We start from the raw sequence: 51,460 nt of genomic DNA, 5'->3' as shown, positions 1-51,460 counted from the left end.
GACTTGCATGTGTTAAGCACGCCGCCAGCGTTCATTCTGAGCCAGGATCAAACTCTCCGTTGAATCTCTGGTACTACCCCCACCTTAAAAAGGCGGGATACTAAAGGGGCATGTTCTTTATCTTTCACTATCTGATTTTCAAAGATCGATTTCTTTCGATCCGCCGCTCCGTGAGCAACGAGGCGCAAACTATCGATTCAGGACCTGTCTGTCAACGACTTTTTTCATACCTTTTTATTTTTTTTGTAACAGCCTTTAAAAACAGAACTTATTCAGCAAAAAAAGAATCGGGGTTTATAAACTTAATGCAGGAAGTAGATTAAAGAATCTTTCCGGGACTGAATATACGCCGAAAGCAGGCAATGTTTCCCCCCTCCCGGTGAGCGAGAGGAAGGAAACCTTTTTTCACTTCAGCAACTCGCCCAGCTTATCAGCCCTGAAACCTTCCACCATATATCCATTAACAAAAAAGATGGGGGTAGACTGAATACCCAGCGCCTGGGCATCCATCCTTTCCTTTCTCACTTTGTCGGCATATTTTGATTCCAGATAGTTCAGTGCGGAATCGGCATCTTCACCCCAGTTCTTTTTAAGCTCAGGAAATGCCTTCATAAACTGATTAACAATGGCCTTAGGATCCTGAATATAATGAAGCTCTCCATATACAAAATCTGTCATCTCAAGCACTTTAAAATCTCTGGCCTCGGCATCCGCCAGAGCCATGCAGACAAGTTCTGAAATCCGGTTCAAAGGGAAATGAACCAGACGGAGGCTTTTCATCTTTTCCCTCTGGCCTTTCAAAAAAGCCCATCCCTGACGACAATAGGGACAGAAAGGATCAGAAACCACAACAAGCTCATTCATTCCGCTACCCTGAAAAAGCTGTTTTCCAAAATCTGCAGGGAGCTTTTCTATGCGCCTCAGAACAGACATGGGCTCTTCAAACAGGCTGCGGCCCGAAGCCAGATCCTGAATATCGGTAAACTGCATCTGGCCTCCAGCATCCACCACCAGAAGAAGAACTTCCTCTTTATTCTCAGGTGGAGGCAGGATCAGGGCGACTTTCACTGCAAAGAGAACACTGTCTTTGAACTTTATGGGAATCTGCTGATCCACCCGAACCTGATCTGGACCAAAACTCTGAAAGCGCTCATCCTTCTGCCCCCATGAAAGAACAGTACGCTGGGCAATACTTTTTTTCAGATTTTCCACATTTAAAGAGACAATCTCTTCTGAAGGCACCCCGCCAAAGGCAAGAAAAGGAAAAAGAGAAACGCAAAAAATCAAAACAAAAAAAAGACCCCTGGAAAACACCTTCATAGAACCCCTCTCAAATAAAAAAATTAAAAAGACGAATAGTAATTGATCAGCACAATTTTATTCCGAAATTCCAAAGCTATGATTTCAGCAGTTTCATACCATTGCAAAGCACCCTGAATCTTTGCCAGTGACTTGCAATCGTTTCGGATTCCGGCACTCAAACCATAAACCTAAAATCTATGATGCAAACAATATAGCCTTTTCAAGCTTGAATGACGGAGTTCTAATAAAAACAGCAAGCTGTATGAACCGACAAAATAACAGCGTGTTCAAGCCTGCTATGGCAAGCAAAAAAGCTCATTCTATCTGTGGAGGCAAGCCTGCCGCTTCAACACAGGACAAAAAGCTATAAGACTAAGATCACGTCACAGACAAATTGCCTGGGTGGCTATGCGCCTGCGGCGGAACATCTTATAATAAAGACAGGGCTTTTTCCGCAATACGGTCAAGAGCAAGCACGTGCTCTGCTGCGCCTATACGTATGGCTTCCTTGGGCATACCAAATACAACCGATGTCCTTTCATCCTGGGCAATGGTCCTTGCTCCGGCATCCAGCATTTTTTTCAGTCCCTGAGCTCCGTCTGCCCCCATCCCCGTCAGGATAATCCCAAGGGCATTGGCACCGGCATAGCCTGCCACAGAATCAAACAGGACATCCGCCGCAGGCCGCTGATGATGCACAAGGGGACCCGTTTTCACCTGTACATAATACCGGGCACCGCTGCGGCGCAAAAGCATATGAAAATTACCGGGGGCAATCAGTACCTGACCTGGAGTGACGGGATCACCATCCTCGGCTTCCTTAACGGACATGGCGCAGAGATCATTGAGCCGGGCAGCAAAAGCCGTTGTAAAACGGGCTGGCATATGCTGGACAACAAGAATCCCAGGAGCATTCACCGGCATCCTTGTCAAAACCTCACGCAGGGCTTCGGTCCCACCCGTGGAAGCGCCCATGGCTATGATCTTATGGGTTGTCACACGCAAGGACCTTACAGGCTCAGTTCCACCCCGCTTCACAGGAACTTCCTGCACATCCTGCTTTCGATCCACCCTCACACCGGCAACTGCCCGAATTTTTGCCGCCAGCTGCACACTCATATCGCCAACGGAATAGGCTGAGGTCGGCTTGGAAATCACCTCCAAAGCCCCTATACTTAAGGCTTCCAGTGCCAGCTCACTCCCTTTGGATGTAAGTGAGCTGACAATTATAACAGGCAAAGGATAATAACGCATCAGTTTACGAAGGAAGGTAAGCCCGTCCATACGGGGCATTTCAATATCCAGAGTAAGAACATCGGGTTTCAGATGCACAATTTTATCTCTGGCAACATAGGGGTCCGGTGCCGTTCCCACCACTTCTATGCCCGGCTCCCTTGACAACTCCTCCGTAAAGACCTTACGCACAATTGCCGAATCATCCACCACCAGAACCCGGATATTATCTGCTCCCATAGAATTTCCTTCCGTTTTTTCCTCCGGATCTTCAGGAACCAAGCCCCATCCATACCCCAAGTGGACCATCCACGGACTCCACCATTAAAAAAATACCTTTCCGGCTAAAAACCTCATGACTGCCATGCACCCCCTGAAGAATCTCAGGAATGCCCAGGCAAAATTCCATATGACAGTCATAATTGCTGAAGGTATTGCCAGCCACCATATTGGAAATCTCCTTTAGGGTTTCCTCCATCTCCATGGCACTGACTTCCTTTTCCCCCATAAAATCCGCCGTCATCAGGGCCAAAAGCTCTCCGGGAACAAGCATGACAAGGCAGCCACTGAAAGGGCCGTCAAAACAGAGGATGGATGCCTTAATATCCGGCAATGCCAATAGCCTGCTTTCCGAAAGTGTCTCCTCTTGATCAAATTCAAGGGGCATGTAGAACATGGTGCCAAGCACCTCAGAAATCGAGTTCTGCATCGCCTTCTTCAGATTCTGCTCCATGGGGTTCTCCTAATATGGCGACTATTTTCTCCCTTATCTGTTCCGGACTAAAAGGCTTTTTTATATATCCCGCAGCGCCCATCTGTAAAAAAGCCTCAACTTTTTCAAGGCTTCCCTCCGTTGTTACAACCAGCACTGGGATTCCTGCCAGAACAGCATCTTTTTTAAATTCTTCTATCATTTCCATACCGTTCATATCCGGCATATTGTAATCCGTAACCACAAGATCCAGCCAGCTTTCTCCCACAAGGGCCAAAGCCTCCCTTCCATTGGAAGCCTCCAGAAAATCAGCATCCCCATACCCCGCAGCACGGATTGTTTTTTTAATTACAGAACGCATGGGCTGGGAATCATCCACCACCAGCATTTTATAAGCCATGAATATCCCCCTTGTGAGCTTTTTCAAAAAGATCCGATAAGATCTTCAACTTCCCGAATCTTATCTCCAAAGCCGGCAATAATTTCCTGCAGATCCCTTGCCCCAAGGCCGAGAACCTTTAAAGCCTCCCTGTGGAAGCGATAGGCCAGACCATCCAGCCCCACACCTATACCCAGCATGATACAGACCTGATCTGCCACATAAACAACATTAACGGCATGATCGGAAAATCCGACGCCTTCGGGCATATGAGAGTTACGTATCAGGGTCTGCAAACGGGGACTGAAGCCCCATTTTTTGGCTACAATGCCGGAGAGTTCAGACTGATCCACACCGAGGATTTTCTTTTCCGCCTCCCGGAAACTGTAATTCTCCTCAGCCACCAACTGCTGAATACGCCCAAAGCGCTCTCCCACAAAACGGCTTAGAATCACCTTGCCTATATCCCTGAGAAGACCCGCAGTAAAAACCAGATGCCGGTCTGCAAGTCCTACTCTGACAGCCAGATCCCTTGCAATAATGGCGCAGCTTACCGCTTTTTTCCACAAAGCTCCCTCATCCAGACCATAGCCCTGCTGTTCCCCTGAAAAATTGCCTGCCCCGCATTTCATAACCACAAGATCCACAATACGGTTCATCCCTAAAATATTGATGGCATCATGAACGGAGTCAATGGTACGGCTTCTTGCAAAGTATGCGGAATTGCACATTTTCAAAAGATCTGCCGTAATAAAAGGATCAAAACGAATCAGCTCGGCAATTTTCTGAGTATCCGCCATGGGATCTTCCGCCAGTGCCAGAACCTGCTGAGCAATCTGGGGCATGGGCTTTAAACCGTCAATTTCACGGATCAGTTCCGAAATAGCGCTCATAGCTTTTTCTCCCCTTCTCCGCCAACTTTTATATGAATATCTCCGGAGACAATTTTCAACCGGACAGTACGGTTAACATTGCCACCCACATCCTCATGATTTGCAATAACATTGTTGCGGAAAAACATTTTCTTTACTGCCATATGGTTTCTTTTACCGATATTGAAAAAACCCTGCTGATCAAGAATCTGAGCTCCTCCTGCAATGGCAACCTTCATGCGCTGTTTTTTAGCCCCCAAAGCATAGCTTGCTTTAAAAAGGGCAGGAATTCCTGTATCAGCAAACATATAAGGATTCTTTCTGGCTTTTTCCGGATCCAGTGATGATTCCGGAAGCATATAATGCAGAATCCCCCCAACCTTGGCCACCGGGTCATAGATAACTATGCCAATACAGGAACCCAGAGAATAGGTAACCAGTTCATCACCCGGATTTGCGCTGACTTTCATATCGGAAACGCCAACAATCACTCTCACCGGCCCTCCTCTTGCCCTTCGGTAATCATTTCTGAATTCCGGCTTTTCATTTCAGTTGGCACCAGATTCTCTGTCATGTCAAAAAGGCCTGCCATATCCAGAATCAAGCCCACACAACCGTCCCCCAGAATCGCAGCCCCCGCAAGAAAACCCAGCTTACAGAAGGTTTCTCCCATACTTTTAATGACAAACTCCTCTTTACTCAAAAGCTCATCCAGAAGCAGGGCCCGTCTTCGTTCCTTGTTTTCCACAACCACCACCAGAGCTTCCCATGGCTGCGTCCTGTCTTCTGGCACATCACAGATCTGACCAAGGCGGATAAGCGGTACCAAAGATCCCCGAACCATGACCATTTCACCATGATTGGCGACGGTGAAGACATCCTTTTTTGCCGGGCGAAAAGATTCTAAAATGGCAATGGCAGGAATAATGTAACGTTCCCTGCCAACCCGGACCAGCATACCGTCAATGATGGCCATGGTCAGGGGAAGGGCCAGAACAAAGGTTGTCCCCTTCTTTGGCTCTGAATGGATATCCAGACGCCCCCTCAGAGTTTCCAGTACCCTTTTCACCACATCCATACCAACACCTCTGCCGGAAACATCGGTAATGGCTGCAGCCGTTGAAAAACCGGGATGGAAGATCAGCTCAAAAATCTCCTGCTTTGTGGGATGGGCATCCGGAGAAACTATCCCCCGCTCAACGCCCTTAGCTAAAATTCGTTCCGCATCCAGTCCGCGACCATCATCGGACATCTCAATAACAATACTGCCACCCTTATGGTAGGCCTTCAAAAAAATCGTACCCCTCTCCGGCTTTCCAGAAGCCAGTCTTTCTTCGGGCGTTTCCAGCCCATGATCCACGGCATTACGGATCATATGCACCATGGGCTCATAAAGGGTTTCAACGACATTGCGGTCAATTTCCGTATCCTGACCCGACATTTCCAGAACAACCTGCTTTCCTCCCGCCTTGGCAAGTTCCCGTACAAGACGGTGCATCTTCTGAAAGGTATTGCCAATCTGCACCATGCGCATCCCCATGGCCAGACGCTGAATATCCGAAACGATCTGCCCGAGACGCCCCATATTCTGGGAAAAATCCCTGGCCTTATCCAGAGCCTGCTGCCGGAGCATAGCCTGGGCAATCACCAGTTCACCCGTGAGATCCACAAGGTTGTCGAGCTTCGCCGTATCCACCTTTACCTGCAGGGCAGCCCCTTTGCCGTTACCGTTCTGCCTTCCCCGCTTCTGATCCCTTAGGGCGGAAACCACATCCTTTGGACTCACTTTTTTTTCTGAAATCAGAATTTCGCCCAGAGGCTTTCCATAGGCCTCCTGTTTCTTCAGGCCATCCTCTATAGCCTGTTCATCGACAAGGCCCCGTTTTACAAGAATTTCTCCCAGCCTGCCGGATACAGGGCTGTCCTTATACTGATCCATGCGCTCCATGAGTGGATGAATATCCACGCCACAGCCTTTCATTCTGCCGCCCTCACTGAGGCTGCCACGCACGCAACCGATCAATTCCCTCAGGGTATCCACTGAACTCAAAATAAGATCAATAAATTCCTGGCTAAGCCCGAGTTTACCTTCCCTGGCACTGTCCAGAAGATTTTCCGTACTATGGGCAAGACGATTTATTTCAAAAAGATCCAGAAAACCCGAAACTCCCTTAATTGTATGAAAGGGGCGGAAAATATCATTGAGTATTTTCACATCCCCAGGGTCTTCCTCCAGATCAATCAAACGTACTTCAATGTTTTCAAGACTTTCAAGGGATTCCACCACAAAATCCGCCAGTATTTCAAGATCCTGATCCTTATAACTTCTGTCACCGTCAAAACCGCCACTTTCAGTATCTGCAGATAAAGAAGCTTTCTTATTGCAGGTTTCTTCAGCCTGAGGCTGATCCGAAGGCAAGGTCCCCTTCAGCTCATTAACAAGAGAAGAAATATCCCCGTCCCAGCTGATCCCCCGTGTAGAGGCTCTGTCCATTTCCTGCAAAAGAGTAATACTGTTCTCCAAAGGGACAGTATCGCTAACTTCGCCAAGAATAAGACGCTCAGTAAAAATCCGCACAGAAGAAAGAAGCTGACCTGCAGATTCCGGCAGATCCGAAGCTGCCAATGAAGAACCAAGACGATCCAGATCAGAAAGCAGAATACCCAGCCCCGGAATGTCATCTGCCTCAAGCATGACAACCTTCAAAGCCACTTCATCAAGAACGGCCTGAATGCCAGATGCCGTTTTTTCCATAAAAACCTCCCTTAAAAAGACTCAGCTTTTAAGGTAAATGGTCGGTTGGACATAGCGGAAACGATGCTCTATACCCATCAGGCTTTCGGAATGACCGATAAAGAGATACCCCCCCTGCCTAAGTGACTGATGAAATTTTCCCACAAGAACTTCCTGAGTAGGCTTATCAAAGTAAATCATCACATTGCGACAGAATATGACATCAAAACGGACACCTGCAGGAAACGGGTCCATAAGATTGAAACGGCGGAAAGTAATCATACTGCGGATTTCAGGATTCACCCGCACCTGCCCCTGCCTTTTTCCCCTTCCCTTAAGAAAATAACGCTTGAGAAGATCCTGCGGGAGCCCTGCCACCCTGGCACTGGGATAAATACCCGACTGAGCCGTATCCAGAACACGGGTGGAAAGATCCGTCGCCAGAATTTTCACCTTCAGGCCGGAGGATGCCCCCAGTGCTTCTGAAAGACATATTCCCAGCGTATACGGCTCTTCTCCGGTGGAACAACCAGCGCTCCAAATATTCAGCTCCCGTCGGCTCTCCCGTTTCATCTGAGCAGTAATGCTTTCCAAAGCCTCTTTTTCAAGAAAATCAAAATGCCGTTTTTCCCGAAAAAAGCTGGTGAGGTTGGTGGAAATGGCATCCAGCATCAGAATCAGCTCATCTTCACCGTCCGGTGACTGAAGGTATTTTAGGTATTGGGAGAAACCGGAAAAGTGCAGTTCTCTGAGACGCTTGGAAAGACGGGAGCGCACCAGTTCCTTTTTTCCATCATGCAGAGAAATTCCGCATTTTTCATACACAAGACGGCTGAAAAAACTGAAATCTCTATCACTCAAATCAAACGAAGGAATACCAGACATAATGCCCCATTATTAGGTGGCGGGAGAGCCGGAAATCCAGAACCCGATTTTTCAAGGCAAACCCCGTAACAGAGTAAGGAAGATATCCGACAAAAACACAAGGTTTACAAACATAATAAAAAAACGCAGAAATTATGAGAGAATAAGAACCAGACCTTACTATAAGCCGGATTCTGGATCAAAGATGATAGTCATTAAAATATTTTTATGCTGAAATTGCAAGTCCGCCACCAAAAATAAAAACGCCTTCCTCAAAGGAAAGGCGTTACTCAACCCGGAAAAGACATTCACCATGCTCCTGTTAAGCCTCAATGACAGCCTTAGATGGCTTCCTTACGGAACAGGTACGACACATATTTACTATGGTTTTTTATCTGTATTTCTTTATCACCAGCAATTCTATTCACAGGCAAGATCATTATAGCCTGAAAATCTGCGCTATATCCACACCCAGATCACAGGCCCGGTCTGCCTGAAAACCTAAAATGCAACACAGTTGCGGCCCTGATTCTTGGCACGGTATAAAATGGTGTCAGCCTCTGCCACCAAATTGTCACTGCCCATTGCCGCATCCGCCTCAGCCACGCCAAAGCTGGCCGTAACCTGTAACTTAAGGCCATCCCCTGCATCAACCTGAAGCCCTTCAATGGCAATGCGGAGACGTTCTGCCAGATCAGCAGCCTTTTCTCCATCGGTCTCGGGAAGAAGAAGGGCAAACTCTTCTCCACCATAACGGCAGAGCAGATCTCCTGTGCGGATTTTCCGGCGAACCTCCATGGCAACGTTTCTTAATACGGCATCCCCTGCCAGGTGTCCGTAGGTGTCATTCACAGCCTTGAAATGATCGAGATCAAAAAAAACCAGAGCAAAATCCTTCCCATGACGCTTCACTGCGGCCAGATGGCGCTCCAGCTGACGATCAAATTCCCTGCGATTATAGCATCCTGTCAAGGCATCTTCAGAAACTGCTCCCTGCAGACTTCGAATACGGACATGATTGATCAAAGATACCCTCAGCCCTGCAAGAAGACTTTCCAGAATATCATTGTGGTGAGAAAGCATTCTGCGTCCCGTAGCAAGATAAAGGTGGGCCGTGAAACTGGATTCTTTAAAACTCCGGACTTCCATATCATCTCTGGAAATGGACCTCTGCTCCACGGCTTCTTCAATATTACCCATAAAGCGGATATTCATCCCGGGATCAAGTCCGAGATCTTCGGTCACAATACGGGAAAAGGCATCCCGGAACATGGTAGGATCAATCCATACATCCACACCGGTTTCATCCCGTATCACAAAGGCAAAGAGACGATAATTAAGCATCTCTGACAGGCAGTGAGAAACTTCGGCCAGCAGACCGTCCAGATCCTCTTTTTCCTGCATGGCCAGCAGATGCTCATTCAAAAGACGATAGTCCTTATTCTGAACCCACCCCAGCATCCGCCCTAAGGCCTTCATGCTGTTTTTTACTGTCATCTGGGAAACGGGATGGATTTTCATATGGCCTCCTTAGTCTTGCAGCTGTAAATAAATCAAACTTGGAAATTCACACATGCAAATGAAATGCCATATTAAAAAACCTTGAATTAAAGGCCATCACAAATAAAAAATGGCTTTCAGAATCATGCCAGAGCGTCGTTTTCCCGACGAGCGTCAAGAAACAGACATCACAGTATCTTGATTTTTGCAGCAGCAATGTCTTTCACACCTGACCACCCTGCACGGACACGAATCCTGACGGGAGAGTTCATATGGTGTATTCAATTGACAGATAAAAAATGCGTCCTATTATGGAGCATATTTTATGGTGGTATATTCAAACCATCAAAACCAGCAAGAAAGAAGGATATTCATGGAAACCAGAGAAGAATTTCTAGCGCAGATGATGGAACAGGCCAAACCCCTCTGCCCCCACTGCGGAAAAGAAATGAACATATGGGAAGTGCCTCCCTACACCTTCAGTGACGGCCTTGGGTGGGGATCTCCCTATGTCTATGTATGTTTTAATGACCTCTGCCCTGCATTTACCGAAGGCTGGGGAGAAATTGAAGCAAATTTTGGCCATAAATCCTCCTACCGCTGCCTGCGCTATCCCTTTGAGGACCGTTTTGAACTAATGACCGTTTTCGGCAGAGAGGGCGGTACCGAAGGACTTATCACACAAAACTCCCTGGATGAGCAGGAACAGCTTAAAGAAGCCATAAAAACAGGTTTTTCCATTCTGGCAGACTGCTATGTGAATCAGGATATCATTAAAATTGTATCCATGCTTTCGGACCACAATGAGCCTGTTAGGGTACGGTTTAAAGCCGTTGAAATGCTGGGGGATATCTGTGACACCGACGAAGTCATTGAGCCCATGCGAAACATATCTCCCTACAACGAAAAAATGAAAGAAGCCATTCAGGAAGCCATAGAAAAAATACACAAACGCTGCTTTACAAGGGAATGCCCCTTCTGCATGGAAATCATCAAAAGAAGGGCCAACACCTGCAAGCACTGCGGCAAGGACGTTGACCCTGTAGTATAAGAGTTTCGGAATTTTAAGAACAAAAGCTAATAAAAAATATGAAGGGCCGCATTCCATAAGGGAAACGGCCCTTTATTTTTGAACGTATATATTTTCAGATTTCCATATCCTCAGCCTGTATGACGCTGCACATTCACATTCAGGGAATCATAGGTACGGAACACAAGACCCTGACGCAGCTTCCTGTCTTCGGGAAGAGGTGTAAGGGTATTTGAATTTTTCCATGCAACAAGCTCATCAAAGGAGGGGAGAAAAGAAAGACCTTCGCCAATTTTTTTACCTGATATGCCATCATGCACCAGGGCTGTAACACCATCGGAAACCGCTGCAAAGGGGATCTGATGGGAAGAACACATGATGCGGGCCGCAGCCACTGCCTCACGCACCCTGGAATCCAGAGAAGCAGCAGCACATTTGATCACTGCAAGGGGAAGCCCATCCACGGACAGAACAAGATCCAGCTCCGTTTCATAGACTTCACCATCAAGATCCAGTGCAAGGGGATAATCAACGGCTATAGATCCTTTGGGATATCCCTTGGTATTCACCAGATACTTTTCCACAAACTGCCTGTTTTCCTCAGCGCCCACATTGGGAACTTCTCTTCCTGTTACATAATCACAAAGGGTGTCCATGGTGCTCTCCTTCTATCACCTGCCTGCAAGCGTCTCCGGCTTTCCTATGCGGCTTGTCCCTGTCATGGCAGCGGGAATCCCAAGTCCCATGATCTCCAGCACCGTAGGTGCCACATCCCCGAGACGCCCCGGAAGCAGTCGGCAGTTTTTCAGCTTCTCATCCACCAGCAGCAGGGGAACGGGATTACATGTATGGGCAGTATGCACCTTTCCCTCAGCATCCTGCATCTGCTCGGCATTGCCGTGATCCGCAGTTATAACCACAGGGACATTATTTTGACGCATGATCTCCACAATGCGGCCCACATTCCGGTCCACTGCCTCACAGGCCCTGCATGCGGCATCCATCTTTCCCGTATGACCCACCATATCCATGTTGGCAAAATTCAGAACCATCAGGGCATAACTGCCGGAATAAAATTTTTCCAGAAAAGTATCCGCCACAAGATCGGCACTCATCTCAGGCTTTTCATCATAGGTTTCCACATCCCGTGGCGAAGGAACCAGTACCCTTTCCTCTCCGGGAAAGGCCCTTTCTTCCCCACCATTGAAAAAATAGGTGACATGGGCATATTTTTCCGTTTCAGCAATGCGCAGCTGAGAAAAATCTGCCGCACTGACCACCTCACCCAGAAGATCGGTCAAAACCTGGGGACCAAAGGCAACCTTGAGATCAAAGGAGGCATCGTAACGGGTCATGCAGACCCAGTCCACTTCAGGCATGCTTTTACGGGTAAAGGTATCAAGGTCTCTGTCACTGAAGGCACGGGTGATCTGGCGGGCACGGTCTGCACGGAAATTGAAAAAAACCACAAGATCTCCATTGCGGATCAGCCCCTCCTGTACTTTACCTATTTTCACAGGCTCCAGAAACTCATCCGTCACCCCTGAGGCATAGGCCCCTTCCACGGCGGCAACAGCGTCCTGTCTGAGACTGCCCTCGCCCTGGGTATAAAGGTCAAAGGCACGGCTGGTACGCTCCCAGCGGGTATCCCTGTCCATGGCATAAAAACGCCCACAGAGGGTGGAAACAAAAACCTGCGGCATGGGTGCTATGAAATCCATCAGATCTTTAAGATAAGCAGATCCTGCCATGGGAGGAGTATCTCTGCCATCAAGGATGGGATGCAGGGCAATCTTAGACAGCCCCCTTTTTCCTGCCATGGAAATCAGGGCTTTGAGATGGGAGATTCTGGAATGCACACCCCCATCGGAAAGCAGTCCCATGAAATGACAGGTGGCACCTCTGTCTCTGGCCGCATCCATGGCACCCGTCAGCACAGGATTCCCATAAAAAGTCTGATCCTCTATGGATCTGTCGATGCGAAGGAGATCCTGATAAACAATACGCCCGGCTCCAAGGTTCAGATGCCCCACTTCGGAATTGCCCATAATGCCTTCGGGCAGCCCCACATCAGGCCCGCTGCAGGCAAGGGTGGTGACCGGAAACTCTCCCATGAGGCTTTCCAGCACAGGTGTGCAGGAAGACCGTACGGCATTACCCGGACCCGCATCCGCAACACCCCATCCATCAAGGATCATAAGAAGACAAGGCCTAACCTCAGGCATCCTCTTCCCCTTCATCATCCAAGGCAGGAGCCTCATCATCTTCCCATTCCCAGAAGACTTCCTGCTCTGCCTCGGGATCCGGAGTCTCCAGTGCTTTTTCCGCCATGCTGGCAATGAGTTCTTCGGCAAAGCGGGGGGCATCTGCCCAGAGACCTTCCAGATCATAAAAAGAACGCACAGGCTCATGGAAAATATGAATCACAACATCTCCATAATCCATGAGCACCCATTGACCCTCTTCCACCCCATCTATGCCCAGAGGCTTGATATGAACCTCTTTGAGCTTTCGTCTCATGTGATCTGCCACGGCCCTTGCCTGGCGCGTGGAATTCACGCTCATCACAAGAAAGGTATCGGCATAGGAGACAAGGTTTCCCAGATCCATGGCGACTATATTTTCGGCTTTACGGGCACAGGCCGCTTCAAGAAAAGGAATCAGACTTTTTTCACTATCTTCATACATGGGCATACAATCCTCGGTTTCGGATATAGGCATCAACCCTGTCCGGAACCAAACCGGTGACGGGTAGCCCTTCAGAAATCCTCAGACGGATCTCCGTTGCGCTCACCGTAAAAGGGCTGACGGAAATCCTGCGGATCTCCGGTCGGCCGGAACAAAAAAAACGGTTTTCCTCGCAGCTATATTCCGGCAAAATCCTTTCCAGAATACCCGGCGGGGTATCGGGCCTTGTCATGACCCAGAATGAAATCAGAGAAAGAAGTTCTTCCCAGCCATGCCAGCTCCGAATGCCTGCCATGGCATCCATACCCAGAAGAAAGCAGAAATCCTGCTCCGGATTTTCCTGCTGAAGTATTCTGACCGTATCCAGGGTATAGGAAGGGCCTTTGCGGCAAAGCTCCAGATCCGTTACCTTCAGACCAGGCTCCCCTTCAAGGGCCAGAGAAACCATATGGAGACGATCCTCAGCGGAGGCCAGATCCTTATTAGAGAACTTCCATGGAGGAACCCCAGCAGGCACAAAAAGCACCCGATCCAGCCCCCCTTTTTCCATAACCTCATGGGCAATACGAATATGTCCCATATGGATCGGGTTAAAGGTTCCGCCGAATATGGCTGTCTTCTCCCGTACTGCAGGCATCAGGCACGGACCTGCCCGTCTCCGAATACCACAAATTTTTCCGTGGTCAGCTCCACAAGTCCCATGGGACCATAGGCATGGAGCTTGGATGTTGAAATACCGATTTCAGCGCCCAGCCCCAGCTCCCCACCATCATTAAATCGGGTGGAAGCGTTTACCATTACAGCCGAAGCATCCACCTCCCGGATAAAGCGCCAGGCCCGGCTCCAGTTTTCTGTGATAATGCTTTCCGTGTGACCTGAATTATAAAGACTTATATGATCCATGGCATCATCCAGAGAATCCACCACCTTCACGGCAAGGATCAGATCCAGATATTCCGCTGGCCAGTCCCCTTCCGTCGCAGGCTCTGTATTTTTTACCAAAGTACAGGTTCTCGGGCAGCCCCGCAGAAGAACACCTGCTCCTTCAAGGGCCTCAGCTACCATAGGCAGAAAGGAGTCCGCTATCTTTTCATGCACAAGAAGAGTCTCAAGGGCATTGCATACACCGGGCCGCTGACACTTGGCGTTCAATATAATGGCCAGTGCCTTTTCCATATCCGCATCCACATCCACGTATATATGGCAAACCCCTTTATAATGTTTTAAAACCGGGATTCTGGAGTTTTCCGTCACAAAACGGATCAAACCCTCACCACCACGGGGAATGACAAGGTCTATGGATTCTTCCTGCTGCAACAGAAAAGGCAGAGCCTCCCTGTCCGTCATGGGAAGCACCTGAACCGCCTCGGCAGGAAGACCTGCCCCTTCAAGGGCTGCCTGCACCGTTTTTGCAAGGGCCATATTGGAATGAAAAGCCTCGGAACCACCCCTGAGAATAACGGCATTACCGGCTTTCAGGCAGAGGGCTGCAGCATCCACGGTCACATTGGGCCGGGATTCATAGATCATGGCAATGACACCCAGGGGAATACGCATTTTCCCCACCTGTATGCCACTGGGCCGCAAACGGACATCTCCCATGGTTCCTACGGGGTCAGGCAGCTGCGCCACTTCCCGGACACCCTGAATCATGGCATCCATGACCTTGTCCGAAAGGGTCAGCCGGTCCACCATGGCTACAGAAAGCCCCCGTGCTCTGGCAGCCTCCACATCTTTGAGATTTTCCTTCTGAATAGCATCCCTGCCTGAAGCAAGATGTTCAGCAAGTAGTTCTAAGGCCCGGTTTTTTACAGCTGTACCGGCTGCTGCTGTTTTTCTGGACGCTTTTCTGGCTTTCAGCGCCATATCCTGAATGATTTTTTCCATTAATATATCCTTCACCCATAGAATACTTCAGGGTTATTTTTCATCGGATGTAATGGCCAGATTATCCCGGTGCACCACCTCGTCATAGGGTTTGTATCCCAACGCCCCACGGATCTGTGCCGTTTTCAGGCCCATGATTTTTCTGACATCGGCGGAGGCATAATTGCAGAGCCCTACTCCGATCACATCCCCCTCCGTATCCATCAGGCGTACGGGAGCTCCCATGGAAAACTCACCCTCAACTCCCACAATGCCACCTGGCAGCAGACTTTTCCCACGCCTGAGTACGGCATCAGAAGCACCACTATCCAGCACAAGGTTTCCCTTGGGCTTGAGATTAAAGGCGATCCAGCACTTTCTGCTCCGAAGTTTTACAGTTCCTGGAACAAAAAAGGTACCCAGATCTTTACCCTTAAAAAGATCCGTAAGAACCTCAGGCCGGGTTCCCCTTGCAATCACCATGGGAATACCCGCCACCATGGTTTTTTTGGCAGCCCGGAGCTTACTTCCCATACCGCCTGTACCCAGGGCACCGGGAATATCACCTGCCAGCGCTTCAATTTTTTTCGTAATGGATCTGACTTCGGGAATGAGTTCGGCATCGCTGCTGGTTCTGGGATCCTTGGTGAAAAGCCCATCCATATCCGTTAAGTTGATCAGGATATCCGCATCCATAAGCAGGGTAATCATTGCGGAAAGATTGTCGTTATCCCCGAACTTGATCTCTTCAACGGCAACAGTATCGTTTTCATTAATGATGGGAAGAACACCCCAGTCGATGAGGGTATTTAGGGTATTTCTGGCGTTGAGGAAACGCCTGCGGTTGGAAAGATCTTCCTGGGTCAGCAGCACCTGAGCCACGGATTTGCCAAAGGTTTCAAAAACCTGCTCATACTCCATGATGAGGCCTGCCTGACCTACGGCTGCAGTGGCCTGGCGCTTTGGAATTTCAACGGGCCTTGAGGTAAGCTCCAGACGCCGCATCCCTGCAGCCATGGCACCGGAAGAAACGAGAATCACTTCACGCCCCCCTTGCATCAGCCCATGGATCTGCTGACTGATGGAGCGTAAAACTTCAACATTCAAACCACGGGAAGCGGTCAGGACATTACTGCCCACCTTGACCACAACCCGCCTGGCCTTTGCAAAGCATTGGGATCTATCCGTCATCTTCGCTGTTAATCTCTCGGGTCAGAAGCTCAAGAAAGGTATCCAGATTTTTACCTGTGGCTGCAGAAATCCCCACAACCCTGTATGGAGAAAAAAGGTCTTTGAAACGAAGAGCCTTTTCCCGGGCCTCCGGTATATCCATTTTATTGAGCACCACAAGCTGCGGCTTTTCGGCAAGCTTTTCACTGTAAAGCTTCAGCTCACGATTTATGGTTTCAAAAGCATGCAGAGGATTTTCCTCATCCATCTCCATGGCATCAATCACATGGACAAGTATACGGGTTCTCTCCACATGACGCAGAAAACGATGCCCCAACCCCACACCCTCATGGGCACCTTCTATGAGTCCCGGAATATCAGCCACCACAAAGGGCTCTCCCCAAGGGGGATTCACAACGCCGAGATTGGGCACAAGGGTAGTAAAGGGATAGTCCGCCACCTTGGGTTTTGCTGCGGAAATGGCCCTGATCAGAGTGCTTTTACCTGCATTGGGAAATCCTATGATTCCAACATCAGCTATAAGTTTCAGCTCAAGGCGCAGAAAAAGGTATTCCCCTTCCGTGCCTGGCTGGGCAAAGCGGGGAGCCTGATGGGTTGATGTCATGAAGTGACGGTTTCCCTTACCGCCCCTGCCACCTCTGGCAAGAAGGAAGGTCCCGTCATGGGTGTCCAGATCACAGATCCGCTCACCGGTTTCATTGTTCCAGACCACGGTACCCGTGGGCACCTCAAGGACCAGATCCTGCCCCCTGCGGCCGGAACAGTTGGACCCTTCTCCGGGCCGTCCCCGTTCCGCAGCATGGTGTTCCCTGTGGCGGAAACGGTAAAGCGTCCGTTTAGCATCGGACGCTTTCAGAATCACATCACCACCGTCTCCCCCGTCCCCGCCATCGGGGCCTCCCTTGGGAATAAACTTCTCCCTGCGAAAACTCACACAGCCACGACCGCCGTGGCCGGATTCAACGGTAATTTCTGCTTCATCTACAAATTTCACGCTTGGTATACGCTGACTTTCTTCCGGTCACGACCGTAGCGTTCAAAGGTCACCCTTCCGTCTGCCTTGGCAAACAAGGTGTAATCTTTGCCCATACCCACGTTCTCACCAGGATAAACTTTTGTTCCAACCTGACGGACGATAATGTTTCCCGCCTTCACAAGCTCACCGCCAAAGCGTTTTACGCCCCTGCGCTGAGCATTACTGTCACGACCGTTCCGGGTAGATCCGGCTGCCTTCTTATGTGCCATCTGACATGCTCCTTATCATCTTCAAAGAGATTCACGCAAAATTTTTGATCAGGCTTCAATGCGGTTAATACGCAGTGAGGTATAGGGCTGACGATGCCCCTGCATCCTGCGGTAACGCTTTCTCCGCTTATACTTGAAAACCAGCACTTTTTTGGCTTTATCCTGCTCCACGATGGTGGCGTGAACCGCTGCACCTTCAAGGATGGGCTGACCGATTTTCAGTGCATCCTCAATCCTGGCAAGCAGAACAGAATCCAGCACGACTTCGGTACCAACCTCTCCGGCAATTTTCTCAACCCTGAGGGTTTCCCCTTCAACTACCTTGTACTGCTTGCCGCCCGTTGCAACCACAGCATACGTCATGGGTGTATCTCCTTCATATTATAATGCATTCAAGACCTTTTTAACTTCACTTACTACTGTCCGTTTTTCCTTCAAACCCTCTTTCGGCTGCCTCCCTGGGGCCGGCGGTGCCACAGCGGATGGCTCCGAAAAATTCCTGGGTAACAGAACAGCACCCGCCGCATCATCTTCTGCGAACGGCAGACATTGCAATACCTCGGCCTTATACTGGTATTCCAATGCCTTTATTTTAAGCCTGTAGCCAAGAATCATCCACAGAATCCCGGCTGCAGTGCCACAAATCACAAGGAGGATACCCACCACCCTGAATACATCCAGAAAGGCAGTACCCGCATGATCCAGAAAAAACAGAATCTCATCCATACGATACAGCGCCCCTGCCGCAAGCCCCAGAAAAAGCATCATAAAAAGAAAAGGGATCTGCAAAAGGGTGTGCAACCATCCGGGGCTTTCCCCGGAAGCCGACTTTGACTTCAGGGATTCCTCACCGAAAAGAAAAAGATTAAAAGCACTTACCACAATACCCAAAAGAAAGGTCATGGCAAGGGGGGCAAGAAAAGCAAAAAGAAGATAGGTTTTCCATGGAAAGGGCTGGGTTCCATGCTCCTGCCGCCCTTCCCCCAGAAGCCCCAGCTGAAACATCCAGCAAGCTATAAAAATAGCCACCTCAATAAACATGACCAGATAAACAAACTTCTTGAAAAAAACCTTGACCTCATCCTTTGAAAAAAGACGGGCCATACCGGAAAAGCTCTGTTTTGATCGATATTTTCTTACATGATCATCGTCCATTTTCCCATCCCAAAAGGCTGGATTTCACATAAAAAACACCGGGTATCTATACGCCATCCCGGAGATGGGGTCAATCCTTCATTTTAATAAGACCCAAAAAGCCACAGAATTTCAAAGCCATGCAATGGACAGATGTTTTGTTAAAGCCACATGAACCCCAGACCTGCCCGGTGACATGTCAGCATCAGCGGAGAAAAAAACATGAACCCAACAGGGTTTCCGTACAGAAAAGCGGCGGTCCGAACCATGCCGGACCACCGCTTTTTTAATACCTGAACCACTTTTTTAACAAAAGTGGTAATTTATACATTTACTTCCGTCCGCTGTATGCCTGATATCCCATGGCAGCCGTCCGGTAAACCAGATGGGCCATCTTGGAAAAGGGAAGATAGGCAAAGAGATGAAAAATGGCAATGAGGTGGATGTAATAGGAAAGATAGCTCAGGAAAGCCACGCCCCCCAGACGGAACATCTGGGTAAACATCCCCGTCACGGCAACAACCATTATCACGCCCAGAATATACCAGTCTTTATAGGCGGATTTCTGATCCTTTCTGGCCAGACGGTTTTTCATCATCAGTGCAATACCAATGATCAGGGCCACACCGGAAACATTAGCCACCCACTTGATGGGGTTAAGCTGGCTGTAGGGCGTTGCCTGATGCAGAAAGTAAACACCGATGAAAACAAGACCCGTTACAATGGCAAGGCCAATGAAGGAGAAAAGCACCATCATATGGGCCGTTGCCCGCTCACGGTTCTCACCGCACTCGGAAAACTTCCTGTGCTTGCCGATGGTGGGCAGTATCTGCCAGATGGACTTTGCATATTCCACCCAGTCCAGATCCGTCCTTCTGGTTTTTCCTTCAAGGATGGCATTGGCGTGCATGTCCGCCACAAAGCGTTTTAAACCCAGACCAAAAACAATCACAACAGCCAGAGCAAGAGGAACAAAAACAATATCCACAAACCAGCTGGAGATAAAGTTGGAAGCAGCAATGCCCGGAACGGGAAGACCATCATGGGTATGATACCACATTTCTCCGCCAAAGATCTTTGCAAAAAACCCATGACCAAATACCGTCAGGAAAGCAAAGAAAGCAAAAATAGCAGCGGGAACAGCCGTCAGAATACCAAGCTTGCTACGGTCATTCACCATCTTTCCAATGAACTTAGGCTGGGCATACTCGCTAATGGCATAGGAACGGATAGCTCCCAGCACATCACCGGGTGCAGCGCCCCTCGGGCACATGGTGCTGCAATCTCCGCACTGGTGGCAAAGCCAGATATCAGAACTGCCAACCAGTTTATCCTTCAAGCCCCAGGAAGCAGCTATCATTTCCTTTCTGGGAAAAGGCTTTTCCTCCGGGGATATGGGACAGGCTACGGAACAGGTGGCACACTGAAAGCACTTTTTCAGGGTATCCCCGCCGAGGCCCACCACCTCGTTGATAAAGCCTAAATCCGGCTCTACCATATATTTCTGTGTCATCGACCTACCTCCTCAGAATTAAGATTGGGCAATTTGGGTTAAATGTATCAGAAGCCCTTGAAGGGGTTCGGACCCATTTCTTCAACTCTTGCCACAAACTTGTTTATCAGCTCCGGTGCCTTGTCATACTCATCAATGGCAATCTCGAACTGGGCAATGCGCTCATCTTCAAGACCAAGACTTGTGAGGGTATCCCCCATCTTGCTTGAACGCACATCCATCAGCTCGGAACCCTTGATAAAGTGACACTGATAGTCGTCACCATGTTTGCATCCCATCATGAATACGCCGTCCATACCCTGGGAAAGGGCATCTTTAATCCAGATGACGTTGACGGAACCCAGGCAGCGTACCGGAATAATACGCACATCCGCATGATAGGAAAGGCGATTCATAGCAGCCATATCCAGAGCCGGATATGCGTCATTTTCACAGACAAAACCCAGAATACGCATGGGAGGCTCATCAAAGTCCATATCCGAAGGAACCCAGACACTTTTTACCATGGAACCAACGGAATCAATGGAGTAGTCTGCAAAACCGATGATGCGTTCAGGGCAGGCACCCATACAGGTACCACAGCGGCGGCAACGGGTGGGATTGGGCTTGGGCGTACCGCGCTCATCATCATCCAGGGCACCAAAGGGACACTCTTCCGTACAACGCTTGCACTGGGTACAGCGCTGGAAGAAAAAGTCCGGGAAGGTCATGTCGCCGGAACGGGGGTGGACTGCCATACCGCGGTTGGAAGACTCCACGCACTGGATGGCCTTGAGGGCAGCACCCGTTGCATCTTCCATAGACTCTTCAATGGTCTGGCTTCTCCTGATGGCACCTGCGGCATACACACCGGTACGCTGGGTTTCATAGGGAAAGCAGATGAAGTTGGAGTCAGCATATCCGTCAAAGGATTTAATTTCCCGGAAACCGGGACCCTGACGATAGGCAAGGTTAACAACAGGATCATCTTTGGTAGCAGGAACCATACCAGCGGCAAGCACCACAAGGTCGGCTTTTATCTGAATTTCTTCACCCAGAAGGGTATTGGCGGCTGTGACCACAAGGCCATCGGCAGCACTTTCCACAGCAGTCACTTCTCCCTTGGTCATAAAGACGCCGGGATCCTGCTGCATGGATTTATAGAAATTCTCCTGAAGACCGGGGGTGCGCATGTGCTGGTAGATCACATAGGCCTTACCATCGGCATAGTCTTCCCGGACATATTTGGCCTGCTTAAGGGCCACCATGGAGGTGACGGAACCGCAGTAATCAAAGTCAGTATCATCCCCATCCTTACCGGGACTCTGGACAAAGACCACATTCTTGGCAGGACGCCCGTCTGAAGGACGAACCACCTTGCCTTCTTTGGCCATCATTTCAAACTGATGGTTGGTGATGACATCTGCATTACCCACTCCCAGATGTGCAAAGGCATCGGCATCCAGTTCCGCAGGACGCCAGCCCGCAGCAAGAATAACGGCTCCGTACTTGGTGCCATTGGGATCAAACTGCAGAACATCGGCACGACCCTCATTGATTTTTACATAAATCTCACGGATCTGATCCACATCCAGGGCCTTGCCGTTTTCATCGTAACGCTGGGCTTCGGGAACGGCCAGAGGCACGTCAAATTCAATTTTTTCACCGGGCTTTTTAAAGGTCACGGTGAAATCACCGGGCTGACCCGCAATACGGGCAACTACGGTTCCCGTTTTCACATCAATTTTAGAAGATGCTTCCACGGCCTTGATCTGATCACTTGCAACGGGCGGAATCAGAGACTCAAAGGGCATCTGTACGGGCATCTGCTTACGCATTTTTGCCGCATAACCACCCAGCACATCATCTTTTTCCACAATGGTCACTTCGTAACCGGCAGCAGCCGCATCCAGGGCAGCACCCATGCCTGTTACACCACCACCTATGACCAGAATCTTCTTGGAGAAGTTTTCCAGCTGATAGGGCTCAGGAATGGCAATCTTTTCTATGCGGGCCATTCCCATACGGATGTAGTCATCCGCCATCTGCTGAATACGGTCCAGAAAATACTCATCGGCCTTTTCATCGTCTGTGACAGGCCCGGGGAATTCTTCCCGCTTATGGCTCCAGACAACCCCTTCACGGAGATTCACCCTATCCACCACACAACCGTCAAACTTGAAAATATCAAAATTGACCCTGCGGGAGCAGGCGGCAATGGCCAGAGCATTAGTACCTTCAGCAATATCCGCCTTGATCAGCTTCAGACCTTCCTCGCCACAGAGGCAGGGATGATTTTTACAGTCAAAGCGTTTTTCTGCGGCAACAGCCTCAAGTTTTTCCACATTCAGCATTTCACCGATACCGCATCCGGTACAGATGTATACGCCATATTTCTTCTGCATGATGTCTCCCTCCTACCGCTTCACCAGGGTTTGAATCGCCTTGAGCGCCATACCCGTTGCATTCTGGTTGCTGGAGACCACGTCCGCCGGCTTGTTGGCACAGCCACAGGCGAACTGACCACCCCTGGTATAATCATTCACAATGAAGCCATCTTCGGTGAATACCAGATCCGCCTTGGGTTTCGCACCCGCCAGACTGGGCTCCATGCCCGTGGCAAGTACGGCCATATCCACAGCGCGGCTGCTTTTCTCACCGGTCACGGCATTCTCAGCGGTGACAAGAATTTTGCCGTCCTCTTCAGCCACTTCCGCTACCTTGCCCTTGATGAAAAAGACCTTGGGATCATCTTTTAGCATCTTGTAAAACTTCTCATAACGATAGCCGGGAGCCCGCAGATCAATATAATAGATGTAGACTTCCGCATCGGGATACTGGCTGCGGAGATAGGTGGCATGCTTGAGGGAAGCCATGCAGCAGATATAAGAGCAGTAGGACAGGTGATTTTCATCCCTTGAGCCTGCACACTGAACAAAGGCAACTGTCTCGGGAGCCTTTCCGTCGGAAGGACGGACAATCTTGCCTTCCGTAGGACCGTTTTTAGACGCCATGCGCTCCAGCATCATGTTTGTGATGATGTCGGGGTAACGGCCAAAACCGAGATTATCAATTTTTGCAGCATCATAGGGCTGCCAGCCCGTGGCCCATACAACGGAACCTACCATCAGGTTCAGGGTTTTCGGCTGCATGGCAAGGTCCACGGCACCATACTTACAGGCTTCCGCCGCCTTGGCTGCATCATCGGTTCCGATGATTTCCGGCGCTATTACATAGCGCTGGGGAAAAGCCATACCATGGGGAAGATAAGCTCCCTTGGTTTTGGACATGCCAAAATCAAAGGCATTATCAATTTCCGATGCGCAGGCTGTGCCGCATTCTCCACAGCAGGTACAGTTTTCATTGACATAGCGGGGGTTCACCTTGACCTGAACGGAATAAGCACCGGGCGTACCGGTTACGCTTTCCACCTCAGCAAGGGTCAGAACCTTGATACGGGCATTGTCACGAATTCTTTTGTAATTGATTTCAAGGCCACAGGTCGGTGGACAGAGTTTCGGAAAATACTGATTCAGCTGAGCTACACGTCCGCCCAGTGAAGCTGTTTTTTCCACAATGTACACGTCATAGCCGACTTCGGCGGCTTCGAGGGCCGTGGTAAGACCGCTGATCCCCCCCCCGACTACCAAAATGCTGCCAGCAGGGGCTGATTGTTCCAACGTCATGCTTTCCCTCCGTGATTTATTCGATCCCAGAAATAATCTCTAACAGTGGCACGGGCGAACAGGCTGCCTGCCATGCTCAGTGCCCACATATCCCAAGGCTTCATTTTTATGCCTGAAGCCCTCGGATAATTGGGCACATACCCGAAAAAACCACAAAACCCTTATAAAGGGGATGTTAACAAAAACCTCCTGGCCCCGGGATTCCGGAGACCAGGAGGCAAGTACTATCCGACTACATCACAGATAAAACGTGATTACATCGGGATGATGCGGTGATAAGGAACTTTCTTCATGCTCCACTCTTTGGTTTCTTTATTGTACGTGGAGTTAACAAAGCAGAACCAGTTCTCATCGTCCTGACCCATGAAGTCTGTTCTGTAGTAGAAGCCGGGGAAACGGGTTTCCTTACGGAACATGATGTGGCGTGTATGGGCTTCTACCGTATAAATACGGTGGAAGATTTCCCAGCAGCGCATCAGTTCGTGAAGGTCACCAGCCGCCAGATGCTCACAGTCTTCGTGCATCATCTGGAAGAGTTCCATCAGGGTCTCAAGAGAAGACTGATTGAGGCAGTAGTAAGATCCAACACCACCACCATACTCGTTGGTGGCTTTCATCAGACGCATGGTCATACCCGCAGGCTTGCAGAATTTGGGGTTGACGTCTTTGTCTGTGGAATAATCTTTGTGTGCAAACCAGGTTTTAACGGGCTTCCATACAAGATCTGCTGCTTCCTGAGGTGTCATTTCTGGCTCAGGCTTATAATCAGCATGGTTCTTAACCCATTTTACCATCATCTTGGCAGCAATACGGCCTTCAGCATGGGAACCGGAAGAGAACTTGTGACCGGAGCAGCCAATGCCATCGGCAGCGGTAAAGAGACCTTTAACGGTGGTCATCTGGTTGTAGATAACACCATTGTCGCCCCACTTGTAATCTTCGGGAACCCAGTCTTCGTTGGGACCAGAAACCCAGATACCGCAGCAGCCGGAGTGGGAACCAAGAAGGTAGGGTTCTGTGGGCAGAATTTCAGAATCTTTTTTCTCAGGTTCGGTGTTGGTGGCGCACCACAGGTTAGCCTGACCACAGGTCATATCCAGGAAGTCTTCCCATGCTTCTGCTTCCAGATGCTTGAGTTCCTTCTTGTCCATGGTTTCACCAAGCTTCTGAAGAGCCTTGGAGGTAACCATCATGATGGGACCACGACCGTTCCTCACTTCGTTCATCAGAAGGTGGTTACGCAGACAGGTAGGAGTAATGGGCGCAGTACCGTAAGGAGCGTACTTGGCCAGCTCGTCCTTGGCATCCTGGGAAGCTGCATAGTTTTCACCAAGAGAGTTTTCAAGATGGGCTTTGAACAGAAGGAACCATGCACCAACAGGACCGTAACCGTCCTTGAAACGGGCAGGCGTGAAGCGGTTTTCCATCATGGAAAGCTCAGCACCGGCACGAAGAGCCATGGTATAGGTGGAGCCGGCATTCCATACGGGATACCATGCACGTCCTTTACCTTCACCTACGGAGCGGGGCTGATAGATGTTTACAGCGCCACCACAGGCAACCAGCATGGTGTTGCACTTGATGTAGTATACCTTGTTCTCACGGGTGGAGAAACCAACGGCACCGGCAATGCGAGTGGGATCATTCTTGTCACGGAGCAGTTCAACGATGAATACGCGCTCAAGAATGTTTTCTTCGCCAAGGGCTTTTTTAGCAGCTTCAGCAACGATGCGCTTATAGGACTCACCGTTGATCATGATCTGCCATTTACCGGTACGTACGGGCTTGGCACCATCCTTCAGAAGACCGATTTTAAGACCTTTTTTACCATCAAGGTTCTTGTTTTCGGCATCTTTTTTCCAGATGGGCAGACCCCACTCCTCGAACAGATGAACGGAGTCATCCACGTGGCGGCCCAGGTTGAAGATAAGGTCTTCACGAACAATACCCATAAGGTCGTTACGGACCATGCGCACATAGTCATCAACCTTATTATCACCAATATAGGTATTGATGGCGGAAAGACCCTGTGCAACGGCACCGGAGCGCTCCAGAGCCGCCTTGTCCACCAGAAGAATACTGGTGTTATCATCGGCCCATTTTTTAATTTCAAAAGCAGCACCGCAGTTAGCCATGCCACCACCAACGAGAAGGATATCAACTTCTTTCTCGATGATCTCAGGATTTTCAACGCATTTCAGTTCGCCCGCGGGCTGATTCGGCAATGCCATTGTATAGCCTCCCTAAACGATTCTAGTTAAGGAATGATGTTTAAATACGATAACCCCAGTCTTTTTCAGATCAGGATTTCCATACAGGAGGTGCTTCTGGAGCAGCCTGCTTGAATCCGGTTTCCTCTTCCGTGAACAGGAATTCAGAATCAAGATCCTTGCCCTTGGCACCTTCGTATGCATTGGCAGTACCTTCAGCAGTAGTCCGGATGGGGAACTTGAAGCGCTTCACAACGCCGTTCCGGAACTTACAGGTCCACATAATGTCTTCGGTACCCATCATGGGGACAAGATCGGAACCCATGGGAACGAAGTCAGAATAGCCGCGAACGCCAATGGCCTGGTTCGGGCAAATTTTGATACAGGAGAAACACTCCCAGCATGCATCCGGCTCCTGGTTGTAGGCCTTCATGGCGTTGGGATCCAGCACCATAAGGTCATTGGGGCAGATGTACATGCAAGCAGTTTTCTCTCCGCCTTTGCATCCGTCACATTTTTCTGCGATTACAAAGCTTGGCATTTACAATACCTCCCTAAGTTGTACGTTGAACCAAACTCCTAACGATAAACAATCCGGCCGGCACACATACCATACCGGAGACCAAAAACCTTTATTATACCCTATGCAGCCCAGAAACAATCCGGGAGGAATATACGGAAAAAAATCCGACTATCATCCCTGACCATCAATGAGCAGAACATCAGCACACATCATAAAGAACACCATTTCCGATAAAAAACCGGAAAGCAATCATATTCCCTGCAAAGTACTGTAAAAATAAGACTCAAAATACTTTTTGCTTTTATATCAATAAGATACATCAAGACCAATTGAATTGCGAAGTTAACACCTGTAAAGTAGATTTGTCAAGCAAATTCTCCATGAGGGTTTCCTCATCCCCTTAAAAGACAAAAAAATATGCAGAAAAACACAATATGTGCAACATAGACAATAAGGTGAAACAATATACAGGAGTCAGCCAGCAACAAAAGAAACATTGTTCCCATAGCAAACGAGCGGTCAAAGAATACTGCCGGAAAATCTGACCACAGCCCTGACATCTCCCTGATTAGTTTTGCGATATTTTTTTTGTCTTGGCGAAACAGGTTTAAGCGTCGTACAAAGATTGTTTGAATTTTACTTTTTATTAAACATAACCATAAGGCTTTTAAAATGAATGAAAACTCCAGCGGCAGCCTGCAGCCCATCGCTCCTGACCAGCTCCTGTGTTTTGACTGCCACGCAGGACAGCCCTGCTTCAACCAGTGCTGCCGTGACATAAGCCAGTTTCTCTATCCATATGACATTCTCCGCCTCAAAAAAAATCTCAATATAAAGACGTCTGATTTCCTTGCAAGCTACTGCACCATCCATGACGGAGAAAGCAGCGGCCTTCCGGTTGTTTCCCTCAAGCTGGACGAGTCCAATCAACATGCCTGCCCCTTTCTTGGGGAAAATGGCTGCTGCGTATACGAAGACCGCCCGGCAGCCTGCAGAATATTCCCCCTTGCACGGGGGCTGGTGCGTGACAGGGCAACAGGAAGCCTTCAGGCCCACTATGCCCGTATTCCTGACCCTGTGTGCAAAGGCTTTGAATCCAAAAAAAACAATACACTCAAAGAATGGATTGCAAGCCAGGAAATGGAAATCTATGACAGAATGAATGATGCCATGATGCCCCTGATCAGCCTGAAAAACCGGCTGATGCCCGGTGCTCTCCAGCCGGAGCAGAGACATATTTTCATACTGGGCTGCTACAACCTCGATGACTTCCGCAAGGCAGTCTATGAAAGCGGAGAGCTGCAGGGAATTTTCCCGCATCAGCGGCTGACTGGCGCAGAAAACAGCGAGGAAGAACTCCTGCTGCTAGCCATGGACTGGGTCCGCCACCGCCTCTTTGGCACAGCTCTTTAATACCACTTCCGGGACTAAATCTACCCGAAAACCAATACTTCACCACAGACGGGTATATATGGTACTTCAATTTTTATAAAATACCCTTACCACCTCCCTGAAAGGCTAAATCCATGAACCTGAAAGGAAAAGTTGCCCTTGTTCCCGGCTCGGTACGGGGGATCGGCAAAGCCATTGCCCTGGATCTTGCCACCCGGGGAGCTTCCCTGGCTCTGACCCGCTTTGACTGGCCCGAAAACTTCCATGAGATGGAGGCGGACTTTGCCAGGATCGGCACTCCTTTTCGGATTTTTAACATTGACCTGCGCAGTACTGGTGCCATTACTGGTCTCATACAGGAAATTCATTCCCACTTCGGCCGACTGGATATTCTCATCAACAATATCGAGCGGGGCGGTATGCCAGTAGTACATGGAAAATACACAGAAAAGCAGTGGGATCTGGAACAGGAAACCACCCTTCGGGCCAAGCAGTGGCTGGCAGAAGCGGCCCTTCCCCTGCTCAAAGCTTCCGGAGAAGGCTGCCTGATCAACATCTCTTCCATTGCAGCCCTCACTGGACGTTCGGGACCGGCAGGCCTGCTATTCAATGAGGGCTATGCTGCGGCAAACCGGGGAATCTCCATCCTCACGGAAACCTGGGCCAGAATGGGAGCGCCTGAGGTACGGGTCAATGAGCTTATGCTTGGCCTTGTGGAAACCCGCCACGGACCCAAAACCAGAGGATGGGGACTACTAAGCCCGGAACAGCAGAAAGCCCTCACAGACCACACCCTTCTGGCCCGCACAGGCCTGCTGGAAGACGTGGTCCGGGCTGTCCGCTTTCTTGTTATGGATGCCCCCTTCATGACCGGCAGCATCCTGCGCCTTGACGGCGGTTATATCCTTGGCGGAGACAGGGTTCCACCAATGCCCATAGGCGTGGAGTAGTTTTTTTTATATAAATAAGGAGAGGTATTAAACAGAAATTCTTCAACACCGCAGGCCCCATGATCAAAAATGATCATTACTGCATTCCTCCCCTTTTGCGCATCAACCGGGAAGATACAAAAGGCCTGCCCTGGCAAGGAAAATCACCCGTAAGGATAAAAAAGCCAGAAAAATTATAAGCCTTACCATTGATATGGAACGCTACCGCAAGGCAGGGGAAAGACTGTTCCAGTCACGGGCCACACACCTGGACCAGCTGGATGCTGAAAAAGCCGGAAAACTGATAATTGAAAAAAGGGCTATCCCATGAAAAAACTTCCCATTGGTATCCAGAGCTTTGAAGCCATACGTTCGGAACCCCATTACTATGTGGACAAAACCTTTTTCATAAAAAAACTAATGGATACTGGAAAATACTATTTCCTTTCAAGACCCAGACGCTTTGGCAAAAGTCTTTTTCTGGACACCCTCAGGCAGGCCTTCCTTGGAAAAAAAGAATACTTTAAAGGACTTTTCCTTGAAAACAAATGGGACTGGAACATTTCTTATCCCGTCATCCGCATCAGCTTCGGCTCCGGTGTTTTTAGATCATTAGAAGAACTAAGAACAAAAATCGATTCCATTCTCATGGATATCAAAAATGAATTTCAAATCGAATATGAAAAAACAGCCGTCAACGACCGCCTCATGGAAGCAATTGTCAAAATTACCCGAAAAACCGGCCTGAATGTGGTCATTCTGGTGGATGAATACGACAAACCCATCCTGGACTGCATTGAAAACAAAGAACTTGCCATAAAAATCCGGGAAGAACTCAAAAACCTATACTCTGTTTTCAAGGATGCGGACGCCCACTTAAAGTTTGTTTTCATTACAGGAGTCAGCAAATTCTCCAAGGTTTCCCTTTTCAGCGGACTGAATAACCTCAATGATATCACCCTGGATGCCCGGCACAGCCATATATGCGGCTACACCCATGATGAAGTGGAAGAGGTATTCCAAGATCAGATGATTTCTGTAAACAGAGAAAAATTCAGGGCCTGGTACAACGGCTATGCCTGGCTGGGGGAAAAGGTGTACAACCCCTTTGATGTGCTCCTTTTTTTCGACAAAAAGGAGTTTCAGCCCTACTGGTTTGAAACGGCAACCCCCACCTTCCTCATTCAGCTCATGGGAAAGCAGCAGTATTTTGTTCCTTCCATGGAAGACATCGTGCTGGGAAGAGAGCTCATCGGCTCCCTTGATGTGGACATGATCTATGTGGAAAACCTGCTCTTTCAGACGGGATATCTCACCATCAAGGAAAAAATGCCCGGAGAAGGCATGATCCGCTTCAGGATGGGATACCCCAACCTTGAGGTCAAATACAGCCTCACCAATTATTTTTTAAACTATCTGGTTCAGGACTACCGAAAAAAAGAAATCATCCGCAGCAGCCTCTACACCTGTTTTGAACAGGAAAAGCCAGAAACCATGAAGGATCTGTTCCAGAGCTTTTTTGCATCCATCCCCCACGACTGGTACAGAAAAAACCAGCTGGCTGGCTATGAAGGATACTATGCCAGCATTTTCTACTGCTACTTTGCCGCATCAGGATTTGATGTGAAGGCAGAAGATGCCACAAGTCATGGACGCATGGACATGAGTGTTTTTTACAAAGATACCGTGTATATTTTTGAATTCAAGGTGATAGAAAACAGCACCAAAGGCACTGCCATGGAACAGCTCCATAAAAAACAGTACCACCGCAAATACACCAAAGAGGGCACCTGCATCTATCTCATTGCCGTGGAGTTTTCTGAAAAAGAGCGCAACATCAAAAATTTCACCGTGGAAAAACCAGCAATTCCATGAACAATGGGAGGCAATCACATCACCCGGCCTGAGCAGGCAAACAACAAAACAGGAGAGGCTCCATGCAGAAATTCTTCAACACAGCAGGCCCCATGATCAAAGAAGATAATTACTGCCAATTAGTCGGATCAGAAGAAATGCACCTCGTGATTTTCAACCGAAGCCCTGAAGTTCCGCGAGATTAAAAGATATGGCATAAAACGGCCAGTCTTGAAAATCAGCAGATTAAAATCTGGAGATACTAAAATAATTGAGCATTAAGAATTGAAATAAAGGGCTATCCCATGAAAAAACTCCCCATTGGCATCCAGAGCTTTGAAAAAATCAGAGAAAATCCCGGAGAATACTACTACGTGGACAAAAGCTCATTTGTGAAGGAACTTTGCCTTCAGGGGGGCGGTTATTATTTTCTTTCAAGACCCAGACGCTTTGGCAAAAGTCTTTTTCTGGACACCCTCAGGCAGGCCTTCCTAGGGAAAAAAGAATATTTTAAAGGGCTTTTCCTTGAAAACAACTGGGACTGGAACACTTCATATCCCGTCATCCGCATCAGCTTCGGCTCCGGTGTTTTCAGGTCATTAGAAGAACTCAAGGAAGCTCAGGAAGAAATTCTTGTAAGAAACTGCCGGGACAATGGCGTTTCCCTGCCAGAAGCGCCAAGCCTTAGAGGCAAATTCCTTGACCTGATTGAAAAGCTTCACAAAACTACACAGCAGCCGGTTGTGGTGCTGGTGGATGAATACGACAAACCCATCCTGGACTGCATTGAAAACAAAGAGCTTGCCGTAAAAATCCGGGAAGAACTCAAAAACCTATACTCTGTTTTCAAGGATGCAGACGCCCACTTAAAGTTTGTTTTCATTACAGGAGTCAGCAAATTTTCCAAGGTTTCCCTTTTCAGTGGGCTGAATAACCTCAATGATATCACCCTGGATGCCCGATACAGCCATATATGTGGCTACACCCATGATGAGGTGGAAGAGGTATTCCAAGATCAGATGATTTCTGTAAACAGAGAAAAGTTCAGGGCCTGGTACAACGGCTATGCCTGGCTGGGAGAAAAGGTGTACAACCCCTTTGATGTGCTGCTTTTTTTCGACAAAAAGGAATTTCAGCCCTACTGGTTTGAAACCGCAACGCCCACCTTCCTCATTCAGCTCATGGGAAAGCAGCAGTATTTTGTTCCTTCCATGGAAGACATCGTGCTGGGAAGAGAGCTCATCGGCTCCCTTGATGTGGACATGATCTATGTGGAAAACCTGCTCTTTCAAACGGGATATCTCACCATCAAGGAAAAAATGCCCGGAGAAGGCATGATCCGCTTCAGGATGGGATACCCCAACCTTGAGGTCAAATACAGCCTCACCAATTATTTTTTAAACTATCTGGTTCAGGACTACCGAAAAAAAGAAATCATCCGCAGCAGCCTCTACACCTGTTTTGAACAGGAAAATCCAGAGGCCATGAAGGATCTGTTCCAGAGCTTTTTTGCATCCATCCCCCACGACTGGTACAGAAAAAACCAGCTGGCTGGCTATGAAGGATACTATGCCAGCATTTTCTACTGTTACTTTGCAGCATCAGGATTTGATGTGAAGGCAGAAGATGCCACAAGTCATGGACGCATGGACATGAGTGTTTTTTACAAAGATACCGTGTATATTTTTGAATTCAAGGTGATAGAAAACAGCACCAAAGGCTCTGCCATGGAGCAGCTCCATAAAAAACAGTACCACCGCAAATACGCCAAAGAGGGTACCTGCATCTATCTCATTGCCGTGGAGTTTTCTGAAAAAGAGCGCAACATCAAAAATTTCACCGTGGAAAAACCAGCAATTCCATGAATAATGGCAGGCAAACAAAGAAAACAAAAATGGAGAGGCTCCATGCATAAATTCTTCAGCACAGCAGGTCCCATGATCAAAGAAGATCATTACTGCATTCCTCCCCTCACACGCATCGACTGGGAAAATATACAGGATCTTATCCACACCAAACGCTACTTTATTCTCCATGCCCCAAGGCAGACGGGAAAAACCTCCACAATCCTTGAAATCATTCAGTTTATAAATGAAAGAAACTAGTACACGGCCCTTTATGCCAATATTGAAGCAGCCCAGGCGGCAAGACATGATATCAGCCGGAGCATTCCCACGACCTGCCTGCGGCAAGGTTCCAGATCTTAACACCCCTTTGCCTTACAAGAATTTTCATGGCTTCCACATGAAACAGAAATTTTACACAGCCCCTCTTTTCATCCCCCAAAGCTCCTGCTATTCTAATTTCCATGAAAAAGAAAAAGCAGGACACTTATCTGGATGATCTCCTGAAGAGCAACCCCCATGATGCTCTGGCAAARAGAATCCTTGGCMAAAAAAGCMATGCCGTGGATTTTTTCAAAGTCATGCTGCCAGAAGAGGTGGTTGCACTTCTTGATATGGAGACCCTCAAGGCTGAAAAGGACAGCTTTGTCAGCCCAAAACTTCGGAGTGCCTTCAGCGACCTTGTRTTCAGCGTAAAACTCAAAGACAGCAGGACAAAGGCTTTCCTCTACACACTCATTGAACACAAAAGCCAGCCCGATATCTGGTACATCCTCCAGATACTCAAATATATGAGTGCCGTATGGGAAAGCTTCCACAGAAATAMCCCGGATAAACTTCTGCCCCCCATCCTTCCCCTTGTCGTTTATCACGGCAGGGAAGGATGGCTTTCAAGGGATATTGTGGATCTGCTGGACGGTGGTCATCCAAACATCTTCCGRCCCTTCACACCACAGTTMCATACCCTGCTTTGTGATGTCAGCACCCTTGACCCCAATACCCTCCAGCACAATATTGTGCTAAAGGTTTTCTTAAAGATTCTGGGTTCCGTCATGGGGCCTGAAATCAAAGATGATCTCCCTGAGATGATTCAGATGCTGACTAAAATGATGGAGCCCGGCAAAACGACACTGGAATACATAGAAATTTTTCTGCGCTACGTCATCTCGGCAAGCCAGGACATTGACGAGGCCACCATTGAAAAGGCCCTCGAAAACAGCGGATACATGGAGGTGCTTATGCCCACATTGGCCCAAAAATGGATTGAAGAAGGCATGATTATGGGTGAACAAAGAGGCCTGATTATGGGCGAACAGAGAGGTGAACAAAGAGGCCTGAAAATAGGAGAGCAGAAAGGCCTGGTACGCCTGATGCGGGAAAAGTATGAAACCATCATGAGTCTCCGTGAATTCCATATGAAACCTGAGGATATTGCCAGAGCTACCAGGCTTACCCCTGAAAAGGTCAGAGAGATTCTTGCTGCCGGTGACAAGGGCTTGGATCTTCTCATAAGCGATAATACCACCAAACACTAGCCTGTATGAGCAAAAAGGCTATTTGCGAGGGCATCAAAGATAGAATTATCAAAAATTTTGAAGTAAGATGCTTCCATGAAAGAAAGTAAACTCTCCATACTGGCATCCGCCTCCTTGCCACCGACCCTTAATGCTGAAAGCCCTCCTCCAGGGCATCAGAAAAAATACATGGACCTGCTGAAAAACATCATCCTCTCCAGAATCAACCATAAGGAGGTCATGATTTTTCTCTTTGGTTCCAGGGTTTCCGGCAAGCATGGCAGCCGGGCCGGTGTGGATATCGGCTTTCTTTCCCAGGAAAAACTGCCTGCACCTCTGCTTCATGCTCAGGGAAAAGGACATGCCGGAACTGCTTCTGACGGATCATCTTGCCCTGCATTTCCTTGAACTTCCAAAGATTACTGATTACAATGTGGAAAAGACCATAGACATGTGGCTCTATTACCTCAAAAATGAAGGCCAGAGCAGGGAGGATAAAATCATGGAAACCATCTTGAAGAACAACCCCCACATCGCCAGCGCCAGAGAAAAGTATATCAAGTTCACCCAAGACGAGCATATGCGTGAAGCCTATGAATCCCACCTCAAATGGAAGCGGGATCAAAAGACGGATCTGCTTTATGCTGAAAAGAAGGGACGACATGAAGAGAAGTTTGAAACCATCATGCGTCTTTCCAAGCTCAATCTAAATCCCCATGATATTGCCGTAGGTGTTGGCCTTACCCCTGAAAAAGTCAAAGAAGTCCTTGCTGCAGGGGATAAGGGGTTGGATCTGCTTGCGGGCAAAGAATAGTTGGGGGGCTAAAACGAAGGCCAGAGCAAGCAGGAAAAGGTGATCATAAAATCTGGTACAGTCCCCAAACAAACTTCCTCTTTGTGCTGGGTCATGATATCTGATCAATACACACAACCAATGCAGTACTCAAACAGGCTTGCCTAAACAAAAAATTCTAAGCACACAATAAACCCACTGAAAAACCAAATTCCTGGCCCGCTTATTGCAAATTATTCTCACAGACGTAAACGATACCAAAGGGAGCGCAGCCATGTTCGATCAAAAATCCATCCTCATCACAGGCGGTACCGGCTCCTTTGGGAAACAGTACACAAGAACCCTGCTCTCCCGCTACACTCCCTCCCGCATTGCCATCTATTCCCGAGACGAACTCAAACAGTATGAAATGGCTCAGGAATTTGATGATCCCTGCATGCGCTTTTTTATCGGAGATGTGCGGGACAAGGAGCGCCTCACCATGGCCATGCGGGGCGTGGATATTGTAATCCACGCAGCAGCCCTCAAGCAGGTGCCTGCTGCGGAATACAACCCCATGGAGTGCATCAAAACCAATATCAACGGTGCCCAGAATGTCATTGAAGCGGCCTTCGCCAATAATGTTTCCAAGGTCATAGCTTTGTCCACGGACAAGGCCGCCAACCCCATTAATTTATACGGAGCCACCAAACTGGCCTCGGACAAGCTCTTTGTGGCCGCCAACAATATGGCAGGGGGTCATAAAACCGTCTTTTCCGTGGTCCGCTACGGCAATGTTGTGGGCTCCAGAGGCTCTGTGGTACCTTTTTTTAAAAAACTCATTGAAGAAAAAAGTGACCACCTTCCCATTACAGATCCCCGCATGACCCGTTTCTGGATTACCCTGCAACAGGGCGTTGATTTTGTTTTGAAAAACTTTGAACGCATGCGGGGTGGAGAAATCTTTGTTCCTAAAATTCCGTCGGTCCGCATCACGGATCTGGCAGAAGCCATGGCTCCCGATCTGGAGCAGCGCATCATTGGTATCCGACCCGGAGAAAAAATACATGAAACCATGTGCCCTGAAGACGACTCCCACCTGACACTGGAATTCCATGATCATTATGTCATCCGGCCCACCATCATTTTCTCCAACCGGAACAATATCTTTGATGTCAATATGCTGAGGGAGGAAGGCCAGCCCGTACCGGAAAATTTTGCCTACAACTCCGGCACCAATCCGCACTTTCTTTCCGTTGAGGAAATTGGTGCCTTCAACCATCTGGCGGAACTGGATTATTGAGCATCGCAGCAAAGGAAGATTTCATGCAGCATTACCGTGCAGCCCTCTGCGGCCTTGGCAACATCGCCTGGCGTTTTGACCACAATTCCACAAAGCCAGTCCGCCTTTCCCACGCAGGGGCTTTTCTTGCCAATACACGCATCCGGCTTGCCGGAGGCTTTGACCCGCAAGCCCGCGAGCGGGAGGCCTTCACCAAAGCGTTAAAGCAGCCCGCCTTTGAAAACCTGGAAGCCCTGCTTGCGGAAAAACCAGACATCGTCAGCATCTGCTCTCCGGCTCCCTTGCACTTTGAACAGGCCATGGCCTGCATGGAAAAGGCCGTGCCCATGATCTGGCTGGAAAAACCCCCGGCCCTGAGCCTTGGGGAAATGGATGCCCTCATCCGGGCTTCGGAGCAAAGGGGCAATACCCTCCTTGTCAATTACCAGCGGCGCTACCTGCCTTCCTATCAGGAGATGAAAAAAGCGCTCACGGAAGAAACCTTAGGCCCCTGCAGGCATATCCGGGCCGTGTATTCCAGGGGGCTGGAAGCCAACGGCTCCCACATGCTGGACATGATCTTCTTTCTCACGGAAGACAGAATGAGGGCAGAACTGCTCTGGGTATCCGGCAAAGGAGAAAGCCCCTCCTTCGGTTTCCGCCTGAAGACCCAGTCTGAAATTGAAAGCACCCCAAACGGCATGCCTCACCCCGCCCCTCTTCCAGAGGGAGACAAAGGGCCTTGCGGTTTCAGAAAACTCCCTGAAGATGTGGAAGTATCGGTGACGGGCATGGATCTTTCTTACCACAACATCGACATGGAGCTGACCTGTGAGCAGGGCCGCCTTTCCATCCTGCACGGCGGCATGACAGCCCTTTTGGAAAAAAAGGAAGAACACGAATATTTCAAAGGCTTTTTCCGGCTCAAACCCGATCCAGAGGCTTTCCTCACCAGACTTTCCGGCATTACCGGAGCCATGGAAAACGCCCTTTCAGATCTCATGGAAAGTCATGAAAAGAAGCGGCCTCCCCTCAGTACCCTCCGCTCTTCCCGCAAAACCATGGCCCTCATGGAAAGGGTACGCCACTTCCAGAAGACGGGGAGGGCCCTGTGATTCTTTTTGCCGGAGGCGATGTGGGAGGATGCCGGGCACTGCTGCCCGTCATCCATGCCTGTGAAGAAAGAAACCTTCCCTTTGCGGTGCTGGCCCACGGGCATATGCTTAAAGAAAGTGCCCCGGACTGGCCCATGCCTGCCCCCCCGTCGGATAAAGATTCTCTGGAAGACTGGCTTGGCAGCAGGGGAGTTACCCTGATACTTTTCGCTTCCAGTGTCCATGATACCCTGTCCCTTACCCTTGCAAGGGCAGGCCAAAGGGCAGGACTTCCCGTCATCCACGTGCTGGACAACTGGTCGAGTTACCGAAACCGTCTTGAAAACGACGGCCTCCCCCCCTTCATGCCGGATCATTATGCCCTCATGGATGAGATGGCCCTCAAAGTCGCCATGGAAGAAGGGCTTCCGGAAGAAATTCTCGTCGTCACAGGCCAGCCCGCACTGGCAGGTTTAGCGGACAGCGCCGCCCGCCATCCAGTGCCAGCCCCCAAAAAACCTTTCTCCCTTCTTTTTGTTTCCGAACCTGCGGAAGCGGATCAGGGCAGAGACTCCAGCAACCCCGCCTTCAGGGGCTACACGGAAAAGGATGTCTTAGGCCTTCTCTGCGCCGCCCTTCAGCCCTGGACGGAAAATCTTTTTCTCCATCTTCTGCCCCATCCCCGGGAAGAACGATCCGGCCTTGTGGATATCTGGGAAAAAAACCGGGGCGGACTAAAGGGCCGGGTTCTGGATCAGGCCACAGCCCATGGCCGGGAGGAAGTGCTGAAGGCGGACGGCATCATGGGCATGACCTCCATCCTTCTCTATGAAGCCTGGCTTCTCGGAAAACCCGTACTGAGCTTTCAGCCAGATCTCCGTCAAAAAAGTCTGGCCCAGCTCGCTTCCCGGCCCGGTGTCTTTTTCACGGATAAGAAGGAAGAACTTCCCCGACTTCTTTCCCTGTGGCTGGACACGCCCTTTCACAAGCCTCCCCTTCCAAGGGATGATCTCACCCGGCACAGCCAGGCAGCTTCCCGCATCCTGGATCTGGCCATGACCTGCCTGAAAAAAACCCAGGTACCCACGAGGACACCATGACCATTGCCATAATACCCGCAAGGGGGGGGAGTAAACGCATCCCCTTAAAAAATATCCGGCCCTTTGCCGGAAAACCCATGATTGCCCACAGCATTGAGGCGGCAAAACAGGCAGGGGTTTTCGACCGCATTCTCGTTTCTACGGATTCTCCTGACATCGCAGCCATTGCCCGTGAATACGGGGCGGAAACCCCCTTTGTGCGGCCTCCGGAGCTTTCCGACGATCACACGCCCACAGCACCCGTTCTCCTTCACTGCCTTGAATGGCTGAAGGAAAGGGGAGAAACTCCAGCATCCGCCTGCTGCATCTACGCCACAGCCCCCCTGATTCAGGCCCGCCACATCCGTGAAGGCCATGAAACCCTTACAAAAAACGCCGTTTCTTCCGTTTTTTCCGTCACAAGCTTTCCCTTTCCCATTTTCAGGGCCCTGCACATAACCCAGACCGGGCACCTTGCCATGTTCTGGCCGGAGCATGAGCTCACCCGCTCCAACGATCTAGCCGAAGCCTTCCATGATGCAGGACAGTTTTACTGGTTTGACTGCAGAAAATTCATGGAAAGGCCGAAACTCTATACAGCCGATGCCCTGCCCGTGATTCTGCCCCGGCATCTGGTTCAGGACATTGACACGGAAGAAGACTGGCAGCGGGCGGAATATCTGTTTCAGGCCATCCACCTTTCCGGAGAAAAGAAAGGGACCACCCCATGACCCTTGCCATTCACGGCGGAAACCCTGTGCGCACCCGCCCCTTTCCCCGCCACAGAACCATCGGATCCGAAGAAAAGGAAGCCGTCTGCCGGGTGCTGGATTCCGGTGTGCTGTCCAAATACCTCGGATGCTGGCACGAGGATTTCATGGGCGGCCATGAAGTCCGGGCACTGGAAGAAGAATGGGCGGCTTATTTCGGCGCCCGCCACGCCATTGCCGTCAATTCCTGCACCTCCGGGCTGTTCTGCGCCGTAGGGGCCATCGGAACGGAACCGGGAGATGAGATCATCGTCCCGCCCTACACCATGAGTGCCACCGCCGTAGCCCCCCTCATTTACAATGCCGTTCCCGTTTTTGCGGACATTGAGGCGGACTGTTTCTGCCTCGATCCTAAGGAAGTGGAAAAAAAAATCACAAAGCGCACCCGCGCCATCATGGTGGTGGATCTCTTCGGCCAGCCCTCTGATGCGGAAGGCATCCATGCCCTGGCCCGTAAAAATGGCCTCCATGTCATCGAGGACACGGCCCAGGCACCGGGCGCCCTGTATCAGGGAAAACCCGCCGGAACCCTGGGCCACATCGGCGTATTTTCCCTCAACTACCACAAGCACATCCACTGCGGCGAAGGCGGGGTTGTGGTCACAGACGACGATACCCTTGCGGAAAGAATCCGCCTCATCCGCAACCATGGGGAATCCGTGGTGGAAGGCATGGGTACGGCAAACCTTGTCAACATGGTGGGGTTCAATTTCCGCATGACGGAAATGGAAGCCGCCGTGGCCCGCTGCCAGCTTCACAAACTGGAAGGACTTCTTGAAAAGCGTCTGGAAAACTGCCGCTACATGACCGAAGGCCTTTCCCAAATCCCCGCCATCACAGCGCCGGTCATCCGTGAGAACTGCAGACACGCCTTCTATGTCCATGCCTGCAAATTTGACGAAACCCTTGCAGGCGTTTCCCGCAACACCTTCATGGACGCGGTGAAAGCCGAGCTTCCCTGCACCGAAGGTCGGGAGTCCGAAGGGGTGAAGATCGGCTGCGGTTATGTGAAGCCCCTCTACCTCCTGCCCCTTTTTCAGCAGAAAATCGCCCACGGCAGCGGCCACTTCCCCTTCACCTCCCCATGGAATCCCTCTGTACCGGATTATGGCAAAGGAAGCTGCCCCGTATGCGAAGATCTGCACGAAAAAACCCTTTTCACCCACGAGCTCATGCTCCCTTCCATGGAAAAGGCCGATATGGACGACGTTCTCCGGGCCTTCACCAAGGTCTGGGAAGCCAGAGATCAGCTAAAAGGGAATATAAAATGAGCCCACACCCGGAGATCTGCACCCAAAGGCTCAGGATCACGCCCTTTACGGAGACCCATATCTCAGAAGCCTACATCGGCTGGCTCAATAACAAAAAGCTCATGGCCCACAGCGAACAGCGCCACAGGGAACACGATGCAGCCTCCTGCCTTGCCTATCTCCGCTCCTTTGAGAAAACCCCCCACTACTTCTGGGCCATCATGGAAGAAAAAAGGGGACTGGGACACATCGGCAACATCAATGCCTATGTCAATATCCCCAATGGCCTTGCGGACATGGGCATTCTCATCGGAAGTCCGGAAGCAAAGGGAAAGGGCTACGGACTGGAGACCTGGAAGGCCGTTGCCGACTTTCTCCTGCACAGGGCAGGGCTGCGTAAAGTAACAGCCGGAACCCTGGCCGGGAACAGGGCCATGCTGAAGCTCATGGAAAAGGCGGGTATGGTGGAAGATGGCATCAGAAAGCGGCATTATATTTGCAATGGAATGGAAACGGATGTGGTGCATATGGCCCTTTTTCAAGAACCGAAAGCTACCTGTAAAGCGGAGAACCAGGCATGACGATCACCCTCTGCAAGACCTGCGCCAACCCCAGCACAAGGCCCAATGTGGTTTTTGATGAAGAAGGCATCTGCCTTGTCTGTCGCTTTGAGGAAGAAAAACGAAACAAGAGCATCGACTGGGAGGCACGGCAGAAGGAACTGGAGTCCATCCTCACATGGGGCCGGGAAAACAGCAAAACCTGCTATGACTGCATTGTCACCGTAAGCGGGGGGAAAGACAGCACCAAGCAGGCTATGTATGCAAGGGATGTTCTCGGGCTGAAACCCCTCCTTGTGAGCTGCGTCTATCCGCCGGAACAGCTCCATGAACGGGGTGCCCACAATCTTGCAAACCTGATTTCCTTAGGTTTTGATACGGTCAGCCTCAGCCTGAATCCCCAGGTATGGAAAAAAATGATGCGCCGCAGTTTTTTTCTCTACGCAAACTGGTGCCGATCCACGGAAATGGCCCTCTATGCCATCCCCATCCATGTGGCCATTGCCTACAGGATTCCGCTGGTTTTTCTGGGGGAAAATCCGGCCCTCACCATCGGAGAAAAGCATGGCAGACTTGATGGTGACGCCTCCCAGATGAAACACTGCAATACCCTCGGAGGCGGTGTTCCGGATGCCCGGCTCACGGAGGGAATTGACCCCAAAGACATCCATTTCTACAGCTACCCGCCCGACGAAGACATGCTGTATGCCGGAATTCGCATCATTTATCTCGGCTACTACATCAAGGAATGGTCTGGCAGGAACAATGCGGATTTTTCCATCAGACACGGCCTTGTCACCCGCACGGAGCCCCCGGGAAAAATTGGCGACCTCTGGGGTGTCAGCGGCCTGGATGAAGACTTCCGTCTGGTCAATCAGATGATCAAGTATCTTAAATTTGGTTTTGGTCATGTGACCGATCAGGTCACGGAAGCCATCCATCTGGGCATGATGAACCGGGAAGAAGGCCTGGAGCTTGTCAGAAAATACGATGGAAAATGTGACATGGACTATATCCGGCGCTTCTGCCATTACCTTGAAATCAGCGAGGAGGAATTCTGGGAAGTGGCCGAATCCGTGCGGAACCCTGCTATCTGGTCAAAGGATGAAAAAGGAGAGTGGATTCTTCATGTGGACTACCGATAGACAGCCCTATTCCCCCAAAAAACGCATTCTCATTGTCTCCTTTGGCATGGGCAACCTGCTTTCCGTATCCAGCGCTCTCAGCCATCTGGGAGCCTCCTTTTTCGTATCCTCAGAGGGAAGGGACTTTCCGGAAGCAGACGCCTTCATACTGCCCGGAGTCGGAGCCTTTGGAACAGCCATGGAAAATCTTCAAAAACAGCATCTCATTGCTCCCCTGACCCGTGAAGTCATGGAAAAGGGAAAGCCCTGCCTCGGCATCTGCCTTGGCATGCAGCTTTTTGCAAAGGATTCCTGCGAAATGGGGTTTCACAGGGGCCTCGGCTGGCTGGATGCCCATGTCCTGCCCCTTGAGCCGGAAGGACTTCCCGTTCCCCACGTAGGCTGGAATGATATCCGCATTCACCGCAAAGATCCTTTTTTTTCCACCCTTGATGACGGGACAAACTTCTATTTCGATCACTCCCTGCATCTCTTGTGCAGCAAAGAAATGGTATCCGCCATCTGTGATTATGGCGGCCCGGTCATTGCTGCCATCCAGCATAAAAACCTCATGGCTGCCCAGTTCCATCCGGAAAAAAGTCAGCGGAACGGCCTGAAACTCCTCAGGAATTTCCTTAATTTCATTGAAGATAAAAGCCCCGTGGAGACCCCGTCATGCTGAAAAAACGTCTCATCGGTGTCCTTGTGGTAAAAAATGGTCTTGTGGTGCAGAGTATCGGCTTCAGGCATTATCTTCCCGTCGGCAGGCCCACCGTTGCCGTGGAATACCTCAACCGCTGGGGGATTGATGAGATCCTTCTTGTGGATATCAGCGCCACAGCAGAAGGCCGCAGTCCGGACTGCGCCATGATCGCAGAGCTGGCCCCCTTCTGCCTCGTCCCCCTTGCTGCTGGGGGTGGCGTTCACAACTTAAAGGATATGGAAAAACTGATCCGTTCCGGAGCCGACAAGGTGGTTCTTCAGTCCGCCCTGTTCCGGGAGCCGGATCTTCTCCGTGAAGGGGCCCGTCATTTTGGCCGTCAGTGCATGGTGGTTTCCATTGATGCCCGTCAAAAAAACGACGGAAGTTATGAAACCCTCTCCACCGGCCTTCTCCCCACAGGCCACACCCCGGCGGATCTCGCCCGTATGGCCGAAGACAGGGGAGCCGGAGAGATTTTTATCAATTCGGTGGACAGGGACGGCAGCCAGAAAGGCTATGATGCGGAACTCATCTCTCAGGTATGCAAAGCCGTCAGCGTCCCCGTGATCGCCTGCGGAGGCGCGGGCCACGCAAAGGACTTTGTCACACCCTTTCTCTGCGGCGCTGCTGCTGCGGCGGCGGCCAACTATTTTCACTTTACGGAACACAGCGTCATCCTTGCCAAACGCTTTCTTCACGGGCAAAGCCTTCCCATACGGCTGGACAGCCATGCCTCCTATGAAGGAGCCTCCTTTGATGAAAAAGGCCGACTTGCCAAAAAGGAAGACCGATTCCTGGAAAAACTCCGTTTTGAATACATTCCGGAGGAAATCATATGAAGTACTGCACACGCTGCCTCTATCCCGCCAACCATCCCCTGCACCTCACCTTTGATGAAGAAGGCGTTTGCAGCGGGTGCCGGGTGCATGAGGAAAAAGACAGGCTGGACTGGCGGGAAAGGGCGGAAAAACTCCGCTGTCTTTTTGACGCTTACCGATCCCGCTCCCGCCATATCCACGATTGCATCATTCCCGTGACCGGAGCCCGTGACTCCCACTTTATTGTCCATGTGGTAAAAAATGTCTTTGGCATGCACCCCCTTCTGGTGCATTACAACAAACATTACAATACCCGCATGGGCATCCGGAACCTTGCCTACCTGCGAACCCTCTTTGGCTGCGACATCATCAGCCACACCACCAATCCGGAGACGGTAAAAAAAATCACACGGGAAACCCTGAGGCTGAAGGCATCCATGTACTGGCACTGTCTTGCGGGACACACTGCATTCCCCGTCCAGACCGCTGTACGCTTCAAGATACCCCTCATTGTCTGGGGAGCCCACCAGGGCTGTGACCAGGTGGGGATGTTCTCCCATCTGGATGAGGTCGAAATGACCCGTAAATATCGCAAGGAACATGATCTCATGGGTCTTGAGGCCGAAGACCTCTCAAGACTTTCTCAAGGCAGGCTTTCTCCGGGGGATCTTGAACCCTATCTTTATCCCCATGACGGAGAACTGGCCGCCATCGGTGTACGGGGCATTTACCTTGGCAACTACATCCGCTGGGACTCCAAGGCCCAGCATGAGGAAATGATCCGTCTCCACGGCTATGAAACCATGATGCAGCAGCGTACCTTTGACACCTATAACGATGTGGACTGCTTCCATTACTCCGGACTCCATGATGCCATCAGATTTTTGAAGTACGGTTATGGCAAGGTCACGGATCATGCCACAAGGGAAATCCGCCTGAAACGCCTCACCCGTGAGGAAGGCATTGCACGGGTGCGGCAGTATCAGGATGTCCGGCCAAAAGATACGGGGCTTTTTCTGGACTGGCTGGGCATGGATGAAAGGGCTTTATGGGAATGCATCGATCCGCACAGGGATTCTAAAATATGGGAGAAACAGGAAGGGAAATGGACACTGAAGGACAGCATCCTGAACCATGAAAAGGATAGCGGAGTAGAAAAGGTGCGCCTCACCAAAACTGAAGACTGCCACTTTCATCTTCCCCCCCCAAGGGACAAGGCAGAAGAAACGGGCTATGTTCTGCTAGGGCGGGGCTGGGTGGACAATACCTGAAAGGGATAAGGAAACTTCATGACAACGGATATGGACAAAAAAAACCCTCAGCTTGAAAAATGGGTTTCTGATTTTGGTAATGACTATATTCACCGCAATGATCTGGAAGACTGGAAAATGCCTGTGGGTATGGAAGCTTTCCGTCGTATGATTGGTGACCTGACCTTACAGTCCATCCTTGAGGTGGGCAGCAACATCGGCCTTAACCTGCACTTTATTGATGCCCTGTTCCAGGGCAGGGTCAGCCTCCATGCCGTAGAACCCAACTCCAAAGCCTATGCAAAACTTCTTGAGGCCCCCATTCAGTTAAAAAAAGCCTGGAACTGTGACGGATTCTCTCTGCCCCCTGCGGATGCCTCCATGGATCTTGTTTTTACCAATGGTGTTCTCATCCATGTTGCTCCCGAAGATCTGGGCCGCATTACCGATGAAATCGTCCGGGTTTCCGCAAGATACATCCTTTGCAGCGAATATTTTTCCCATGAACCCGAAGAAAAACCCTATCACAATCAGTCTGATCTTCTCTTCAAAAGGGACTTTGGCGCATTCTATCTGGATCGCTATCCCTTTCTCAAAGTTGTAAATTACGGTTTTCTCTGGCAAAGGGAATTTCCGATATTCGACAACCTCAACTGGTGGCTTTTTGAAAAGCCCTGACATTTTTTTAAAAAAAAGCAATTTCATGACCACTATTGTTTTCAGAACCGACGCATCCTTAACCATTGGCACCGGCCATGTCATGCGCTGCCTGACCTTGGCCCAGGCCCTCAAAGCCAGAGGTGCGAACTGCCATTTTCTCTGCAAGACCCACACAGGTCATCTCATAGAAAAAATCATAAGCCATGGATTTCCTGTGTTTTACCTTTCTCCCGCAAAAGAAAGCCCGGAGCCGGGTGATCCCGTCCATGCACACTGGCTCGGAGGATCATGGAAAGACGACGCTGCCCAAAGCCTTTCTTTACTCAAAAAAATTCAGCCGGACTGGGTAGTTGTGGATCATTATGGCATCGACATCCGCTGGGAAAAAGAGATCAGGCCCTATACGGAAAAACTTTTTGTGCTGGATGATCTGGCGGACAGATACCACGACTGTGACATCCTTCTCGATTCCGGAAGAGAACCGGAAAGTCGAGACTATATACACCTCGTGCCAGCTAATTGCATCCTGCTGCTAGGAACAGACTATGTCCTTCTGCGGGAAGAATTCATCCGGATGCGCCCGGAAAGCCTGAAAAGACGTGCAAACCCCGTCCTCCGTCGTATCCTCATCACCATGGGTGGCATGGATACAGATAACATAACAGGGAATATTCTTCAGATTCTAAGCCAAGCAACATTTATTAAAAATATAGAAATTGATATCGTTCTGAACAGCTTGGCCCCACACCTGAGTTTGATCCAACAACAAATAGTGAATTTTCACTGCCCTGTACATCTACACACAGACACCCCATGTATGGCCAAGCTTATGACTGAAAGCGATTTAGCTATCGGCGCAGCAGGCAGCACAACTTGGGAAAGATGCTTTATGGGTCTTCCAAGCTTAGTCTTATGCATAGCAGCTAATCAAAAAACAATCGCTCAGAAAATGAAAGCTGAGCAGTCCGCAATAATTGTCCCAAACAATTATTCTGGAATTCATTCTATTCCTAAAACAATACAAAATCTTAAAAAATCACCAGATATCCTAAAAAAACTTAGCGACAACTGCTCAAAACTAATAAATACAATTAAAATAAAAAACATACATAAGCTACTTACAACACAATAAGCTGAAACGAATATTAAAAAAAATATCTAAGGAGAACACAGCCAATGGCCCAAGAAAACTATGAAAATAATATCCACAAATTCTGGAATGATCGTGCACCCCTGAAACAACAGGCTGGATCAAATGATTATATTGCAAAACAACTTGAAATAAACACACTGAAAAAGCATATTCAAACTGGACAAAAAATACTCGAAATCGGGTGTGGCAATGGAATAACGGCCATTGAATTTGCAAAAAATTTTAATATCCAAATTGATGCTTTTGACTTTTCTGAGAAAATGATCGAGGAGGCTAAGCTGACTGCAAAAAATACAACGTTGAAAGGCAACATAAACTTTCAAGTTGCAGACATGAGAAAACTCCCCCTGTTAAATGCAAACTATGATATTGCCTATACAGAAAGAGCTTTAATAAATCTTCCTGACTGGCCCAGCCAAGCCAAAGCAATAAAAGATATTACAGGCCTTCTTAAACCTGGTGGCCGCTATTTAATGTGTGAAAACAGCCAGGAAGGCTTGGATGAAATCAATCAATTAAGAGGGCTGTGCCAACTGCCCCCTATTACACCTCCTTGGCATAATCGTTATCTATACAACAAAGAAATTGCATCTCTTCATATCGAGAATGTAAAACTTATTGATTTAGAACATTATAGCTCAACATATTATATCATCAGCCGTGTAGTCAATGCATGGCTGGCCATGCAGGAAGGCCAACAACCCCAATATGATGCATTGGTCAATAAGCTTGGCCTCATTCTTCCCCCCATAGGAGAATTAGGGCAAGGAAAACTTTGGATTTGGGAAAAAACAAACTAAACAAGCAAAACATATTGGAGAATAAAAATGGCCAAAATAGTACTTTTTACCTGTTATGATGTAATATGTCTTGGAATGCGGGCTCTGAGTAGTCATTTAAAAAAGAATGGCCATCATGTAACAATGATCTTTTTCAAAACACATTCTGCTGCACCTGTCAAAGAAGAAAATTTAAAGACCATAATGTATCTTCATTATTTACCCGGCCAAATTTATGCCAATGGATATGATACAAATCCTTATACAGAAACAGAACTGAATCTGCTAATCGACACCATTGCATCCCAAAAACCAGACATTATTGGACTTAGCACAAGAACATTCTGGCTGGATATGAACTCTGACATGACAGAAAAAATACGCAAGAAATCTCCAAAATCACTTCTTATTGCAGGAGGTTATGGCCCTTCTCTTCTTACAAAAGAGTTTGCAGAAATTTTTGATTATGTATGTTTTGGAGAGGGTGAAAAAACGCTCCTTGATCTAGCCAACTCCTATGACGACAACCATTATGAAGAAATAAAACATCTTAACAATATAGCATATATCAACAACCAAAAAGAATTAATAATAAACCCCTTACATCCTCCCTTAAAAAACTTGAATGAACTTCCTTTCCCCGACTGGGATGATGAAAACTCTTTTTATATTGAAGATGATCAAGTGATCTCAGATCAGTCATTAATACGCAAAACAACTTGGTATGATATTTTTGCAAGCAGGGGCTGTTCTTCAAATTGTACTTATTGTATGGCAGGTCAATGGACAAACTTATATAAAGATTATGGAAATATAACTTTTCCACGAATTCGCGTAAGGAATCCAGAAAATGTCATAGAAGAATTACGAGAGCGTAAGAAAAAATACAATTTAAAGTATATTCGATTTATGGATTCAATTTTTTCATCATCTGAAAAATGGCTGGATACATTTCTGGCTTTATATATAAAAGAAATCAGCTTGCCCTTTTTCTGTAACATTGAAGTCCGTTTTCAATCGATGTCGATTCTTGAAAAACTATGTGCTGCAGGGATGCAGGAAACCAGCTTTGGCATTCAATCCGGTTCCGAAAGAATCAGGAAGGAAATCTACAATAGAAAAATATCAAATGAGCAAATAATTCTAGCAGCGAACTTTCTGACAGAAAACAAGATTAATTATCAACATGATATAATAGGATTTAACCCTTTCGAAACAGAAGAAACACTAAAAGAAACCTTCGATCTTCTTTGCTCCATTCCTCCTAAAAGAACCATAGTTTTTCATCTCAACATTTTTCCAAACAGCACATTAGAAAAACTCTATCAAGAAAAAAAACCAGAGAGTTTACCGCCTATATATCATCTTACATGGATTTACATGTGGCATCTTGCATCTGCAGGCCATGAATATAGAAATTTTGCAAAGGATCTTTTAACAAAGTCCTTAAACAAAACCCCCCTGCAACACCACGATTTAATCAAAGAAAAATGGACAGAGCTGGAACATAAAGAATCCTTATTTGACGAGTGAAGGAAAAAATCAAATGATTAACTCCTGTATAAATATTAATAAACGTGAAATATCATCCAATGCTCCACCCTATATTGTTGCCGAACTTTCCGCCAACCACAACGGCAGCCTGGAAAGGGCCCTCGCCATTTTGGAAACCGCTAAAAAATGCGGTGCAGATGCCGTCAAGCTCCAGACCTATACGGCAGACACCCTCACCCTCAATTGTGATAGCGAAGACTTTCAGATTAAAGGGGGCCTCTGGGACGGAAAAACCCTGTACGAGCTTTATCGGTGGGCACAGATGCCCTGGGACTGGCACGGCCCCCTCTTTGACCGGGCAAAGGAGCTGGGCATCACCATTTTCAGCACACCCTTTGACAGTACAGCCGTGGATCTTCTGGAAGACCTCAATACGCCTGCCTATAAAATCGCCTCCTTTGAAGCCGTGGATCTTAACCTGGTTCGCTATGCCGCTTCCACCAAAAAGCCCATGATCCTTTCCACAGGCATGGCGGACATGGAAGAAATCGCAGAGGCCGTTCAGGCCGCAGAAGACGGGGGCTGCACGGAACTTGCCCTTCTGCACTGCGTCAGCGGCTATCCGGCGCCTCCCGAAGACTACAACCTGAAAACCATCCCTGACATGATGGCCCGCTTCGGCAAGGTCACAGGGCTTTCCGATCACACCCTGGACAACACCACAGCCATTGCCAGTGTGGCCTTGGGCGCCGCCATCATCGAAAAGCATTTCACCCTCAACAGAAAGGGCGGAGGCCCGGACGACAGTTTTTCCTTAGAGCCTCCCCAGCTCGAAGAACTCTGCCGGGACGCTAAAACCGCCTGGCAGGCCTTAGGCAAAGTGGATTACGGCAGAAAATCCAGTGAACGGGCCAATGTCCTCTTCCGCAGATCCCTCTATTATATAAAGGATATGAAGGCCGGAGATATTCTTGATGAAAAAAGTATAAAGAGCATCCGTCCCGGCTACGGTCTTGCACCTAAACATCTGAATACACTTTTCGGCAAAAGACTCAAAAAATCCGTAGACAGGGGAACTCCCGCAGCCTGGGAAGACATTGATATCTGACATCCAACGGGAGGTTTTTCGTGACATCCTTTTTTGCATCCAACATGGCCCTTGTGGAAAAACACCACCCCCACCTGCTTTCCCATTTAAAGGGCCTTACCCCCTTTCCTGTAAGTTCTGAGCATCCGGAAAACTTTAAGTTCAAAAACATATGGATGCATGATGTCCAAAACCCGGGTAACGAATGCCTCAGCCACTTTAACACCGTGCCTCCACAGCAAAGCGGCGCAGTCATACTCCTTGGCATGGGTCTTGGGCACGGCGCCGGCAGGCTCGTGGAACAGAGACCCGGCATAGCTCATTTTTTTATTTTTGAGCGCCATCCGGAAGTTTTTCTTCAGGCCCTCTGCCAAAAAGATCTGTCCCTGCTTCTCAAGGATAAAAGAGTCCATATTTTTCTTACGGATCCAGAGGATATGGCAGAGGCCATAAGCCCGGCCAACCGTATTTTAAAACTGGAAAATGCCTTCATCCTTCCCCACCAGCCCTCCCTTCAGATGGATCCGGATGGGTACGAAAACCTGCGTCAGGATATTTACAAACGCCTCAACCAGCTGAATGTGAGCGGCAGCACCCTCATGCTCCATGGCAGCACCTTTTTTAAAAACCGTATGAGTATCCTGCCCCTTATTCAAAAAAACCGCCTTCTGCAGGAGCTGGCCAACGCCTTTCAGGGAGTACCTGCCATCCTCATAGCCGGTGGGCCTTCCTTAACCCAGGAGCTGGACACCTTAAAAAAATTTCAGGGCCGTGCCGTCCTCTTTGCCGTGGATACAGTTCTGCCTGCCCTTGCCTCCAGAAACATTATTCCAGACTTTGTAACATCGCTTGATTATCAGGAACTCACCTACGAAAAAATGGCCCCCGCAGCCCCTTTTTTTGCTGATCGGATCAACCTCATTGCCATGCCCTTTGTAACTCACAAGGTACCCTGTCAGTTTCCCTTTAAAGAAATATTCTGGGCCTTCAGCACAGCCAATCTGGAGCGCTGGATCAACCACCTCATGGGCGGGAGTATGGAAAACGGCGGCGCAGGCACCGTTGCCCACATGAACATGATTGCGGCCATTTCCCTGGGCTGCTCTCCCATTGTGCTGCTGGGGCAGGACCTCTGCTATCCCATGGGCAAAAACACCCATGTGCAAAGTACGGTTCTCTCCTTTGATGAATCCGGAAAAATAGAAGACAGGGTGAATATTCAAACCAATAACGGTATACCCGCCTTTACAAACAGGGGTTTTTACGACTTTAAAATTTTTTTTGAACAGATGATCAAAGCCAATCCGGGCCACTATATCAATGCCACGCTGCCCGGTGCTGTCATTGAAGGCACGGAAGTGATGCCCTTACAAGATATTCTCTCTGCCTTC

The 51,460-nt window shown here is 49.2% G+C and carries 49 protein-coding genes and 1 rRNA gene (1 of these 50 running past the window's edge); 25 read left to right on the top strand and 25 right to left on the bottom strand.

What is annotated here, in order from left to right:
• The 10 genes from FIM25_RS01955 to FIM25_RS01910 form a co-directional block, all read right to left on the bottom strand.
• A 16S ribosomal RNA gene (locus tag FIM25_RS01955) occupies positions 1-63 on the bottom strand; the annotation flags it as partial.
• 342 nt (positions 64-405) lie between these two features.
• Positions 406-1,320 carry a DsbA family protein gene (locus tag FIM25_RS01950; RefSeq protein ID WP_139445670.1) on the bottom strand — a complete coding sequence of 305 codons (915 nt, stop codon included), beginning with the start codon at positions 1,318-1,320 and terminating at the stop codon, positions 406-408.
• Between the two features lie 411 nt (positions 1,321-1,731).
• Positions 1,732-2,775 (bottom strand): protein-glutamate methylesterase/protein-glutamine glutaminase, encoded by a 1,044-nt coding sequence (locus FIM25_RS01945; protein WP_139445668.1) that lies wholly within the window; start codon positions 2,773-2,775, stop codon positions 1,732-1,734.
• 31 nt (positions 2,776-2,806) lie between these two features.
• Positions 2,807-3,268, bottom strand: a complete 462-nt coding sequence (locus FIM25_RS01940; RefSeq protein ID WP_139445665.1) for a chemotaxis protein CheX — start codon at positions 3,266-3,268, stop codon at positions 2,807-2,809.
• On the bottom strand, positions 3,225-3,647 hold the full coding sequence (locus tag FIM25_RS01935) for a response regulator (protein WP_139445662.1): 423 nt from the start codon (positions 3,645-3,647) through the stop codon (positions 3,225-3,227). Before FIM25_RS01935 ends, FIM25_RS01940 begins: the two co-directional genes overlap by 44 nt.
• Positions 3,648-3,670: 23 nt before the next feature.
• Positions 3,671-4,519, bottom strand: coding sequence for an HDOD domain-containing protein (locus FIM25_RS01930; RefSeq protein ID WP_139445660.1), 849 nt, complete (start codon positions 4,517-4,519; stop codon positions 3,671-3,673).
• Complete coding sequence (locus FIM25_RS01925) at positions 4,516-4,995, bottom strand: chemotaxis protein CheD (protein ID WP_139445657.1); 480 nt, start codon at positions 4,993-4,995, stop codon at positions 4,516-4,518. Before FIM25_RS01925 ends, FIM25_RS01930 begins: the two co-directional genes overlap by 4 nt.
• Positions 4,992-7,253 carry a chemotaxis protein CheA gene (locus FIM25_RS01920; RefSeq protein WP_139445653.1) on the bottom strand — a complete coding sequence of 754 codons (2,262 nt, stop codon included), beginning with the start codon at positions 7,251-7,253 and terminating at the stop codon, positions 4,992-4,994. The genes FIM25_RS01925 and FIM25_RS01920 overlap by 4 nt, the downstream gene beginning before the upstream one ends.
• Before the next feature lie 21 nt (positions 7,254-7,274).
• Positions 7,275-8,117, bottom strand: a complete 843-nt coding sequence (locus tag FIM25_RS01915; protein ID WP_139445650.1) for a CheR family methyltransferase — start codon at positions 8,115-8,117, stop codon at positions 7,275-7,277.
• Positions 8,118-8,597: 480 nt separating this feature from the next.
• Complete coding sequence (locus FIM25_RS01910) at positions 8,598-9,617, bottom strand: GGDEF domain-containing protein (protein ID WP_139445647.1); 1,020 nt, start codon at positions 9,615-9,617, stop codon at positions 8,598-8,600.
• Between the two features lie 352 nt (positions 9,618-9,969).
• On the opposite strand from FIM25_RS01910, the gene FIM25_RS01905 reads away from it, so the two are divergent.
• Positions 9,970-10,647: a zinc ribbon domain-containing protein gene (locus tag FIM25_RS01905; RefSeq protein WP_246051959.1), complete on the top strand. Its 678-nt coding sequence runs from the start codon at positions 9,970-9,972 to the stop codon at positions 10,645-10,647.
• Positions 10,648-10,757: 110 nt separating this feature from the next.
• Here the strand turns inward: FIM25_RS01905 and FIM25_RS01900 are convergent, their stop codons facing one another.
• The 15 genes from FIM25_RS01900 to aprB all read right to left on the bottom strand — a co-directional run bounded on the left by FIM25_RS01900 (position 10,758) and on the right by aprB (position 26,679).
• Positions 10,758-11,282 carry a type I restriction enzyme HsdR N-terminal domain-containing protein gene (locus FIM25_RS01900; protein WP_139445644.1) on the bottom strand — a complete coding sequence of 175 codons (525 nt, stop codon included), beginning with the start codon at positions 11,280-11,282 and terminating at the stop codon, positions 10,758-10,760.
• A gap of 15 nt (positions 11,283-11,297) precedes the next feature.
• Positions 11,298-12,851: a 2,3-bisphosphoglycerate-independent phosphoglycerate mutase gene (gene gpmI / locus FIM25_RS01895; protein ID WP_139445640.1), complete on the bottom strand. Its 1,554-nt coding sequence runs from the start codon at positions 12,849-12,851 to the stop codon at positions 11,298-11,300.
• Complete coding sequence (gene rsfS, locus FIM25_RS01890) at positions 12,844-13,314, bottom strand: ribosome silencing factor (RefSeq protein WP_139445638.1); 471 nt, start codon at positions 13,312-13,314, stop codon at positions 12,844-12,846. Before rsfS ends, gpmI begins: the two co-directional genes overlap by 8 nt.
• On the bottom strand, positions 13,307-13,951 hold the full coding sequence (gene nadD / locus FIM25_RS01885; RefSeq protein ID WP_139445635.1) for a nicotinate-nucleotide adenylyltransferase: 645 nt from the start codon (positions 13,949-13,951) through the stop codon (positions 13,307-13,309). Before nadD ends, rsfS begins: the two co-directional genes overlap by 8 nt.
• A complete protein-coding gene (locus tag FIM25_RS01880; protein ID WP_139445736.1) occupies positions 13,951-15,207 on the bottom strand; it encodes a glutamate-5-semialdehyde dehydrogenase in 1,257 nt (418 codons plus the stop codon). The genes nadD and FIM25_RS01880 overlap by 1 nt, the downstream gene beginning before the upstream one ends.
• A 27-nt stretch (positions 15,208-15,234) precedes the next feature.
• Positions 15,235-16,371 (bottom strand): glutamate 5-kinase, encoded by a 1,137-nt coding sequence (gene proB / locus FIM25_RS01875; protein WP_139445631.1) that lies wholly within the window; start codon positions 16,369-16,371, stop codon positions 15,235-15,237.
• Positions 16,361-17,365 carry a GTPase ObgE gene (gene obgE, locus FIM25_RS01870; RefSeq protein ID WP_139445627.1) on the bottom strand — a complete coding sequence of 335 codons (1,005 nt, stop codon included), beginning with the start codon at positions 17,363-17,365 and terminating at the stop codon, positions 16,361-16,363. The genes proB and obgE overlap by 11 nt, the downstream gene beginning before the upstream one ends.
• Positions 17,362-17,616: a 50S ribosomal protein L27 gene (gene rpmA / locus FIM25_RS01865; protein ID WP_139445624.1), complete on the bottom strand. Its 255-nt coding sequence runs from the start codon at positions 17,614-17,616 to the stop codon at positions 17,362-17,364. Before rpmA ends, obgE begins: the two co-directional genes overlap by 4 nt.
• A 48-nt stretch (positions 17,617-17,664) precedes the next feature.
• Positions 17,665-17,979 carry a 50S ribosomal protein L21 gene (gene rplU / locus FIM25_RS01860; protein ID WP_139445621.1) on the bottom strand — a complete coding sequence of 105 codons (315 nt, stop codon included), beginning with the start codon at positions 17,977-17,979 and terminating at the stop codon, positions 17,665-17,667.
• Positions 17,980-17,997: 18 nt separating this feature from the next.
• Positions 17,998-18,771, bottom strand: a complete 774-nt coding sequence (locus FIM25_RS01855; RefSeq protein ID WP_139445619.1) for a hypothetical protein — start codon at positions 18,769-18,771, stop codon at positions 17,998-18,000.
• A gap of 310 nt (positions 18,772-19,081) precedes the next feature.
• Positions 19,082-20,263 (bottom strand): quinone-interacting membrane-bound oxidoreductase complex subunit QmoC, encoded by a 1,182-nt coding sequence (qmoC, locus tag FIM25_RS01850; RefSeq protein ID WP_139445616.1) that lies wholly within the window; start codon positions 20,261-20,263, stop codon positions 19,082-19,084.
• Between the two features lie 47 nt (positions 20,264-20,310).
• A complete protein-coding gene (locus tag FIM25_RS01845; protein ID WP_139445613.1) occupies positions 20,311-22,647 on the bottom strand; it encodes an FAD-dependent oxidoreductase in 2,337 nt (778 codons plus the stop codon).
• A gap of 12 nt (positions 22,648-22,659) precedes the next feature.
• Positions 22,660-23,928, bottom strand: coding sequence for a CoB--CoM heterodisulfide reductase iron-sulfur subunit A family protein (locus FIM25_RS01840; RefSeq protein ID WP_139445610.1), 1,269 nt, complete (start codon positions 23,926-23,928; stop codon positions 22,660-22,662).
• A gap of 254 nt (positions 23,929-24,182) precedes the next feature.
• Entirely contained in the window at positions 24,183-26,159 is a 1,977-nt protein-coding gene (gene aprA / locus FIM25_RS01835; RefSeq protein WP_139445607.1) for an adenylyl-sulfate reductase subunit alpha, read from the bottom strand.
• Positions 26,160-26,229: 70 nt separating this feature from the next.
• On the bottom strand, positions 26,230-26,679 hold the full coding sequence (aprB, locus tag FIM25_RS01830) for an adenylyl-sulfate reductase subunit beta (protein ID WP_139445604.1): 450 nt from the start codon (positions 26,677-26,679) through the stop codon (positions 26,230-26,232).
• Between the two features lie 654 nt (positions 26,680-27,333).
• Here aprB and FIM25_RS01825 point away from each other — a divergent pair.
• From FIM25_RS01825 to FIM25_RS01710, 24 genes are all read left to right on the top strand, one after another.
• Positions 27,334-28,074 (top strand): YkgJ family cysteine cluster protein, encoded by a 741-nt coding sequence (locus FIM25_RS01825; RefSeq protein WP_139445600.1) that lies wholly within the window; start codon positions 27,334-27,336, stop codon positions 28,072-28,074.
• A gap of 113 nt (positions 28,075-28,187) precedes the next feature.
• Positions 28,188-29,003, top strand: a complete 816-nt coding sequence (locus tag FIM25_RS01820; protein ID WP_139445597.1) for an SDR family NAD(P)-dependent oxidoreductase — start codon at positions 28,188-28,190, stop codon at positions 29,001-29,003.
• A gap of 306 nt (positions 29,004-29,309) precedes the next feature.
• Positions 29,310-30,857 (top strand): ATP-binding protein, encoded by a 1,548-nt coding sequence (locus tag FIM25_RS01815; RefSeq protein WP_139445594.1) that lies wholly within the window; start codon positions 29,310-29,312, stop codon positions 30,855-30,857.
• Positions 30,858-31,141: 284 nt separating this feature from the next.
• Complete coding sequence (locus FIM25_RS01810; protein WP_139445592.1) at positions 31,142-32,701, top strand: ATP-binding protein; 1,560 nt, start codon at positions 31,142-31,144, stop codon at positions 32,699-32,701.
• Positions 32,702-32,743: 42 nt separating this feature from the next.
• Positions 32,744-32,941 (top strand): hypothetical protein, encoded by a 198-nt coding sequence (locus tag FIM25_RS01805; protein ID WP_139445590.1) that lies wholly within the window; start codon positions 32,744-32,746, stop codon positions 32,939-32,941.
• 203 nt (positions 32,942-33,144) lie between these two features.
• The gene (locus FIM25_RS01800) at positions 33,145-34,215 is read left to right on the top strand and encodes an Rpn family recombination-promoting nuclease/putative transposase (RefSeq protein ID WP_139445587.1); all 1,071 of its coding nucleotides are present in this window, start codon (positions 33,145-33,147) and stop codon (positions 34,213-34,215) included.
• Positions 34,216-34,290: 75 nt separating this feature from the next.
• Positions 34,291-34,602, top strand: a complete 312-nt coding sequence (locus tag FIM25_RS16965; protein ID WP_179953079.1) for a nucleotidyltransferase domain-containing protein — start codon at positions 34,291-34,293, stop codon at positions 34,600-34,602.
• Positions 34,556-35,008 (top strand): Rpn family recombination-promoting nuclease/putative transposase, encoded by a 453-nt coding sequence (locus FIM25_RS01790; RefSeq protein WP_246051956.1) that lies wholly within the window; start codon positions 34,556-34,558, stop codon positions 35,006-35,008. Before FIM25_RS16965 ends, FIM25_RS01790 begins: the two co-directional genes overlap by 47 nt.
• 253 nt (positions 35,009-35,261) lie before the next feature.
• Positions 35,262-36,269: a UDP-N-acetylglucosamine 4,6-dehydratase (inverting) gene (gene pseB / locus FIM25_RS01785; protein ID WP_139445578.1), complete on the top strand. Its 1,008-nt coding sequence runs from the start codon at positions 35,262-35,264 to the stop codon at positions 36,267-36,269.
• A 23-nt stretch (positions 36,270-36,292) separates the two neighbouring features.
• A complete protein-coding gene (locus FIM25_RS01780; RefSeq protein WP_139445575.1) occupies positions 36,293-37,363 on the top strand; it encodes a Gfo/Idh/MocA family protein in 1,071 nt (356 codons plus the stop codon).
• Entirely contained in the window at positions 37,360-38,442 is a 1,083-nt protein-coding gene (locus tag FIM25_RS01775) for a glycosyltransferase family protein (RefSeq protein WP_139445572.1), read from the top strand. Before FIM25_RS01780 ends, FIM25_RS01775 begins: the two co-directional genes overlap by 4 nt.
• Complete coding sequence (pseF, locus tag FIM25_RS01770; RefSeq protein ID WP_139445569.1) at positions 38,439-39,152, top strand: pseudaminic acid cytidylyltransferase; 714 nt, start codon at positions 38,439-38,441, stop codon at positions 39,150-39,152. The genes FIM25_RS01775 and pseF overlap by 4 nt, the downstream gene beginning before the upstream one ends.
• Entirely contained in the window at positions 39,149-40,462 is a 1,314-nt protein-coding gene (locus tag FIM25_RS01765; RefSeq protein WP_139445568.1) for a DegT/DnrJ/EryC1/StrS family aminotransferase, read from the top strand. The genes pseF and FIM25_RS01765 overlap by 4 nt, the downstream gene beginning before the upstream one ends.
• Entirely contained in the window at positions 40,459-41,022 is a 564-nt protein-coding gene (locus FIM25_RS01760) for a GNAT family N-acetyltransferase (protein WP_139445565.1), read from the top strand. The genes FIM25_RS01765 and FIM25_RS01760 overlap by 4 nt, the downstream gene beginning before the upstream one ends.
• Complete coding sequence (locus FIM25_RS01755) at positions 41,019-42,146, top strand: N-acetyl sugar amidotransferase (RefSeq protein WP_139445564.1); 1,128 nt, start codon at positions 41,019-41,021, stop codon at positions 42,144-42,146. Before FIM25_RS01760 ends, FIM25_RS01755 begins: the two co-directional genes overlap by 4 nt.
• Complete coding sequence (gene hisH, locus FIM25_RS01750) at positions 42,130-42,807, top strand: imidazole glycerol phosphate synthase subunit HisH (RefSeq protein WP_179953077.1); 678 nt, start codon at positions 42,130-42,132, stop codon at positions 42,805-42,807. Before FIM25_RS01755 ends, hisH begins: the two co-directional genes overlap by 17 nt.
• Positions 42,801-43,667, top strand: coding sequence for an imidazole glycerol phosphate synthase subunit HisF (gene hisF / locus FIM25_RS01745; RefSeq protein WP_139445560.1), 867 nt, complete (start codon positions 42,801-42,803; stop codon positions 43,665-43,667). The genes hisH and hisF overlap by 7 nt, the downstream gene beginning before the upstream one ends.
• Complete coding sequence (locus FIM25_RS01740) at positions 43,664-44,917, top strand: N-acetyl sugar amidotransferase (RefSeq protein ID WP_139445558.1); 1,254 nt, start codon at positions 43,664-43,666, stop codon at positions 44,915-44,917. Before hisF ends, FIM25_RS01740 begins: the two co-directional genes overlap by 4 nt.
• Positions 44,918-44,935: 18 nt before the next feature.
• Entirely contained in the window at positions 44,936-45,574 is a 639-nt protein-coding gene (locus FIM25_RS01735) for a pseudaminic acid biosynthesis-associated methylase (RefSeq protein ID WP_139445556.1), read from the top strand.
• A complete protein-coding gene (gene pseG / locus FIM25_RS01730; RefSeq protein WP_179953076.1) occupies positions 45,561-46,688 on the top strand; it encodes a UDP-2,4-diacetamido-2,4,6-trideoxy-beta-L-altropyranose hydrolase in 1,128 nt (375 codons plus the stop codon). Before FIM25_RS01735 ends, pseG begins: the two co-directional genes overlap by 14 nt.
• A gap of 44 nt (positions 46,689-46,732) precedes the next feature.
• Positions 46,733-47,509: a class I SAM-dependent methyltransferase gene (locus FIM25_RS01725; RefSeq protein ID WP_139445552.1), complete on the top strand. Its 777-nt coding sequence runs from the start codon at positions 46,733-46,735 to the stop codon at positions 47,507-47,509.
• A 27-nt stretch (positions 47,510-47,536) separates the two neighbouring features.
• Positions 47,537-49,021: a B12-binding domain-containing radical SAM protein gene (locus tag FIM25_RS01720; RefSeq protein ID WP_139445551.1), complete on the top strand. Its 1,485-nt coding sequence runs from the start codon at positions 47,537-47,539 to the stop codon at positions 49,019-49,021.
• 13 nt (positions 49,022-49,034) lie between these two features.
• The gene (gene pseI / locus FIM25_RS01715) at positions 49,035-50,090 is read left to right on the top strand and encodes a pseudaminic acid synthase (protein ID WP_139445547.1); all 1,056 of its coding nucleotides are present in this window, start codon (positions 49,035-49,037) and stop codon (positions 50,088-50,090) included.
• 20 nt (positions 50,091-50,110) lie between these two features.
• Positions 50,111-51,460: the 5' end (the start) of a 6-hydroxymethylpterin diphosphokinase MptE-like protein gene (locus FIM25_RS01710; protein ID WP_139445543.1), read on the top strand. Its footprint extends 1,986 nt past the window's final position; 1,350 of the gene's 3,336 nt are visible here — the first part of the coding sequence; the start codon lies at positions 50,111-50,113; its stop codon lies off the right edge, out of view.

It is taken from the genome of Desulfobotulus mexicanus (assembly GCF_006175995.1).
GTDB classification, from domain to species: Bacteria; Desulfobacterota; Desulfobacteria; order Desulfobacterales; family ASO4-4; genus Desulfobotulus; species Desulfobotulus mexicanus.
Note: the sequence above shows the minus strand (reverse complement) of the source record. Positions and strands in the feature narration are given on the sequence as shown.

Coding starts and splice junctions, on each gene's coding strand:
- FIM25_RS01950 (WP_139445670.1), bottom strand. CDS start 1,320: ATGAAGGTGTTTTCCAGGGGTCTTTTTTTTGTTTTGATTTTTTGCGTT.
- FIM25_RS01945 (WP_139445668.1), bottom strand. CDS start 2,775: ATGGGAGCAGATAATATCCGGGTTCTGGTGGTGGATGATTCGGCAATT.
- FIM25_RS01940 (WP_139445665.1), bottom strand. CDS start 3,268: ATGGAGCAGAATCTGAAGAAGGCGATGCAGAACTCGATTTCTGAGGTG.
- FIM25_RS01935 (WP_139445662.1), bottom strand. CDS start 3,647: ATGGCTTATAAAATGCTGGTGGTGGATGATTCCCAGCCCATGCGTTCT.
- FIM25_RS01930 (WP_139445660.1), bottom strand. CDS start 4,519: ATGAGCGCTATTTCGGAACTGATCCGTGAAATTGACGGTTTAAAGCCC.
- FIM25_RS01920 (WP_139445653.1), bottom strand. CDS start 7,253: ATGGAAAAAACGGCATCTGGCATTCAGGCCGTTCTTGATGAAGTGGCT.
- FIM25_RS01915 (WP_139445650.1), bottom strand. CDS start 8,117: ATGTCTGGTATTCCTTCGTTTGATTTGAGTGATAGAGATTTCAGTTTT.
- FIM25_RS01910 (WP_139445647.1), bottom strand. CDS start 9,617: ATGAAAATCCATCCCGTTTCCCAGATGACAGTAAAAAACAGCATGAAG.
- FIM25_RS01905 (WP_246051959.1), top strand. CDS start 9,970: ATGGAAACCAGAGAAGAATTTCTAGCGCAGATGATGGAACAGGCCAAA.
- FIM25_RS01900 (WP_139445644.1), bottom strand. CDS start 11,282: ATGGACACCCTTTGTGATTATGTAACAGGAAGAGAAGTTCCCAATGTG.
- gpmI (WP_139445640.1), bottom strand. CDS start 12,851: ATGCCTGAGGTTAGGCCTTGTCTTCTTATGATCCTTGATGGATGGGGT.
- rsfS (WP_139445638.1), bottom strand. CDS start 13,314: ATGTATGAAGATAGTGAAAAAAGTCTGATTCCTTTTCTTGAAGCGGCC.
- nadD (WP_139445635.1), bottom strand. CDS start 13,951: ATGCCTGCAGTACGGGAGAAGACAGCCATATTCGGCGGAACCTTTAAC.
- proB (WP_139445631.1), bottom strand. CDS start 16,371: ATGACGGATAGATCCCAATGCTTTGCAAAGGCCAGGCGGGTTGTGGTC.
- rpmA (WP_139445624.1), bottom strand. CDS start 17,616: ATGGCACATAAGAAGGCAGCCGGATCTACCCGGAACGGTCGTGACAGT.
- rplU (WP_139445621.1), bottom strand. CDS start 17,979: ATGACGTATGCTGTGGTTGCAACGGGCGGCAAGCAGTACAAGGTAGTT.
- FIM25_RS01855 (WP_139445619.1), bottom strand. CDS start 18,771: ATGGACGATGATCATGTAAGAAAATATCGATCAAAACAGAGCTTTTCC.
- qmoC (WP_139445616.1), bottom strand. CDS start 20,263: ATGACACAGAAATATATGGTAGAGCCGGATTTAGGCTTTATCAACGAG.
- FIM25_RS01845 (WP_139445613.1), bottom strand. CDS start 22,647: ATGCAGAAGAAATATGGCGTATACATCTGTACCGGATGCGGTATCGGT.
- FIM25_RS01840 (WP_139445610.1), bottom strand. CDS start 23,928: ATGACGTTGGAACAATCAGCCCCTGCTGGCAGCATTTTGGTAGTCGGG.
- aprA (WP_139445607.1), bottom strand. CDS start 26,159: ATGGCATTGCCGAATCAGCCCGCGGGCGAACTGAAATGCGTTGAAAAT.
- aprB (WP_139445604.1), bottom strand. CDS start 26,679: ATGCCAAGCTTTGTAATCGCAGAAAAATGTGACGGATGCAAAGGCGGA.
- FIM25_RS01825 (WP_139445600.1), top strand. CDS start 27,334: ATGAATGAAAACTCCAGCGGCAGCCTGCAGCCCATCGCTCCTGACCAG.
- FIM25_RS01820 (WP_139445597.1), top strand. CDS start 28,188: ATGAACCTGAAAGGAAAAGTTGCCCTTGTTCCCGGCTCGGTACGGGGG.
- FIM25_RS01815 (WP_139445594.1), top strand. CDS start 29,310: ATGAAAAAACTTCCCATTGGTATCCAGAGCTTTGAAGCCATACGTTCG.
- FIM25_RS01810 (WP_139445592.1), top strand. CDS start 31,142: ATGAAAAAACTCCCCATTGGCATCCAGAGCTTTGAAAAAATCAGAGAA.
- FIM25_RS01805 (WP_139445590.1), top strand. CDS start 32,744: ATGCATAAATTCTTCAGCACAGCAGGTCCCATGATCAAAGAAGATCAT.
- FIM25_RS16965 (WP_179953079.1), top strand. CDS start 34,291: ATGAAAGAAAGTAAACTCTCCATACTGGCATCCGCCTCCTTGCCACCG.
- FIM25_RS01790 (WP_246051956.1), top strand. CDS start 34,556: ATGCCGGAACTGCTTCTGACGGATCATCTTGCCCTGCATTTCCTTGAA.
- pseB (WP_139445578.1), top strand. CDS start 35,262: ATGTTCGATCAAAAATCCATCCTCATCACAGGCGGTACCGGCTCCTTT.
- FIM25_RS01780 (WP_139445575.1), top strand. CDS start 36,293: ATGCAGCATTACCGTGCAGCCCTCTGCGGCCTTGGCAACATCGCCTGG.
- pseF (WP_139445569.1), top strand. CDS start 38,439: ATGACCATTGCCATAATACCCGCAAGGGGGGGGAGTAAACGCATCCCC.
- FIM25_RS01765 (WP_139445568.1), top strand. CDS start 39,149: ATGACCCTTGCCATTCACGGCGGAAACCCTGTGCGCACCCGCCCCTTT.
- FIM25_RS01760 (WP_139445565.1), top strand. CDS start 40,459: ATGAGCCCACACCCGGAGATCTGCACCCAAAGGCTCAGGATCACGCCC.
- FIM25_RS01755 (WP_139445564.1), top strand. CDS start 41,019: ATGACGATCACCCTCTGCAAGACCTGCGCCAACCCCAGCACAAGGCCC.
- hisH (WP_179953077.1), top strand. CDS start 42,130: ATGTGGACTACCGATAGACAGCCCTATTCCCCCAAAAAACGCATTCTC.
- hisF (WP_139445560.1), top strand. CDS start 42,801: ATGCTGAAAAAACGTCTCATCGGTGTCCTTGTGGTAAAAAATGGTCTT.
- FIM25_RS01740 (WP_139445558.1), top strand. CDS start 43,664: ATGAAGTACTGCACACGCTGCCTCTATCCCGCCAACCATCCCCTGCAC.
- FIM25_RS01735 (WP_139445556.1), top strand. CDS start 44,936: ATGACAACGGATATGGACAAAAAAAACCCTCAGCTTGAAAAATGGGTT.
- FIM25_RS01725 (WP_139445552.1), top strand. CDS start 46,733: ATGGCCCAAGAAAACTATGAAAATAATATCCACAAATTCTGGAATGAT.
- FIM25_RS01720 (WP_139445551.1), top strand. CDS start 47,537: ATGGCCAAAATAGTACTTTTTACCTGTTATGATGTAATATGTCTTGGA.
- pseI (WP_139445547.1), top strand. CDS start 49,035: ATGATTAACTCCTGTATAAATATTAATAAACGTGAAATATCATCCAAT.